Source organism: uncultured Exiguobacterium sp., assembly GCF_964277885.1.
Classification (GTDB): domain Bacteria; phylum Bacillota; class Bacilli; order Exiguobacteriales; family Exiguobacteriaceae; genus Exiguobacterium_A.
Genome location: NZ_CAXYJR010000005.1, coordinates 170,772 through 228,442, shown reverse-complemented (window position 1 = coordinate 228,442; position 57,671 = coordinate 170,772). Strand labels below are relative to the sequence as shown.

The 57,671-nt window shown below is 47.0% G+C and carries 51 protein-coding genes and 1 riboswitch (2 of these 52 cut by a window edge); of the genes, 16 read left to right on the top strand and 35 right to left on the bottom strand.

The features are described 5' to 3' along the window. Window positions 1-151, top strand: the end of a protein-coding gene (locus ACHWTJ_RS02925) for a glutathione peroxidase (protein WP_023469380.1). Its footprint begins 329 nt before the window's first position; the window shows 151 of its 480 coding nt (coding positions 330-480); its start codon lies beyond the left edge, outside the window; it ends in the stop codon at window positions 149-151. Window positions 152-198: 47 nt separating this feature from the next. Here ACHWTJ_RS02925 and ACHWTJ_RS02920 read toward each other — a convergent pair whose 3' ends face one another. Together ACHWTJ_RS02920 and ACHWTJ_RS02915 are read right to left on the bottom strand one after the other, a co-directional pair. Next, window positions 199-768, bottom strand: coding sequence for a hypothetical protein (locus tag ACHWTJ_RS02920; protein WP_294744036.1), 570 nt, complete (start codon window positions 766-768; stop codon window positions 199-201). Between the two features lie 63 nt (window positions 769-831). Continuing rightward, a complete protein-coding gene (locus ACHWTJ_RS02915; protein WP_394679088.1) occupies window positions 832-1,902 on the bottom strand; it encodes a glycerate kinase in 1,071 nt (356 codons plus the stop codon). Between the two features lie 124 nt (window positions 1,903-2,026). Here ACHWTJ_RS02915 and ACHWTJ_RS02910 point away from each other — a divergent pair, with 124 nt between their 5' ends. From ACHWTJ_RS02910 to ACHWTJ_RS02900, 3 genes are all read left to right on the top strand, one after another. Further along, window positions 2,027-5,536: a CDP-glycerol glycerophosphotransferase family protein gene (locus tag ACHWTJ_RS02910; protein ID WP_394679087.1), complete on the top strand. Its 3,510-nt coding sequence runs from the start codon at window positions 2,027-2,029 to the stop codon at window positions 5,534-5,536. Between the two features lie 152 nt (window positions 5,537-5,688). Then, window positions 5,689-6,372: a hypothetical protein gene (locus ACHWTJ_RS02905; protein ID WP_394679086.1), complete on the top strand. Its 684-nt coding sequence runs from the start codon at window positions 5,689-5,691 to the stop codon at window positions 6,370-6,372. Beyond that, complete coding sequence (locus ACHWTJ_RS02900; protein ID WP_294744043.1) at window positions 6,369-6,983, top strand: hypothetical protein; 615 nt, start codon at window positions 6,369-6,371, stop codon at window positions 6,981-6,983. Before ACHWTJ_RS02905 ends, ACHWTJ_RS02900 begins: the two co-directional genes overlap by 4 nt. A gap of 74 nt (window positions 6,984-7,057) precedes the next feature. Here the strand turns inward: ACHWTJ_RS02900 and ACHWTJ_RS02895 are convergent, their stop codons facing one another. After that, window positions 7,058-7,963, bottom strand: a complete 906-nt coding sequence (locus tag ACHWTJ_RS02895; RefSeq protein WP_394679085.1) for a Gfo/Idh/MocA family protein — start codon at window positions 7,961-7,963, stop codon at window positions 7,058-7,060. Window positions 7,964-8,108: 145 nt separating this feature from the next. On the opposite strand from ACHWTJ_RS02895, the gene ACHWTJ_RS02890 reads away from it, so the two are divergent. Beyond that, window positions 8,109-9,338 carry an SH3 domain-containing protein gene (locus ACHWTJ_RS02890; RefSeq protein WP_394679084.1) on the top strand — a complete coding sequence of 410 codons (1,230 nt, stop codon included), beginning with the start codon at window positions 8,109-8,111 and terminating at the stop codon, window positions 9,336-9,338. Window positions 9,339-9,480: 142 nt separating this feature from the next. After that, window positions 9,481-10,086 carry an AmiS/UreI family transporter gene (locus ACHWTJ_RS02885; protein WP_394679083.1) on the top strand — a complete coding sequence of 202 codons (606 nt, stop codon included), beginning with the start codon at window positions 9,481-9,483 and terminating at the stop codon, window positions 10,084-10,086. Between the two features lie 222 nt (window positions 10,087-10,308). On the opposite strand, the gene ACHWTJ_RS02880 is transcribed toward ACHWTJ_RS02885, so the two are convergent. From ACHWTJ_RS02880 to ACHWTJ_RS02820, 13 genes are read right to left on the bottom strand one after another with little or no spacing between them, the layout of a single operon-like run. Next, window positions 10,309-11,205 carry an LCP family protein gene (locus tag ACHWTJ_RS02880; RefSeq protein ID WP_394679082.1) on the bottom strand — a complete coding sequence of 299 codons (897 nt, stop codon included), beginning with the start codon at window positions 11,203-11,205 and terminating at the stop codon, window positions 10,309-10,311. A gap of 29 nt (window positions 11,206-11,234) precedes the next feature. Further along, window positions 11,235-11,978 carry a hypothetical protein gene (locus tag ACHWTJ_RS02875; RefSeq protein WP_294751370.1) on the bottom strand — a complete coding sequence of 248 codons (744 nt, stop codon included), beginning with the start codon at window positions 11,976-11,978 and terminating at the stop codon, window positions 11,235-11,237. 23 nt (window positions 11,979-12,001) lie between these two features. Then, on the bottom strand, window positions 12,002-13,153 hold the full coding sequence (locus tag ACHWTJ_RS02870) for an aminotransferase class I/II-fold pyridoxal phosphate-dependent enzyme (protein WP_394679081.1): 1,152 nt from the start codon (window positions 13,151-13,153) through the stop codon (window positions 12,002-12,004). Further along, window positions 13,150-14,223: a GNAT family N-acetyltransferase gene (locus tag ACHWTJ_RS02865; protein ID WP_294751378.1), complete on the bottom strand. Its 1,074-nt coding sequence runs from the start codon at window positions 14,221-14,223 to the stop codon at window positions 13,150-13,152. The genes ACHWTJ_RS02870 and ACHWTJ_RS02865 overlap by 4 nt, the downstream gene beginning before the upstream one ends. Then, window positions 14,204-14,824 carry a sugar transferase gene (locus tag ACHWTJ_RS02860; protein WP_294744058.1) on the bottom strand — a complete coding sequence of 207 codons (621 nt, stop codon included), beginning with the start codon at window positions 14,822-14,824 and terminating at the stop codon, window positions 14,204-14,206. Before ACHWTJ_RS02860 ends, ACHWTJ_RS02865 begins: the two co-directional genes overlap by 20 nt. Before the next feature lie 15 nt (window positions 14,825-14,839). Beyond that, entirely contained in the window at window positions 14,840-15,949 is a 1,110-nt protein-coding gene (locus tag ACHWTJ_RS02855) for a glycosyltransferase family 4 protein (RefSeq protein WP_294744060.1), read from the bottom strand. Beyond that, window positions 15,937-17,280, bottom strand: coding sequence for a nucleotide sugar dehydrogenase (locus ACHWTJ_RS02850; protein ID WP_294744061.1), 1,344 nt, complete (start codon window positions 17,278-17,280; stop codon window positions 15,937-15,939). Before ACHWTJ_RS02850 ends, ACHWTJ_RS02855 begins: the two co-directional genes overlap by 13 nt. 12 nt (window positions 17,281-17,292) lie before the next feature. Further along, entirely contained in the window at window positions 17,293-18,642 is a 1,350-nt protein-coding gene (locus tag ACHWTJ_RS02845; protein WP_294744064.1) for a phenylacetate--CoA ligase family protein, read from the bottom strand. After that, window positions 18,632-19,666, bottom strand: coding sequence for an NAD-dependent epimerase (locus ACHWTJ_RS02840; RefSeq protein WP_294744066.1), 1,035 nt, complete (start codon window positions 19,664-19,666; stop codon window positions 18,632-18,634). The genes ACHWTJ_RS02845 and ACHWTJ_RS02840 overlap by 11 nt, the downstream gene beginning before the upstream one ends. Beyond that, a complete protein-coding gene (locus tag ACHWTJ_RS02835; protein ID WP_294744068.1) occupies window positions 19,656-20,942 on the bottom strand; it encodes a phospholipid carrier-dependent glycosyltransferase in 1,287 nt (428 codons plus the stop codon). Before ACHWTJ_RS02835 ends, ACHWTJ_RS02840 begins: the two co-directional genes overlap by 11 nt. A 12-nt stretch (window positions 20,943-20,954) precedes the next feature. Further along, complete coding sequence (locus ACHWTJ_RS02830) at window positions 20,955-22,214, bottom strand: oligosaccharide flippase family protein (RefSeq protein ID WP_294744848.1); 1,260 nt, start codon at window positions 22,212-22,214, stop codon at window positions 20,955-20,957. Between the two features lie 15 nt (window positions 22,215-22,229). Beyond that, entirely contained in the window at window positions 22,230-24,095 is a 1,866-nt protein-coding gene (locus ACHWTJ_RS02825) for a nucleoside-diphosphate sugar epimerase/dehydratase (protein ID WP_294744071.1), read from the bottom strand. Between the two features lie 16 nt (window positions 24,096-24,111). Further along, a complete protein-coding gene (locus ACHWTJ_RS02820) occupies window positions 24,112-24,747 on the bottom strand; it encodes a YveK family protein (RefSeq protein ID WP_294744073.1) in 636 nt (211 codons plus the stop codon). A gap of 338 nt (window positions 24,748-25,085) precedes the next feature. On the opposite strand from ACHWTJ_RS02820, the gene ACHWTJ_RS02815 reads away from it, so the two are divergent. Continuing rightward, a complete protein-coding gene (locus ACHWTJ_RS02815) occupies window positions 25,086-26,354 on the top strand; it encodes an O-antigen ligase family protein (protein ID WP_394679080.1) in 1,269 nt (422 codons plus the stop codon). Window positions 26,355-26,382: 28 nt separating this feature from the next. Continuing rightward, complete coding sequence (locus ACHWTJ_RS02810) at window positions 26,383-27,141, top strand: homing endonuclease associated repeat-containing protein (protein ID WP_394679079.1); 759 nt, start codon at window positions 26,383-26,385, stop codon at window positions 27,139-27,141. A gap of 62 nt (window positions 27,142-27,203) precedes the next feature. On the opposite strand, the gene ACHWTJ_RS02805 is transcribed toward ACHWTJ_RS02810, so the two are convergent. Both ACHWTJ_RS02805 and ACHWTJ_RS02800 read right to left on the bottom strand, forming a co-directional pair. After that, window positions 27,204-28,199, bottom strand: a complete 996-nt coding sequence (locus tag ACHWTJ_RS02805; protein WP_394679078.1) for an ATP-grasp domain-containing protein — start codon at window positions 28,197-28,199, stop codon at window positions 27,204-27,206. A gap of 16 nt (window positions 28,200-28,215) precedes the next feature. Then, the gene (locus ACHWTJ_RS02800; RefSeq protein WP_294740299.1) at window positions 28,216-28,740 is read right to left on the bottom strand and encodes a VanZ family protein; all 525 of its coding nucleotides are present in this window, start codon (window positions 28,738-28,740) and stop codon (window positions 28,216-28,218) included. Window positions 28,741-28,946: 206 nt separating this feature from the next. Between ACHWTJ_RS02800 and ACHWTJ_RS02795 the strand changes: the two genes are divergently transcribed. Beyond that, the gene (locus tag ACHWTJ_RS02795; protein ID WP_394679077.1) at window positions 28,947-29,366 is read left to right on the top strand and encodes a helix-turn-helix domain-containing protein; all 420 of its coding nucleotides are present in this window, start codon (window positions 28,947-28,949) and stop codon (window positions 29,364-29,366) included. Window positions 29,367-29,872: 506 nt separating this feature from the next. Here the strand turns inward: ACHWTJ_RS02795 and ACHWTJ_RS02790 are convergent. Both ACHWTJ_RS02790 and ACHWTJ_RS02785 read right to left on the bottom strand, forming a co-directional pair. After that, a complete protein-coding gene (locus tag ACHWTJ_RS02790) occupies window positions 29,873-30,607 on the bottom strand; it encodes a hypothetical protein (protein WP_294744839.1) in 735 nt (244 codons plus the stop codon). Beyond that, on the bottom strand, window positions 30,600-31,805 hold the full coding sequence (locus ACHWTJ_RS02785) for a hypothetical protein (protein ID WP_394679076.1): 1,206 nt from the start codon (window positions 31,803-31,805) through the stop codon (window positions 30,600-30,602). Before ACHWTJ_RS02785 ends, ACHWTJ_RS02790 begins: the two co-directional genes overlap by 8 nt. A gap of 367 nt (window positions 31,806-32,172) precedes the next feature. Here ACHWTJ_RS02785 and ACHWTJ_RS02780 point away from each other — a divergent pair, with 367 nt between their 5' ends. Then, a complete protein-coding gene (locus ACHWTJ_RS02780; RefSeq protein ID WP_294740295.1) occupies window positions 32,173-33,066 on the top strand; it encodes a helix-turn-helix domain-containing protein in 894 nt (297 codons plus the stop codon). Here the strand turns inward: ACHWTJ_RS02780 and ACHWTJ_RS02775 are convergent, their stop codons facing one another. Both ACHWTJ_RS02775 and ACHWTJ_RS02770 read right to left on the bottom strand, forming a co-directional pair. Continuing rightward, on the bottom strand, window positions 33,067-33,435 hold the full coding sequence (locus ACHWTJ_RS02775; protein ID WP_294740294.1) for a hypothetical protein: 369 nt from the start codon (window positions 33,433-33,435) through the stop codon (window positions 33,067-33,069). It lies immediately after the preceding gene. A 288-nt stretch (window positions 33,436-33,723) separates the two neighbouring features. Beyond that, window positions 33,724-33,897, bottom strand: a complete 174-nt coding sequence (locus ACHWTJ_RS02770; protein ID WP_294740293.1) for a hypothetical protein — start codon at window positions 33,895-33,897, stop codon at window positions 33,724-33,726. A 78-nt stretch (window positions 33,898-33,975) separates the two neighbouring features. On the opposite strand from ACHWTJ_RS02770, the gene ACHWTJ_RS02765 reads away from it, so the two are divergent. Further along, window positions 33,976-34,557: a TIGR00730 family Rossman fold protein gene (locus ACHWTJ_RS02765; RefSeq protein ID WP_294740292.1), complete on the top strand. Its 582-nt coding sequence runs from the start codon at window positions 33,976-33,978 to the stop codon at window positions 34,555-34,557. A 155-nt stretch (window positions 34,558-34,712) separates the two neighbouring features. On the opposite strand, the gene ACHWTJ_RS02760 is transcribed toward ACHWTJ_RS02765, so the two are convergent. Together ACHWTJ_RS02760 and ACHWTJ_RS02755 are read right to left on the bottom strand one after the other, a co-directional pair. Beyond that, complete coding sequence (locus ACHWTJ_RS02760) at window positions 34,713-35,666, bottom strand: ABC transporter ATP-binding protein (RefSeq protein ID WP_294740291.1); 954 nt, start codon at window positions 35,664-35,666, stop codon at window positions 34,713-34,715. A gap of 15 nt (window positions 35,667-35,681) precedes the next feature. Next, complete coding sequence (locus tag ACHWTJ_RS02755; RefSeq protein WP_294744828.1) at window positions 35,682-36,491, bottom strand: ABC transporter permease; 810 nt, start codon at window positions 36,489-36,491, stop codon at window positions 35,682-35,684. Window positions 36,492-37,277: 786 nt separating this feature from the next. Between ACHWTJ_RS02755 and ACHWTJ_RS02750 the strand changes: the two genes are divergently transcribed. Next, window positions 37,278-39,395: a 5'-nucleotidase C-terminal domain-containing protein gene (locus tag ACHWTJ_RS02750; RefSeq protein ID WP_294744825.1), complete on the top strand. Its 2,118-nt coding sequence runs from the start codon at window positions 37,278-37,280 to the stop codon at window positions 39,393-39,395. A gap of 45 nt (window positions 39,396-39,440) precedes the next feature. Here the strand turns inward: ACHWTJ_RS02750 and ACHWTJ_RS02745 are convergent, their stop codons facing one another. From ACHWTJ_RS02745 to ACHWTJ_RS02735, 3 genes are all read right to left on the bottom strand, one after another. Further along, entirely contained in the window at window positions 39,441-40,799 is a 1,359-nt protein-coding gene (locus ACHWTJ_RS02745) for an ankyrin repeat domain-containing protein (RefSeq protein WP_394679075.1), read from the bottom strand. A 162-nt stretch (window positions 40,800-40,961) separates the two neighbouring features. Further along, window positions 40,962-41,981: a fatty acid desaturase gene (locus ACHWTJ_RS02740; RefSeq protein WP_294740287.1), complete on the bottom strand. Its 1,020-nt coding sequence runs from the start codon at window positions 41,979-41,981 to the stop codon at window positions 40,962-40,964. Between the two features lie 252 nt (window positions 41,982-42,233). Beyond that, window positions 42,234-42,935: a tyrosine-protein phosphatase gene (locus ACHWTJ_RS02735; protein WP_294740286.1), complete on the bottom strand. Its 702-nt coding sequence runs from the start codon at window positions 42,933-42,935 to the stop codon at window positions 42,234-42,236. A gap of 104 nt (window positions 42,936-43,039) precedes the next feature. On the opposite strand from ACHWTJ_RS02735, the gene ACHWTJ_RS02730 reads away from it, so the two are divergent. Both ACHWTJ_RS02730 and galE read left to right on the top strand, forming a co-directional pair. Next, window positions 43,040-44,020 carry a hypothetical protein gene (locus ACHWTJ_RS02730; protein WP_294740285.1) on the top strand — a complete coding sequence of 327 codons (981 nt, stop codon included), beginning with the start codon at window positions 43,040-43,042 and terminating at the stop codon, window positions 44,018-44,020. Window positions 44,021-44,093: 73 nt separating this feature from the next. Continuing rightward, window positions 44,094-45,101, top strand: coding sequence for a UDP-glucose 4-epimerase GalE (galE, locus tag ACHWTJ_RS02725; RefSeq protein ID WP_294740284.1), 1,008 nt, complete (start codon window positions 44,094-44,096; stop codon window positions 45,099-45,101). Window positions 45,102-45,215: 114 nt separating this feature from the next. Here galE and pelG read toward each other — a convergent pair whose 3' ends face one another. The 5 genes from pelG to ACHWTJ_RS02700 are packed head-to-tail and all read right to left on the bottom strand — an operon-like array spanning window position 45,216 to window position 52,035. Beyond that, the gene (gene pelG / locus ACHWTJ_RS02720) at window positions 45,216-46,676 is read right to left on the bottom strand and encodes an exopolysaccharide Pel transporter PelG (RefSeq protein ID WP_394679074.1); all 1,461 of its coding nucleotides are present in this window, start codon (window positions 46,674-46,676) and stop codon (window positions 45,216-45,218) included. Continuing rightward, window positions 46,657-48,075: a GT4 family glycosyltransferase PelF gene (gene pelF / locus ACHWTJ_RS02715; RefSeq protein ID WP_394679073.1), complete on the bottom strand. Its 1,419-nt coding sequence runs from the start codon at window positions 48,073-48,075 to the stop codon at window positions 46,657-46,659. Before pelF ends, pelG begins: the two co-directional genes overlap by 20 nt. Then, a complete protein-coding gene (locus ACHWTJ_RS02710) occupies window positions 48,072-49,907 on the bottom strand; it encodes a DUF2194 domain-containing protein (protein WP_394679072.1) in 1,836 nt (611 codons plus the stop codon). The genes pelF and ACHWTJ_RS02710 overlap by 4 nt, the downstream gene beginning before the upstream one ends. Further along, complete coding sequence (locus ACHWTJ_RS02705) at window positions 49,904-50,812, bottom strand: hypothetical protein (protein ID WP_294749912.1); 909 nt, start codon at window positions 50,810-50,812, stop codon at window positions 49,904-49,906. The genes ACHWTJ_RS02710 and ACHWTJ_RS02705 overlap by 4 nt, the downstream gene beginning before the upstream one ends. Next, the gene (locus tag ACHWTJ_RS02700; RefSeq protein ID WP_394679071.1) at window positions 50,809-52,035 is read right to left on the bottom strand and encodes a GAF domain-containing protein; all 1,227 of its coding nucleotides are present in this window, start codon (window positions 52,033-52,035) and stop codon (window positions 50,809-50,811) included. The genes ACHWTJ_RS02705 and ACHWTJ_RS02700 overlap by 4 nt, the downstream gene beginning before the upstream one ends. Window positions 52,036-52,107: 72 nt before the next feature. Beyond that, window positions 52,108-52,192: riboswitch (cyclic di-GMP riboswitch) on the top strand. A 106-nt stretch (window positions 52,193-52,298) separates the two neighbouring features. On the opposite strand from ACHWTJ_RS02700, the gene ACHWTJ_RS02695 reads away from it, so the two are divergent. Both ACHWTJ_RS02695 and ACHWTJ_RS02690 read left to right on the top strand, forming a co-directional pair. After that, on the top strand, window positions 52,299-53,090 hold the full coding sequence (locus ACHWTJ_RS02695) for an endo alpha-1,4 polygalactosaminidase (protein ID WP_294744801.1): 792 nt from the start codon (window positions 52,299-52,301) through the stop codon (window positions 53,088-53,090). A 232-nt stretch (window positions 53,091-53,322) separates the two neighbouring features. After that, complete coding sequence (locus tag ACHWTJ_RS02690) at window positions 53,323-54,348, top strand: diguanylate cyclase (RefSeq protein ID WP_394679070.1); 1,026 nt, start codon at window positions 53,323-53,325, stop codon at window positions 54,346-54,348. Window positions 54,349-54,470: 122 nt separating this feature from the next. On the opposite strand, the gene galU is transcribed toward ACHWTJ_RS02690, so the two are convergent. The 3 genes from galU to uhpT form a co-directional block, all read right to left on the bottom strand. Beyond that, entirely contained in the window at window positions 54,471-55,337 is an 867-nt protein-coding gene (galU, locus tag ACHWTJ_RS02685) for a UTP--glucose-1-phosphate uridylyltransferase GalU (protein ID WP_294740276.1), read from the bottom strand. Window positions 55,338-55,354: 17 nt separating this feature from the next. Continuing rightward, window positions 55,355-56,827 carry a glycosyltransferase gene (locus tag ACHWTJ_RS02680; RefSeq protein WP_394679069.1) on the bottom strand — a complete coding sequence of 491 codons (1,473 nt, stop codon included), beginning with the start codon at window positions 56,825-56,827 and terminating at the stop codon, window positions 55,355-55,357. Window positions 56,828-57,090: 263 nt separating this feature from the next. Next, window positions 57,091-57,671 carry the 3' end of a hexose-6-phosphate:phosphate antiporter gene (gene uhpT, locus ACHWTJ_RS02675; protein ID WP_223040859.1) on the bottom strand. It continues 829 nt past the right edge of the window, so only the last 581 of its 1,410 coding nucleotides appear in the window; its start codon lies beyond the right edge, outside the window — the gene reads right to left on this strand; it ends in the stop codon at window positions 57,091-57,093.

Sequence of the window (57,671 nt, the reverse complement as noted above, 5' to 3'; positions counted from 1 at the left end):
ACAAGCACCAACGACGGACGGTGCAACAGACATCGAGTGGAATTTTACGAAATTTCTCGTGACCCGTGATGGAGAAGTGACACGATTCTCTCCAAAAACGAACCCGACGGATTTGACGGCAGCAATTGAACGATTGCTCGTTCAAGTCTAAAAAACAAGCTCCCGTTCCTTCAAGAGAGAAGGAACGGGAGCTTGTTTTCATGTTGTTCCCGGCTCAAGATGACGGCTGATCATCTCTTCTGCTAATCGTTTGACGTCATCGATATCGCGCATTTCCGTGAACGGATGTCCCCAGACGATCAACTCTTCGATTTCCTCAATCGGTTGCGTCGTGTGCCGCGTTCCATCGGCAACGAAGTCGCGGGCAATCGTCGATTCGAAAGCAGCATATTTCAAGAGCCACGGTTTCTCACTTAAGATTTTTTGCGCATGTTTCGCTTGCTTGAACGTTACATCGCCGACGAGCACGACAGGATCGAATCGTTCATGAAGCGGATGCGTGTATTGAACAGAGATCAGCAATCCATGTTGATTCGTTTTTTCCTGTTGCCGGACATACGTCCGAGTTAAAAAGTGCGGTACGAGTGACTCCGCACTTTCCTTCGTCTGATGGATGCTCAGACCATGTTCTGTTTGGACGACTTCCGGGAGAACCGGTTCGTATCCACGATTCGCTAGTTGTTGATCGAGCTCTTTGAATAACAGCAAGGTATGTTCGACCAGTGCTCGGACTTGGCGAAACGATAATTGGATCGATTGATTGATCATACGATGACCTACCTTCTCTAAAAGTATGGCAATATACAGTTATTTACCCAAACTTTTCCGACTTCACCCCTGTTCCCACGAAAGTTCTTTTAGCCAGATCGATGTCTGTTCTGTTAAGCGAGCAAACGTCTGCTCTTTGTCTAACGTGACGGGTCGATCGACATGAATCGATCGACAGTCCAGCGCACCGGATATCTTTTCTTCGACGATACCAGCAAGAATAAGACACGGAACTTGAGCGATTCCAGCAGATCGCACGATTTCTCCTGTTATTTTCCCTAATTGACTTTGGCGATCGACTTTCCCTTCACCAGTCCAGACATAATCTGCTTTCTGTAATCGTTCTTCGAATCCTATATATGCGAGGATGGACTGGGCACCGGATACGATCGTTCCCCCGACAGCATGAATCGCACCACCTAGTCCTCCTGCGGCTCCTGCACCTTGAATATCTTCTAGCTTGAGAATCGCTTCCATTTCTTTCAATCGTTTATCTAAACAATCAATCTCATTTCGTCGCAACCCTTTTTGGGGTCCAAATAGATATGCTGGACCGTCTTCACCAGAGTAATGTGAACGAACATCAACCAATGCCTCCAATGAAAATAGAGCGTCTATACATGTCAGTCGTCGCGTCTCGACTAACGGATTCGTTTGAAACCGAATCGGATGATTTTTCTCATCTCGTAAAGAACATCCCATTTCATGTAAAAAACCTAGCTCGCCATCTGTCGTTCCTGTTCCTCCGAGAGCGACCCGAATCTTTGTCATGCCTTTTTGGCGTAATGTTTGGACGAGATGACCGACTCCCTTGGTGTGTAACAAAAACGGATCGTCTGTTTTACGTCTCATCGCTAGTCCGCATATCTGTGCGACTTCAACGACGGCTTCCTGTTCATATTGTGCATACATCACTTCACAAGGACGTCCGGCTAAATCCACCGTCCACTCGGTCCGCATCTCATAGCCACCTGCAGCGTACACGGCGATTGTTCCTTCTCCTCCATCAGCGACAGGCGATTGATCGATGATCGCGGATGGGTCCTGTTGAAGAATACCTGCAGCGACAGCCTCTGCCGCTTCTTTCGAAGAGAGGCTTCCTTTGAACGTATCCATTAAAATCAAATGACGCATTCTTCGCACCTTCTTTATAAATTAATCCACCTTTTTCTGTAACCACTTACATTGACTTTTATGGTATGTTATTGTGTGTCGAAAATACCATTTACTTCTTTTTTACGTCTTAGGAGGTTTTGTCATGAATGTATCACATCTGTTTTTGAGAATGGCACGGGCCGGTAAAACGATCTTACCGAAACGTTCTTCTTCTAAAGAACGGAAGACTAGCAAACAGCAGATCACTCTTATGTCAGATGAACATGCTTTATCTCTGTCGGGTCATTTGACTGATCCGGATTTAGTCGTCGAGTCCCTTTGTATTTATGATCGGAATCAGCTTCTCGTAACGGAGATCGTGAATCATCAAGAACGTTCGACCTTTTTCCGATTCGAATTCAATCCATCCCATATTCACCTTCTGATTGATCACCTCATTCAGCATCAAGACACTCACCTAGAACAAGAACATCTTTTAGAAGAATCAGCTCATACGCCTGAGACGTTACTGCCTCATGGTCGCTTTTCCCTATATCTCAAATATCGTAAACCGCTTGCAGCCATTCCACAGGAAACACTTGAGAAGTGGCAAGAGAACGGTCCTCCTTCGCGCGCGATGATCACACAGGATGCTTATGTACGCGAGATTACGTTAGGTCGTTTTTTACAAACAGTCATTCCCTCACCGCTCGCACCTTTATTGGATGCGACGAAGCAAAATCGTGTCTTTTTATACACAGACTTAAAAGGAAACATCCGATTATTACTAAATAAGGAACCCCTCATTAAGTCGCGGCTTCAGATTGATCGAATTGATAAGAAACACACTCATGCAACACATATGGAAGGTAAGTTGTTTTCGCGCCATTCTTTTTTAAAGAAAGGACAGCTCCTTCTCGTTCACCGTGAAACTGGAGATCGGATCGCACTGCCTGTTGATTGGTTTTATGATCAGGAGACGAGTCAACGTCGTTTTGGTCTATATCGCTACACGTATCGTACACGGATCGATTGGTCGGTCCTACAATCGGAGAACCGTCTACATGAAGGCATCTACGACAGCTTCATGGAGCTGACCTACTACCATCGTTTGACCCCTCGCCTCGTCCGACTCGGTAGAGCCCGTTACATCACACGTCATCTCACGACGGAACTCACTGGACGGAATGCGACACATACGATGCATGTCACGCCTTATTTCACTGTCGGCCATCGCAACCTGTCGTTTGAATTGAGTGCGTTCACGAACGAAAACTACCGTTATCTTGAGCATATGATGACGTTTGCCCCTCTCTATCGTCTCTTTGCTGACCGAAAAACATGGTTAATCGGGGAAAGACCTTATAAAGCACAAGATAACGGGTATCACTTTTTCCGGTTCATGCGCGAGCAACATACAGAACATCCTGCTTACTACGTGATTGATCCAAATTCACCTGAGTATGATAAGGTCGCGATTCTTGGAAACACCTTGCCTTTCCGTTCGAAAGAACATATTTATCATTCGTTCATGGCAAGTAAATTCGTCGGAACCCATCATGCCGACTATCTTTATCCTCTTCGCTCACCACGATTCAAGCGAAAAATGAAAGCCGACCGGATCTTCATTCAACACGGAGTACTGGGCGCTAAAAATATGGAGAATCAGTACGGCAAATTCGCATTATCGTTCGATACCGATCTCTTTTTGGTGAGTTCTGAACGAGAACGTCGATTGGTCATGCAGGATATGGGCTATCGTCAAGACGAGGTTCGAATTACGGGGCTCTCACGCTTCGACGCCCTCTTGAATGGTGACACGCCCGTCAAAAGGCAAATCTTGATCATTCCAACGTGGCGTTCGTGGTTGCAAACACCTATTCAGTTCTTGGAATCGGAATATTTCGCACAGTACTCCGCTCTTTTAGAACACCCACGTCTCCACGAACTTGCACGCGACCATGATTTGGAAATTCTGTTCTGCCTACATCCGAATATGCAACAGTACGCGAGCCATTTTGAGCGTTTCCCAGTGACCGTCATCTATCAGGGCGAACGGGATGTCCAAAGTTTGTTGAAGGAGAGTCTCTTACTCATTACAGACTACTCAAGTGTCGCCTTTGATTTTAGTTTCCTAGGACGACCGGTTCACTATTTCCAATTCGATGCTCGTAGATTCATAGGTCCGGTCGGTTCGCACCTTGATTTAGCGAAAGAATTACCTGGTCCCATCTCGACTACAGTCGATGATTTAATCGCTGACCTCGAAGCGACGGCCACACGTGATTTTGCGATGCTTCCGTCTTACAAGGAGAGGGCTGCGGTCTTCTTAAAACCAACAGAACAGTCTTATTCCGAAGATATCTACCAAACGATTCTTGATTACAAACAGCAGCGCCATATTTGGGAAACGATACAAACAAAAGAAGCATCGCTCGTGTTATTCCGACTTTTCCGTCGGAGTCGCTTCTATTTCCCAATCATGAAAATCAGCTATCGCTTGATGAAAAAATTACCGGTACAAGAAAATAAAATCGTGTTCGAGAGCGGACTCGGTAAACAGTACGGTGATAGTCCACGTTATATCTATGAAGAATTGCGTCGTCTCGGTAGCACCCATCAAGTTATCTGGGTACACAATAAACGACTCTATCTCGGGGATGATCATGTTAACGTCATCAAACGTCTTTCACCTCGCTACTTTTATCATTTAGCGACGGCTAAGTATTGGGTGAATAATCAAAACTTCCCTCATTACATGACCCGTCGTAAAGAAACGACCTATATTCAAACATGGCACGGCACACCACTGAAAAAGATGTTATTCGATCTGGAAGAAATTCATGGTCGAGACGCCGGTTATGTTGACCGTGTCACTCGCTCGATCCAACAATGGAGCGTGCTTCTCTCGCCGAGTAGTTATGCGACAGCGATCTTTAAAAGTGCTTTCCAGTATGAAGGAACGATTCTTGAATCCGGCTATCCACGCAATGACCTATTTTTTGCAGACACTACGAAAAAGGTCGACGACTTACGAGCACAACTGAACATTTCTCCGGATAAAAAAGTCATCTTATACGCTCCTACATTCCGGGATCATCATGCATTAGGAAACGGAAAATTTTTCTTTGATTACCCGTTCGAATTCAGTCGTGTCGCGGAAGCATTAGGGGATGACTATGTATTCCTCATTCGGACCCATGTACTCGTGACGAAAAAACCGAAAATTCCGAGTGAGTATCGAGAACAGTTCCTCGATGTCACCAACTATCCCGACATCCAAGAGCTCTATTTATTAACTGATTTATTGATCACTGACTATTCATCCGTCTTTTTTGATTTCGCCAATCTTAATCGTCCGATTCTGTTCTATGCTTATGACCTAGAGCTCTATCGCGATACGTTGCGCGGTTTCTACCTAGACTATCAAAAGGACTTACCTGGTCCGATCATTGAAGAGGAATTGTCCTTTTACGAGGCACTGGCGACGATTCCGTCTTGGTCGAAGGATTATCAAGTAAAGCTCGATCATTTTCGGGAAACGTTCTGTGCGAAAGAGGATGGACTTGCCGCTAATCGCGTAGTGCGCACCTACTTCTTGGATGATGCTCCACTCGAAGCGTCCGAGACTTCGGAAGGAATCTTCGTAACGGATCCGTTGAAAAGTATGTAAATGAAACAGTAAAGAACTCATCCATTTTCAAGCTGGATGAGTTCTTTTTCATGCTTTGATTACGTTTTTAATTAATGATAAGATGGAAATGATTTCAATAAATAAGATACCGACAAGAAATTGAATTTCATACATTTAGGAGGACTTGTCTCATGGAACGTTGTTCACTTTGTGGAACACCTCTAGGCTACGAGGATGAAGCGTGCTCCTATTGCCAGCATCCCGTTATCGTACGGAAGCGTCCTGAAACGGAACCGACTTCATCTGCATTTCGTCCTGTTCTACTATGCATAATCATTCTTTTCGTCTGTATGACATCGAGTTTATTTTGGTATATGACGAAAGATGCCTCTTCTTCAGAGGTCGTACCTTCTCCAGTCCAGACATGGAGTCTCTCGGAATGGTCAGATGAACAGGTTGCCTATAATCAAACCTATTCGAAAAATAACCCGCCTACATCGTACGATATATTACGTTTCGTCCGTCAATATACAGGAACCGTCCCTGAACTCATCACCTTTTCGACACGTTATGATTCGATCGAGACATTCGCTTCGATTCAATACATGTCTTCTCGCGTATTCGAATCTGAACTTCACGCATTGACCGCTCTGCGCCAAAAAGCAACTTCTGTTGCACCGCCTCGCATTCACACGGTTGAATTCCAGGATTTTTCATCCGATGGTTCCATCTATGAATTACGTACGCTAGAGACGTATCAAACGACACAAGGAAACGAGCCCTTATTTGTCGCCTATCGCGTGCAATATCGTATTCAACTGCATACGGATCATCTCCAAATCACGCACATTACACGAACTGAGGTGAAAACATGAGATATACATGGATACTTCTTTTCTGTTTAACGTTATCAGGTTGTAAAGAGACGCCTTCTAACGTTCAAACGGAAATGGAGAACGACGCCTATACTCAAGTCGTTGAGCGCGCGACAACTGAGCAGGATAGTCAAGCGGCTCAAGCGATGGTGAAGCTGGAACAACAGTTCGCTAGCTATCATTTCAAAGAAGTAATCCGAACTGCCCGTACGATTGAACAGTCTGACTTAGCCTCGAATCATCCGATTCGCGAACGGGCTCAGTTGATCGAACAAACCGCTCAAGAGAAAATCAAGCAAGTCCAGCAGCTTGAAGGAACGTATGAAGTGGAGCGAAGTACTTTTGAAAATGAGCCGTTTGAAGGGAGCGGTCGTATCCATGTCTCATTTGATTCACGAAATACCTTCGTTGCATCCCTTCAATTCGATCACTTCGGAACAGCTGGATCTTTTCGAAACGATACAGAAGTCATTCGATTCGAGCCTGACTTTTCAGCTCGTCTTGTCTTTTCAGAAGGAAGTGTGACCTATCGATTCGTTCGCTCCACGCTTCGTCTGACCTTCGAAGGACCCGGCGGAAAGAAGACGTATCAACTTTATGAGGTGACATGATGGTAGAAGACCCATGCCTCGATCAAATCCATAGAAAAGCCGTACTCTTCTTGATTCCAGAGTACGGCTCTCGTTCATCGCATTACATGTTGATAGATGTGATGACAGAGTTCATGAGTTTCCAAACTATCTGAAGCCGTGACGGACGCGGACGTCTCACCCGCTATCGTTTTCAAGAATGCATCAATCAAAGCAATAAATCCTCTTCGACTTAATGTCGATTCCCAGTTATCTAACGGATAGGCAAGCGTTCCTTCACTCGTTCGTCGTTCGTGCATCGTCACGTCTGTAGCGATACGCTTTTCATGCGGCCCCATCACTTCCACCCGCTCTTCCGTGACACCATTGTTCCGGTTCATCACTCCGATGGCAGTAATTCCATTTGATTCGAATTGAATCGTAACGTGATGCAACCCACTCGTATCCTGCTTACTCCGGATATGCAGATTTTCGATTTTTCCACGTCCCGTCAAATAGCGCAACGTATCCGCGACATGGATGAAATCATCAAACAGAAAAGATTGTGCCTCCTCAACAGAAGGCGTTCGATTTTTTTGCATGATGATCATGTTTGGGGATTCAACTTCTAACAAGCGACGATGTGCGGACGCGAATCGTCGATTGAATCCTGTAATGAATGGAATCTTCTTTTCCTCTGCCAATTGAACCAGCTTCCGAATTTCATCGATGTTCATCGAAATCGGCTTATCGACGAATACCGGCACTCCTGCTTCGAGCGCTTGCTTCGCTTGTGCAGCATGCGCTTTTGTTGCGGAATGAATCATGACAGCATCCATCCCCTCTGATAACGCCGCTTCTAAAGTCGGAAACGTGCCTGAAAAACGATACATCGACTGCCATTTTTTCGCTTTTTCCTCTTCGCGCGAAATTAAATAAATTTCCACGTCTTCTCTTGCGGCATATACAGGTAAGTATGCTTTTTGTGCGATATCCCCGATACCTATTACGGCTAATTTCATCTGATATCTCCTCCATTCATCTGCTCCATTATTCCCTTTTCATCACTATTATATTCGAACGCATCAATTTTTTTGAAAACAAGTGAATTTCCTTTTTTTGCTTTATGATGAATCTATATTTTCAAAAAGGAGGGAATGATTTTTTATGAAGCCATTTTTTCGAATGAGTCTGATACTCCTGATCCTGTTTACACTTTTCTTACCAGCTTTACCGGCGCAAGCTGCTAGTTATCAAGTCGTCGTCACATCTAAATCCGGAGGAAATATTCGCTCTACACCAAGTACGAGTTCATCCGCGACCATCGTTCGCCTCGCTGCGTATCAATCGAAATTCACAGCAGTATCGTATTCGAACGGTTGGTACAAAATCAAAGATGGCGGCACCTACCGTTATCTGTCCAATCAAGTCGCAAAAAAAGTGACCGGTCCGAGTACATATGCTCTCGTCGTCACCTCTAAGTCTGGCGCGAACATTCGCTCCAAACCAAGCACGTCCTCTAGTAAGACGATCGTCCGGCGTGCTGCTTACAAGAGTGTGTTACAAGCAGTCTCCTATTCCAAAGGATGGTATAAGATTAAAGACGGAGGGAAGACACGCTACGTTTCCAATCAAGTCGTCCGAAAGAAAACAGCAGCTAGTAAATACCCGGTTGGCTCTTTACGCTATTTTCAACTCGGTTCTACCTCCTATATCATGACGAAACAAAGTAACGTCCGACGGTATCCGGCAAGTACGACCAAGTTGTTGACTGCCATCGTCGGATACGAAGTAGCCGCTCGAAACGGTACGCTGGATCAACCTTTTACACTTACCTATTCCATGATTTCGGTACCATACGGTAGTAGTGTCGCGAGTTTACGCTCGGGAGATCGTGTCACGATGCGGCAGTTATTGAATGGCATGCTGATCCGTTCCGGAAATGATGCGGCAAAAGCGATTGCCGTGCGCACCGCGGGCTCTGAGTCTAAATTCGTTTCGTTGATGAATCTTCGTGCTCAGGCGCTTGGTATGACAGCGAGTCATTTTGCGAACCCTCACGGTTTCCATGAATGGAATCATTACACGACGGCTGCTGATATGCAAAAACTCGCGAACACATATGCGAATTATAGCTATCTGATTACAGTAAGTGGTCGAAAATCATATAAAGCAAGTATCAAAGGACCTTACGCTCGAACGTTGAAGTGGTATCACACGGATAAAGCCTTACCTAAGGAATCCCGCATTTATGCGAGTAAAACGGGATACACCCCTGAAGCCAACAATACGCGTGTCTTCTTCTTAAAAAAAGGGAATGTACGCTATGGTCTTGTCACACTCAAAGGGACTCCTACTCAAACAGAGACGACGCTACGCTCTGTCTTGAATCAGTGACTCTCATCTACAGCTTGGTTTCCCGAGACGGGAGCCGAGCTGTTTTCTTTTTCCTCCAAATTATACTTGCACTGAAAACGAATTCATCTTAGAGTTAAGTTTAGAATCAGACGTCTGACGTCTTAATGAAGGAGAGTTTTACGTGGGAAATGTCAGTTTGTTATTTGGAGGCGTCGCGCTCTTTTTAAATAGTTTGACCTTGTTCGGAAAAGTCGACCTCCGTAGCGCGGGTGTCTTCAGTCTCATCACTGGTTTATTGCAGACGTTCATCGCAACCTATCTCGTCATCGGTGCAGCTGGTGATCCAGCGCTGACGTTCGGGTACGCCAGTATCTATCTGTTTGCCTTTACGTACGTCTACGTCGGAATTACATTCTTATTCAATCTCGACGGGAGCGGAGTCGGTTGGTTCTCTCTGTTCGTTGCGATTGCTGCTTTATTTTATGCGTTCGCAAGCTTCACGACGAATGACATCATTGGTGGTGTGACCTGGTTGTTCTGGGCATTACTGTGGAGCCTATTCTTCCTCGGAATGGGATTGAATCGTCCGATCGATGCGGTAACCGCGCGGGTCGCTCTCGTCTTGAGCTGGTTGACGTTGATCGTACCGGCACTGATCGGTCTTCGGTTCGGCTACTTCAGTTCGGCATACCACTGGTTATGGAGCGGATCTGCTGTCCTGACTGCTATCTATTTCCTCTATACGATGATGAAGTTCTCGATGCTTCGGACGATTCGTTCGTCATGACATATTAATCGATTCATTAAAAAGATGTCCATTTCCGGCCATGAATCGGAGATGGACATTTTTTATTCTATATTTTAGTAAATGTTAAAAGAAAAATGAAGTATCTTGTTCGTTCGACATCGCTTCCTAAGGAGTGACCCTGCAGCGAAGCGAAGCGGCATGATGCTTGTCCCAGGAAAACGGTACGAGACGAACAAAACGTACAATTTTTCTTCCCTCACATTATTTTAATGCCTCCTGCAGTTGAGCTTGAACCTCTTTCAATGACTTGTCCGTCGGATGCCAGTAGTAGATTCCGTCTGATTCGATACCACCTTTCCCGTCGAGTGATAAGGTCTCGACATTGCGTAAAGCCTCCCGGTAATCTGTCGCGACGGTCCGAGCAACGGAAAACGGTACGTTCGTCTTGACGTTTTTCCCGAGAGCATCGAGGACGGCGTTGAAGCGACGAATCGAGAAGTCCTCCGTCATCTTATCAGCGACCGCCTGGACGACCTGCCGCTGGCGAATTTGGCGTCCAAAATCCCCACGTGGATCATCATGCCGCATCCGCGCATAGGCGAGTGCTTCTTTCCCGCTCAGTGAAAGCTCTCCTTTAGGGAACTGCATCTCATAGTACGAAAAATTGATATCATTCTTGACTTTGACCCCATCGACCGCGTTGACGAGATCCGTAAAGCCGGCTAGATTGATCTCCGCAAAGTAGTCGATCCGGATCTTTAACAGATGACTAACCGTATCAAGCGACATCTGCGGACCACCGAAGGCATAGGCATGATTGATCTTATCATTCGAACCATTGCCGATGATTTCCGTCTTTAAGTCACGTGGGATGCTGATCATCTGGCTTTTGTTCGTCTTCGGATCAATTGTCACGACGATGATTGTATCACTGCGTCCTGTCTCGTTTTTCCGTTGATCGACACCGAGTAAAAGAAACGAGAGTCCTTTCTTCTGTTCAACGGCCTTCTCTGTTTCGACGCTCGCCTTGACTGGCACTTGGACTTGAACTTCTTTCATCGTCTGGCTCGCTTTATGGTACACATATCCGCCTGAACCGAAGAGAAGGAGTAGACAGATCCCCATCAGTGTCAGTGCGATCCATTTCCATTTTTTCATCACCCATTCTCCTTTTCTTCGATTTGACTTCAAGACGGTCGTTGGGCTTCAAGCACCAGTAAAGCATTACGCCAGCTACCGAAAAGCGCTGTGATGACACCAATACTCGGTGTATCGCGTCCGATGCTGAATCGTTGATAGCTCGCAATCGTCAGATGCTCCGTTTCTTTTGCGGCTACAGCGAGTACATCGAGCACCTCTTCTTCCCGCCAACGTTTACGCGGAAATTCAATCCCGATGATTTCAAGCGCGTTCGACCAAGAACCGTACCGGCGGGCAATCGTCGCGACGGTCGGACGATTTTGACCAGCCGCCCACTTCGTGTAGGTCTGGCTCGTCAAGACCGGCAAGGCACCTTGCGCTTCTAGGAGTGACTCGATGATTCGTTTTTCCATTTCTTGTACGCGTTCTTTTAAGATATCCGCTTCTGACAATGCCTGCTGCCACGAGTTGAATTGATGAACGATATCCGTCAGGCTAGGAGCCTGCTTCCGTTGTGCCCATTCGCGGTACGTCGCGCTCGTGAAAGGGTCGAGTTCCTCCCGTGCCTGACGCAACGCGTCAATGATTTCCGATTTCGTGAACGTCAAGCGGGCATGTCCGATACCCGCTCGTTCCAAGGCGATTTGCCACGATCCAAACAACATCAGGATTTCCGCGACGCTTGGATGAGTGGTATTCAGTTGCCAGCGGAAATAGGTATTGGCCGTCAATTCATTCTTCCCGTTCGCAGCGAGACGGAGTGCGTGGATCGCTTCCTCCATATCGTGCATGACGATGTCCCCTTCCCATATATTCATGACTGGATGTTCCGGCGTTCAGTCGTCAGCAAGGCGCGACGAACGTTTCGGATGACGACGGCTTGTTCGGTGAACGTCATTTGTGAAGCTGACGGGAGGCAAATCCCGTCTTCAAACAGACGACGACTGATATCGATTCCTTCTGCTGTGACGAATGGTACATCGCGATAGATTGGTTGCAAATGCATCGGTTTCCAGACCGGACGGGATTCTGCATCCGCTTGTTGCAGTACTTGAATCATTTCATCACGTTGCGTTTGACCACCCGGTAAAAGAAAGGCACTGAGCCAGCGGTTAGCGAAGGTTCCAGTCTGCTCGACCTGAGAGTTGATACCTTCTTTTGCAAAGGCCCGGTCGTAGCGATCAAAGATTTTCCGTCGCGCGTCGATCCGTTGATCAAGGACTTCAAGTTGTCCGCGGCCGATCCCAGCAGCGACATTACTCATGCGGTAGTTATATCCGACTTCCGTATGCTCGTAATGGAGAACTGGTTGTCGTGCCTGAGTTCCGAGATAGAAGGCGCGTTCAATCAGTGCTGGGTCGTTTGCGACGAGCATTCCACCACCAGACGTCGTAATGATTTTATTACCATTGAAGGAATAAATTCCGAACATCCCGAACGTTCCCGTCATCCGTCCGTTGACGCGTGTTCCGAGTGACTCTGCCGCGTCTTCAATCAATGGGACATCGTACTCCTCACAGATAGCAGCGATTTCCTCAATTTGCGCTGCGACGCCGTACAGATGAACGACGATGACGGCTTTCGGAAGTTTTCCTCGCGTTGCCGCCTGGATCAACGCGCGTCGGAGTGCGACGGGCGACATGTTCCATGTCTCCTCTTCCGAATCAATCAGGACGGGACGGGCACCGACGTAACGGATTGGATTCGTCGAGGCGATGAATGTCAAGGACTGACAGAAGACGTCATCCCCCGTCGTAACACCAAGTGTCGCAAGCGCCAAGTGAATCGCCGCTGTGCCACTACTTGTCGCAAGCGTTGCACTAGCTCCTGTGTATACTTGCATCGCTCGTTCGAAGGCATCGACGTTCGGTCCGAGCGGTGCGACCCAGTTCGTCTCGAGTGCTTCCGTGACGTAACGTGCTTCGTTGCCACTTAAGTGCGGGATGGAGAGCGGGATGTGTTTCATGATGTTTCCTCCCTTCGAGGTGACAGCTGACGGAGCGGTGTCCGATAGATCGGGAACCACTGTCCCGTCTCGACTTCTGGATGGTGTCGTTCGTATTGTCGCGCAAGCCGGTCGTAAATCGTTGGATCAAGAATCGATGTGCCTAGTCCAAAAAACGTCAAATTCGCTTCACCAAAGGATCGTTTATAGGCAAGTAAGCTATCCGCATCGGAGCGTGTCGTGCCGCCACCGAGATGTAGCGCTTGCAGACCTGCCTGTTTTGCCCAGCGGATCATCTCCGAAAATAACAGATGATTTGGACGAAACGACAAGTAGGCAGGATCCGAAGCGCCGAGGTGATAATGCGCGAACTGTCGACCTGTCAGGACGATGCAGCCTGCAATGATCCGCCCGTCATGTTCGGCAAGCAAGAGGACGTTATTGATCCGCCCTTCCGCAAAGTGATCGAAGTAGGTCTGATCAAAGTAATACCGGGCATCGGCTTGATGTTTATCCATCGTCATCTGGTAGAGACGCGCAAAGTCACGGTATTCTTCTGGGCGTCCGAGACGGATCGTGACGCCTTCGCGACGTGCCTTCCGGATGTTACGGCGTGTCATTTGCGAGAATCCACCTTCGATCGTCTCGAACGGATCTGCTAATTCGAGTGTCACGGTCGGCTGTAAGACATCCGATTGACGGCACCAGTGTTGACCGAGTTCTTGGTTGTGTAGCAAGGGATGGAAACGAACTGTCTCGGTGACGATCCCGGTGTCGCTACAGTACTGTTCGAATTGTTCGCGGGCTTCGCGAATCTGATCGAGCGACCAGATGCCCGTAAAGTAAGGACCACCGTAGCCGTAAGGCGTCGTGATGTCTTCAAAAAGCGTGCCTGGAATCGGTCGCCGCAAGTACGGATAAATCAACGTTCCGAACTCCGTCGGATAATAAAATAATTCAGGAATCTCATCGTGCTCCTTTGCGAGTTCGAAGTAAGCATGTTCGTAATAACAATCGAGTTGATAGGTCGCGATTAGGGCATCCCATTCACGGGGATCTCGAATCAACCGTTCATCGCTTAGCGACATCATGAGGAACACCTCCGTCGAGACCCTTGAACTCACCCATACCGGTCTGGTGTGCTGTCGAGTTTCCTTCTGACGAGATGACCATCTTGAACGTCTTAAACAGGATGTAGAGATCGAGTCGGAATGTCTGATGTGCTGCGTACCATTGATCTTGCTCGAGGCGTTGCTGCCACGTCGTTGCGTTGCGTCCGTGAATCTGCGCCCAGCCCGTCAGACCAGGTAGGACGTCGTGACGCGTCATCTGCTCTTTCGTATAGTGGTTCAAGTAGCTGACGAGTAACGGACGTGGTCCGACGAAACTCATCTGTCCACGGAGAATATTGACGAACTGTGGAATCTCATCGAGACTCAGTCGACGAATCCACTCGAGTGATGCCGGAATCCGGTCCGCGTCCGGAAGAAGTTTCCCATCAGAATCCGTTTCGTTCGTCATCGTGCGGAACTTGTAGATTTTAAACAACTCACCCTTATAACCAGGGCGGACTTGATTGAAGAAGATCGGGCGACCAAGTTTCGTATAGATGACTAAGGCAACGACGGCATAGACAGGAATCAGGATAAGAATGGCAATCAGACTAACCGTGAAGTCGAATAGGCGTTTCATGATGACGTCCTCCTTTTACATAGCTGAAAAGAGATCAAGTTGTCGTTTGATGACGTCGGCTTCGTTGAAATGTTTCATGGCACGGTCAAATCCGTTCCGTCCCATCTCGTTGGCACGGTCCGGGTGTTCGACAAGTGAATTCATTCGTTTGGCGAGTTTTGCGATGTCGCGGACTTCGACGAGATATCCTGTCTTCCCCTCGACGACCTCTTCGCGGCAGCCGCGGATGTTTGTCGCAATGACGGGCTTTGCACTCGCCATCGCTTCAATGATCGATCGTGGTACGCCTTCGCGATGCGACGGTAAAACGAAAGCATCGACTTGTTGGAACAAGGTCGGTACATCTTCGACGAATCCGAGATAGTCGACGTTCGGAATCTCGCGAATCCGCCGTAAAAAATGGTGCTTCGTTGTCTGATCCCGCTCGCTCGCCATCATTTCACCGGCGATGACGAGGCGGGCTTCCGGGTGACGGTAGACGACCTCCTCGAACGCATCGAGTAGTTCGAGAATCCCCTTCTCTTCAACAATCCGTCCGATGAACAGGAACGTAAATGGTGCTCCCGCTTCACGTGGTCGTGGATAGAAGCGGGTCAAGTCGATGCCGTTTCCGAGATGCATCAGCCGGGTGTTCGCCTTAAAGCGTTTACGTTGTGCGAGTTGATAATCTTCTTCGCTTTGAAGGAGCAGGTAATCGGTCGCAAAACGAGCCAGCCACTTTTCAACGGAGTACGTCAGCTGATACGTCATCCGACTCATCTTTTCATGGAAGTAAAAGCCGTGCGCTGTATAAACGATATGCTTCGTCCCGGCCCGCTTCGCCGCAACGCGCCCGAGGGCGGCCGCGACCGGTGTGTGGACATGGACGGCGTCATAGCCGTCCTCCTTCAAGATTCGTGTGATTTCCCGGATTGTCCGCCAATTACTCGTCCAGTCGATCCGGCGTTCAATCGGAATGTCATGCATCCGAAATCCCTTTGCTGCCAGTTTTGCCGAGGCACCGGTGTCGGAACAGGCGATGCCGACGTCGTGACCGGCGTTTTGTAAAGCGAGTAAGAGTGGCTGCAACATTGTCTCTGCCGTCGTATCAAGGGCACAGACTTGAAGGATTTTTAGAGGCGCCATACGTGGACCCCCTCTGGCTGTTCTGACCGTGGTAACATGCCTTTGATGTCGACGACGATCCCGCGTCCGACCTTCAGTAAGTGTTGCGCTAGATTCCAACCGCCTTCGACGTATTCTTCGTGTGAGACGGCGAAGATGACGACATCGGCTGGTTTGAGTTCACTCATCTCAAGTAAATCAATACCGTACTCGCGTTTCGCCTCACTTTTTTCGACGAGTCGATCCGTCACCTGGACGTCGATGCCGAACTCTTCGATTTCACGGACAAGATTCGCGACTTTCGAGTTGCGGATATCGCTGACGTTCTCCTTGAACGATAAGCCGAGGATCGTGACACGAGCACCGAGGACCGGCATATTCTGTTTAATCAAGTTCTTGACGAGCGCTGTTGCGATGAAGCGTCCCATCGTATCGTTAATCCGGCGTCCGGCGAGGATGACTTCTGGGTGATAGCCGAGCGACTCAGCTTTCATCGTCAGATAGAATGGATCGACGCCGATACAGTGACCACCGACAAGACCCGGGCGGAACGGAAGGAAGTTCCATTTCGTACCGGCTGCTTCGAGGACTTCGAGCGTATCGATGTCCATCCGGTCGAAGATGATCGCCAGTTCGTTCATCAAGGCGATGTTGAGATCGCGCTGTGTGTTTTCGATGATTTTTGCGGCTTCTGCGACCTTGATCGATGAGGCACGGTGGACACCGGCTTCAACGACCGCTTCGTAGACTTCTGCGACGATGTCGAGTGTCTGTTCATCCTGAGCCGAAACGATTTTTTGGATCGTCTTGAAAGTATGCTCGTGGTCACCCGGATTGATCCGCTCCGGTGAGTAGCCGACGAAGAAGTCGACGCCAGCGCGTAAGCCGGATGCTTCTTCAAGGACCGGGATGCAATCTTCTTCCGTCGCTCCTGGGTAGACCGTCGACTCATAGACGACGATGTCGCCTTTATTAAGCTGGCGGCCGACGAGATGCGAGGCCCGTAAGAGTGGCGTCAAGTCTGGTTGATTCTGCGCATTGATTGGTGTCGGAACGGCGATGATGATGAAGTCACTCGCTTGCAGTGCCGATGGATCTGAGACGTAGTCGACGGTTGCGTTTTTCAACGTGAAGGGACTCAGCTCGAGTGTCGCGTCGATGCCTTCTTGCAGTTCTTGAACGCGTTGTTCCTTGATGTCAAAGCCGACGACGGCTGTTTTTTCGCCGAAGGCGACGGCGACGGGAAGACCGACGTATCCGAGTCCGACGACGGCAATCGAACGGTTGGCAATGGGAAGTGAACCAGTTTGGGCTGCTGTCGTATCTACGATGTGTTTGACTGCCTTGTTCATGGTGGGTTCCTCCTATTTCATCGACTGTTTGACGATCAACGTTTTTCCGTTCGGTTCTTGTTTCACTTGTTCGACGGGCTCGAGGACGATTTTCATATCGGAGCCAAGTAGCTTGCGCATCTCGTTCAAGAGGATCTGTTCGTGTTTCGGATGGAAACGTTTGACGTCAGGAATGTACCGGAGTGTCACGTGATTCAACGCGTGCTGTTCGACTTGGAGTCGTAGGACCGAGTTCGGTAGTTCGCGGGCAATCGTCGTGATATCCCCTTCGAAGACCTTGCCCCGCTTCTCACTGACGATATAACTCGTTCCCCTTCCATCGATTGAAGCGATGATCGGTCCATTTAGTCCACAGCTGCATGTCTCGTCACTGAGTGTCATCCGGTCACCGATCCGGTAACGAATCAGTGGTGTGCCGCGCGTCGTAAAACAGGTGACGACGACTTCTCCGTCCTCTCCATACGGTTCGATGATGCCTGTTTCGTGATGCAGATGCAGTTTTTTATGACGACATTCTGAGATGATCGGTGCCCCTTCTGAAGAACCATATTGATCGAAGACCGGTGCGCGGAAGGCTTCTTCGAGAACGGAGCGCATCTCTTCCGTCACCGTTTCTGATGTCGGGAAGATGGCGATCAGCGGAATATCGAGCTGAATATGGTGTTTCAGAATATAACGGGCGATTTCAACCATCGCCGTCGGTGTGCCATCCAGTGCTTGCGGCTGGAATCGATTCAGTTCCTCGATATAGGCAGGGAAGTTCTCTTCCTTCATGTGAAAGATCGAAACGAGTAACTGATTGAGTGGGCGGTTCATCCGCCAAAAGATCGGTTTCGTCTGATCAACGGCTGTCAGCGTCCGCCCCGTGAAGCTCGCCCGGCGCATCCCGGCGTGGAAGCCATGAAGTTCCTTGAAGTAATCAAGATGCGCCATTCGTTCTTGAACATCCTCACGCATGAATGCGACTTGAAGCGACTTCCCGCTCGTTCCTCCTGTTCTGCCGCGTACCGGCGCATCGACACGCGACATGAAGGCATCATTATTTTGACGAAGCGTCTCTTTTTCAAGGATCGGAATCGTCTTCAGCTGCTCAAGTGATGTGAACGGCAATTGAATCCCATGCTCATGGAAGAGCTGTGTGTAATATGGCGTATGCGTTGCGACGAAAGCGAGGAATGTATTCAATCGATCGAGTTGTTCCACCTGGTAATCCTGCGTCCGGTCCTTCGTTCGCAATTCCTTCATCTTCTGCTCATAAAAGGGACCGTATCGCTCTTGCATCAATTTCCGACCGTATAAAGAAGTCAACCAATTTTGGATAAAGATTGGAGAGCGATAGTAGAATTCCTCTTTAAGCGCCATCTTGGATTTCCTCCTTTAGCTGATAGTGGCTTTCGTACCAGTCGATGAATGCGTTGACACCTGCTTCGACCGTCGTCTGTGGACGGTAGCCGATCGTCTCGAATAGTGAGGAGACATCCGCGAAACTTTCCGGAACGTCACCCGGTTGGAGTGGCATTCCGTTTTTGATTGCCTTCTTACCGAGTCGCCGTTCAATCAAGGCGACGAATTCATTTAAGCGAATCGGACTGTGGCTACCGATGTTGTAGACGCGGTACGGAACGTTACTGCGATCCGGCAACGGGTTTGACGCATCGAACAACTCATCGACTTCCGGTTCAGTCTGGAACAGACGATAGATGCTTTCGATGATATCGTCGACGTAGGTGAAGTCCCGTCCCATCTCACCGTAGTTGTAGAGATCGATTGGTTCCCCTTTCGCGATCGCTTCCGTGAACTTGAACAGTGCCATATCCGGACGTCCCCACGGTCCATAGACACTGAAGAAGCGAAGTCCAGTCGTCTTGATCCCGTAGAGACTACTGTAGGTGTGTGCCATTAGCTCGTTCGCTTTCTTCGAGGCGGCATAAAGACTTAGCGGATGGTCAACGGCATCCGTCGTCGCGAATGGCATCTTCGTATTCGATCCATAGACGGAACTCGAAGAAGCGTAGATTAGCTGCTCGACCGGGTGATGGCGACAGGCTTCTAAAATCGAGAGAAAACCGACGATGTTTGATGTCATGTAGACGTCTGGTCGATCGATGCTGTAGCGTACCCCTGCCTGTGCTGCCAGATGAAGTACGAGATCAATCGATTCCTGTTCAAAGATCCGTGCGACGGCTGCTGTCTCTTCAAGTGAAACTCGGTAAAATGTGTAGTTCGTTCCGAGTTCCGCGAGTCGGGCTTCCTTTAACGTCGGGTCATAATAGGCGTTTACTTCATCGAGTCCGACGACCCGGTAACCCTCTCGGATGAAACGGCGTGCGGCGTGAAATCCAATGAAGCCAGCGATACCTGTGATCAAAATCGTTTTATTCGGCACGGTGTTCAACCTCCTCGAAGTAGTGGCGCGCTTGAAGGCGCATGTAGTGAACGGATGTGTAGACGATGAGTAACATCGGGAACAACTTATACCGGTGCCGGATGGCCGTTCCGACGTTTCCGGTTCCAAGACCGAAAACGAGAGCATTGAGCATAAAGAGAAGGAAAAAGAAGAAGAGGACGCTACCGAACGGATGTTGACGGATCAGTTTGAACGATCGAACGATCGCAAAACAGGCGATAAAGTAGAAGATGGCGTCGAGGAAGAAAATCAAGATATTCATGACACTCGACCATTGCCACGGGAACGGCGAGAACAGGAAGTAGATCATCCGGATCGGTGAGTAGAGAATCATGTCGACTGGACCTGTCACCGTCAATCCGTTCAAGTATGCGGAGCCGCCACGATCGAAGCTCATTCCGCTGAACAACTGTCCGTTTTCTGAGACGTGCGTGAACTTCGCGAACAAGACGTCCTGGAAACTGTAGACGATGAAGCCGACGATGAGCACTTGGAAGATCAACCGCTGTACCTTCGTCGGTTCGAAATCCATTCGTCTGGTCTCATGACTGTAAAACGAGAAGTAAACGAGTAAGACGACGATTCCGACGGCGAGACCAGAGTGGAATATCGTACTGACGAAGTAGCCAAGATACGCGAGAATCATCTGTCTGCCGGATTTTTCTTCCGTCCAGCGCACCATGTAATAGAGTGTATAGACGATTCCGAGAGCGACGATCTGATCGCGTAAGAGGATCGGCGAGAGCAACAAGCCTTGCGGGAAGAACGCAAAGATGAATGTTGCTGCGAATACGTATCGTTCCGATAAGCGTAATCGTTTCAGCGTCTTCGCTAGGATAACGACGGCGACGACACCGAGGATGACGTTGAAGAACTGAGCGAGAATTCGTTCCGGTCCGAACATCAAGTAGAAGATTCCGAGAAATTTGGAATAGGTGCCACGAACGACATCATTGAAGGTCGACGGGTCGGTGAAGATTTGGACACCTTCGAGATGAAAGGCTTCCGTATCGTCCCCGCTGTGTGGCGGCAAACGGAACAGCTCAAGATCGATGAACATCAGGACGAGTCGAACGAAAAAGGCGGTGATGAAGACGAGATAGAGTGGCGTCGTCTCGGCCTGACGGAGTAGATAATAGAGAAACAACACCGAGTTGATAAGCAGCAAGGCAGTCACGTAGGTGTCTGGGAAGAGCGACCGGGCAAATTGACAAACGAGCGCTTCGATGACGATGAGTAGTAAAATTGGTCGCATCTTCTTCCCTCCTTAGCTGCTTTGTTCGATGACGAGGGCGACGTTTCGTGGATACAACGAGCGATAGAGCGCTGGTAAGAGTAAGACGATCTGAGTGACAGCGCACAAGGTGTATGCGATCGTCGCACCGTATAGTCCGTACAACGGAATCAACAGGCTACATGCGACAAGATTGACGACGACACTACCGAAGATCGAGAGTGTCTGGATCCGGAACTGCTGGAAGCCGGTCAGAAGTGCCTGAATGACGGTCGAGTTATAGAAGAACAGCGACGCGACCATCATCAAGACGAAAATCAGATGATATTTGACGAACGACGCGTTGTAGAAAATCGTCAAGCCCCACTTGCCGAAAAAGATGGCTCCGAGAATCAGGAGGATGCCAACGACGTTCGTCATCAGTAACATCGATCGAGTCAGCTTGCGCAGTTCCGGTAAACTTTGGCGCTCGCCCGTTTCGGACGAGAAGTTCGGCAATAAGACGGCAATCAAGGAGTGGATGAATAGACTACCGAGTACGAGTAGATAGGCGATGCTCGCGTAATACCCAAGCTCTTCCGTCCCAATCGCGTGCCCGACGAACAGTCGTGGAATGTTTGCATTTAAGGCAATCAGGAGAGCGACGAACCCGAGTGGCATCGCTTTGAAGAATAATTCCTTACCGGAGCGGTATCGTAAGTCGAGCGCTTGGTTGTCAAAACCTCGACCGACCCGGCGGATCGTCGGTAAATCGTAGACGAGTAACATGATCAAGTTACCGGCGATCAAGGCGATGACGAATCCGTGGATTGAATGCGTCGTGAAGAGGACGAGTGCTGCGCCCGAGACGTTCAGGAGACTGCGGAAGATTTTCGATATGGCGACTTCCTTGAAGGCGGTGTGTCCTTGCAAGAAGCCATAACCGAGATCCGCGAACGACTCCATGTACTTATTCAGATAGACGAGTAATGTCAGGAGTAAGATGTTTGCTTCACCGAAGAAATAATAGATCCCCAGAAGAACGAACACACCAGCTGAAAGGAGTGAGAATCGTGTCTTGATGAAGAGCCAAAAGTTCGTCAGTCCAGCCCGTTCTGCCGTCAGGATTGTACTAGCATTCAGCCAACAGAACATGACGATCGGCGCGGTGATGGCAAGGGCGTAATTGAAGTAACCGATATTGAGTGGCGTACTCCATTTGATCAGGAGCGTTAAAATCATCCATTGGTGTAAGGAATACGCCGTATCGGCAATGAAGATGAGATTGAAGCGGGACAGCCGGGCTGTTTTCATCGTTTCCCCTCCTCTCTATTTGCGAGCAATCCGCATCGTCGGTGCGACCGGATCCGATTCGGTTTCGTTCGTGATGTCTAACAAATACTGACGGAGCGCTTCGTCCTGACCGAGTGCTTGGGCAATCTCCCGCAAGTATGGGTCGACGGTTCCAAAAGGTCGGGTCTTTCCGACGAGAATCTTGTCGAAGACGAGTTCGTCATGCACCTCATCGCGAGCCAGCAGTTCCTCGTATAGTTTCTCTCCTTTTCGAATTCCGCTGTAGACGATCGGAATCTGTTCTTCCGTGAATCCACTCAAGTGAATCAAATTCTTCGCCAGTGTCGTGATGTGGACCGGTTCACCCATATCGAGGACGAACACTTCGCCACCTTTCGCGAGAACACTCGCTTGGATAACGAGACGACTCGCCTCCGGGATCGTCATGAAGTAACGTGTCATCCGGGGATCTGTGATCGTAATCGGCCCACCTTTTGCGATTTGTTCCTTAAAAAGTGGAATGACGGAACCACGGCTCCCAAGGACGTTTCCGAACCGGACGACGGCGAACGTCGTTTCGCTGTTTCTAGCCATCTGCTGAATGACCATCTCGGCGATTCGTTTCGTTGCACCCATCACACTCGTCGGATTGACGGCCTTATCGGTCGAGATCATCACGAATCGTTTGACCCCAGCTGCTTCTGCAGCTCGAGCGACGTTGCGCGTCCCGTAGATGTTGTTCTTGACGGCTTCGCTCGGGTTATCTTCCATCAGTGGTACGTGCTTATGAGCTGCCGCGTGATAGACGAGGTCTGGTTCGAACCGTCGCATGACTTCAAGCATTCGGTCACTGTCCTGCACATCGGCGATGACGGATTCGAACTGAATGTCTCGGCTGAGACACTCGAGCTCCCGACGGATCAGGTAGATGCTGTTTTCGCCGTGTCCGAGAAGAACGAGCCGTTCGGGACGGAAACGAATCAGTTGCCGACAAATCTCGGAACCAATCGAACCACCAGCACCGGTGACGAGGACTGTCGCGCCATGCACGCTTCGTTCAATTTCCGTAATATCGAGTTCGACGGGTTCCCGACCAAGTAAGTCAGCGATCGAAACTTCACGGATCTGTTTAATCGAGACTTTTCCGGATGCCAGTTCGACAAGCATCGGTAACGTATGCGCCTCGACTTGTGTCTGTTTGATCCGGTTCAGCAATTCAACTCGCTGCGGATAAGGTAACGATGGAATTGCGAGGACGACTGCTTCAATCTTTTGTTCTTCGATGATACATTCGAGTTGTTCGATTGCTCCGATGACGGGAACACCGTGAACCCGCATCCCGCGTAGTTCGAGTGAATCATCAAGTAGTCCGACGACGTTTAAGATGTGCGATTTCTTTTGTTTCAATTCTTTTGTGATCATCTGACCAGAGGCCCCAGCACCGATGATCAGCGTTCGCTTTCCAAGCGTCTTATTGTCAGGGACGAGTCTTAAGCTACGTCCACGAATCAACAGCCGGACGAATAAGATACCGTTCAAGACGAGTCCGGTCTGTAAGAAGATCGCCCGTTCGACCGCAAAGTCGAACAGCGCGTATTCAAGACCAAGAAGAACGAAGCTGCTGGCGAGGACGACGACGAGGAGAACAGCGAGATCACGAAGACTCGCATAGCGCCAAATGATTTGATAGAAACGCATCCAATAGGCAACAAAGGTAAGAGCGATCCACTGAATGAGTGCGATTTCGAGTGCATCCTGCAACTCGAAGTTGACAGTGAGATGGAGCGGATTGAAGAAGTAGAACGTAACGACTGTCGCGAGTGCGATGATTCCGGCATCGATCAGGCGAAGGAGTCCGATTTTCAGCTGCCGACGATACGGGGTGAACGGGGACTGCTGCATGACGATAGCTCCTCTCTCATGAATGCGTGCGGGGGATAGCTTTCGGATAACTGTCAGTAGCTTCACGGGCTACTTCTTTTTTACTTAAAGAACGGGAGTAGACGATCAGTAGACCAAGCATCAAACCCAGGACACCGCCGATTCCTGTATTCATTAGAATATTCGGTGATACAGGTTTTGTCGGAATCCGTGCGTTGGAGAAGACTTCCGTTTTACTTGTATTGATCAGTTGTGGGAGATAGTCTTGAAAGACTTCCGTCATCGTATTTGCTTGGATTGCTGCTTGCTTCGCTGAACGATCCTTAACGGATAAGGCGATGACTTGCGAATCGAGATTGCTCGAGACCGTCAAACGATCCGTCAAATCAAATAATCGTTTGTCGGTGACATTCATCTTTTGAGCGACCTGATCGACGACCTCTGGGCTTCGTAGGATATCTTGATAGGTACTGACGAGAGTCGGCGTCGATGTTGCCTCTGCGTTCGCTTGAGGAACGACGAGGATGTAGGCTGTCGCTTCATATGTCTTCGGAATGACATACGTGCTGAGTGCATATCCGGCACCTGCGAAGAGAATCATGAAGAGTGCCAGTAGCCACCAACCGCGTCGAAGCGTCGTCAGGTGATCTCCGAAGGTTTTTCTTTGATGCATCGAGCTCACTGTTGTTCACCTCTTTCTGGCTTGACCGAATGGATGGACATTGGTTATGTCTACACCTTATTTCCAATCGACTCCCAAAACAATTAGAGCTTGGTGGAAATGATTATATTTTTTTCGATAGCTATCTCGCTTGCGTGACGCAAGTTCACGGTAGGAATTCGTGTCACGAAAAAAACGCGATTCACGAAAAAATGATCACGTTTTTCTTAATGTTGTTTCATTTATACGCATGATTTTTTGAAAGATAAGGGTAAATACCAATTTGATGATTAAAAAGTGCTTAAATCGGTAATAAGTCCTATATGAAGGGTGGATAGTCTTTAGAAATCATGTTAAAATCAGCCAATATACCCACATCGTTTGTCTTATCCATCCTAGTCGTTTGGATTATGCTCGATGCTTGGATTCGTCCCTTATCCTTCACGGATGAAGTGTTGCCGAAACAGTGGTCTCTTTGGTTGCTTCCCGTCTACATCGTTTTGTTCAGCGTTTGTTGGTTCATCTTACGACCGCTCTATCGCGCCAGTCGAGCGACTGGACATCAAATTGCGCTTATTTTTCTGATTTATCTGACATTTCATATCGTTTTTTTCTTTTTTAACGCGAATACGGATCGTATTCTTGCTTCGCTTTACCTCATTTCGACTTGGCTGTTCGTTGGCATCGTCTCTTCACTCTCGCGTACATCGATCGAGCAATGGCAACGTCTTTTATATCACTTTCTTTATGGACAAGCCGTCTTTCTCGCTTCCTATGCCCTCATCGTCTCATTTGGTTCAGAGTATGTCCCGGTCGAAAACCTGCAATGGCTTCGGATCGGTCCTTTGTCATTTCCTCAACTGTACGTCGGGGAACAAGGCTCATTCCTTCGCCTCGCTGGTCTGATGAACAATCCGAATACGTTTGCAGCGTGGCTCGTTCCAGGCGGACTGTTTGCTTGGTTCTATCTGCTCAAACAGTTTCCGCGTCGGCACAGCTTTCTGCACGCTATTCCCCTACTTCTCATCATCATCGCGTTACTCAGAAGCGGTTCGCAGACAGGAATCTATTCTTTTCTCCTCCTTGCTCTGCTGACGAGCATTCGAATGGTTCCAGGAACGAGACGACGGTTGCAGGTGACGGCGTGTTACGTAACGGGAAGCTTTATTCTCCTAGCTGTCTTTGCGTTTCAAGGACTGCTTCCCCGTTTGCTCAGTCTCAACGGACGATTTACGCTCTGGCAAGCAGGATGGCGCGCTTCCGCTGATTCACTTTGGTTTGGTCACGGAATCGGAAGTGCCCCACGCGGACTGCAGGAGCAACTGAACGAACAAGTTCTTTATACGTTCCACAGCACACCAATCACCTATCTTTATGAATTCGGACTCATTGGTTGTTTTCTGTACGGTGCAGTCTTTCTGTATCTGTTCTACCGACTAGTTCGCATTCAGACGACGGATCTTGCGTTTCTTGCACTGCTGCTCGCTAGCTGGCTTGGACTGCTTCAATTTACGGAAAGTATTCTCGTCAGACCGAGTGGATTTTATTTCATTTGGCTCAGCCTTCTCGCTTATACGTCGCTTCGTCGACTTCCACCTCACGACAGTACCCACACCTAGAGCACCTACACGAAAGGGGTATGACATCATGAAGAAATGGACAGAACAACAAGTCATCGATAGCCTGATCGAAGCTAGTATCGAATATCCCGCTCTCGACGCAAAGACGTATGCGCGCTGGTCAGTCGGAAAAGAAATTCCGTCAATCACGACGATCATAAATGTATTCGGTTCTTGGCGTGAAGCACTCCAAGCGGCTGGTCTCTCATCAATCCGTCCTTACTTTTCAGATGAAGAGATCCTTGCTTTCATCAAGGAAGCATCGACACGATTGCACCCTTTCCATAGTAACAGCTACCGGGAATGGGCAAAAGCAAAACACGGACCCTCCTTGACGTTGATCAATTTACGTTTCGGTTCTTGGTCACGTGCGCTCGAAGAAGCACAAATCGAGATGACACGCTCCATCTCGATGACGGAAGAACGGATCATCACCGCTTTACTCGAAGCTTCTGATGTCCTCCCCCGTTTAACGACACAGACATATGCCATTTGGGCACAGGAAAATGGACATCCGACAGTCGCGACGATTGCCCGTAAATACGGTTCATGGGCAGATGCCCTCGCTTGCCTCGACATCGCACCACCTCGCCGGAAATGGGTCGAAGAAGATGTCCTTGAAGCACTGCGTCAGGCACAAGAAGAATTACCTTCTCTCAGCATCATTCATTATCGGAAATGGGCAGAAGGTCGCTCGGTTCCGAGTACCTCGACGATCAACGCGCTCTTCGGTAGCTGGACCTCCGCCGTGCAATGCCTCAAGCGTGCACGCGTCTCTCTTTCCTGACTTACTCCTCTACCTAAAAGGAGTGACCCGGTATGCTACCGGATCACTCCTTTTTCGTACGCTTATGGTTTTTTGATTTGCTCAAGCAGAGACGCAGGCAACAGCGTCACCGTGTCGTGCTTCAACAAATAGATATCTTCCGCATATGCCCCGATACGTCGGGGATTGCGTTTTCCATGGAGATTGTTTTGGATCGCTTTCGGAAAATTGACGCCGCATTCATAGGCATGAGGATACCCTCCACCGAATCGCGGATTGATTTCCGATAGGTAGAGCGTTCCGTCGACATCGAACAGATCGAAATCAAGCGGTCCGACGAGACCAGTTCCTGCTAAGACATGCTCAATCAATTCAAAGACATCGTCGCGTTTGACGGAGCGACTCTTATCAGTTTCTCCAGCACGCATAACAAGTTTCTCCTTGATGAAGATATCCGTCACTTCATGCGTCAACCAGTCGACATAGACATCAACACCAAGTTCTTGCCCTTTTAAGTATTCCTGAATCAATAAATCCGGATGAACGGCAAACAGTCCTTCGACGACCTCAAAGGAGGCGACAGCTTGGACATGGAGACTAGCACTCCCATTGCGTGGTTTGACGAAGACTGGAAACTCGACTTCTCCTTGCGCAAGTGCGTTTTTAAACGCATCGAGCGTCACGTATGTCCGCGCATGCGCAATCCCTTCCGCAACACAAAACGTATACATCGCGTACTTGTCGAAACAGAGACGACAGGCATCCATCGATGAGACGAGGACCGTGACACCAATTGCTTCAAATCGTTCCGTCGCTGCTGCTAGCAATTCCAGTTCAGGATCAATCAATGACAATAGCGCCGTCACCTGTTCGCGCTGACACAATTCTAATAAGTGATCGATATAATCCGGTGCATCGATGCGGGGGACAAGATGATGACGTTCTGTCATATAGAGGCCCGGTGCGAGTGGACTACAATCCGCGGTACTGACATGACCGTCCGGCATCTCACGGACGAAATACTCGACCAGCTTCGTCCGGCGACCAACGCTCGTCATCAACAAGTGAGAAGTCTTCATAGGGCAGTCTCCTTCGTTAAAAGTGATGCCTGTTCTTTTCGTGCCGGAAGGAAAGACTTCCTGCTTGGCGTCGGGCTTTTTTCCCATAGATGAGTAAATAACAGCCGATTCCAATCAAGGCACCCGTTCCATCGAGTAAGACATCTTGGATGAGTCCTGTCCGGTCCCCCGTCAAGATTTGATGGAATTCATCAAAAACAGCGACCATGATCGCTAACGAATAGGCGAACAAGACGGCAAGTCCTGGTGTCAGGCGACGACGTGTCAAATCGATCAATCCGATCCCTAATACGAGAAATGTCGAGACATGGGCTGCTTTTCGGATGAAAAACTCAATGAATCCACTGCGTCCGAGTGCGGCGACACTGACTTCTCCATGATAGGAAAAGGAGATGAAACGCAGATGATCGACGAATCCTAACGGAATGAATCGTGATAACCCTGGTTTGATGGATTGCGCTTGATACGGCATTGAACTCGAGATGAAGAGGATCAATAGGACGGCAAGGACGACATAACCGGACCATGTGATTTTTTTCATGAAGACACTCCTTTGTTTTGGTTCATTTTTTACAACCGTAAGATATTCTAACCTATTGATTACCAGCATAAAAAACCACTTTTTTGGAGTTTATGATATTTTGTTTCCTGATAAAAACGTTTTTTTACATTTCAAAGGTTTCTTCTATATCTTAAATGGTTAATTAGTACTATACACGATGACCTGAAGAATAGGAGTGAAGCGCTATGAACCGCGCACTTGGTAAAAAAATCATGCAACTACGAAAACAGCACAAGTATACGCAAAAGCACTTAGCTGAAAAATGTGGTGAAACTGCAACGACGATTTCGGCGTACGAACGTGGTCAGCGTATGCCGACACCGCAGTCCCTCGAACGTTTGGCCCTTGCTTTAAATACGACAATCATCGATTTGATTGATCCAAAGCATGTACAGCATCCATCTTTGAATGAGTTCATGCAACAAGCGATAGAACCGACGAAGCCGCTTGACCTAAAATTCATTTTAGAAGATCTACTCGTTCACCTGAGTTTATCGAAAGACATTTATTTCGATGGTATTCTCATCTCGACGAGCGTACGGGAAGAGATGGCGACCTCGATTGATCATGCGTTAAAGCGTGGTTCCGGATCCATAGAGGCGTAAACACAAAAAGGGCATGGGGAGTGGACGCTTCCCATGCCTTTCTCTATGCATTAGTCTGTTTTAACGACATGATCGATGTACAATTGATTTTCTTCGTATGTCGCCTCCAGCAGCCTCCGAAAAAATGTATTTTGCACGGTTTTTTCAGAAACGAATACTCGATCATATCGTTGATGTGACTGTTGGAGAATGCTGAATTTTAACGTTCGGTGTTCTGAAGAAAAAAACAATTGGACACCGTGATGTCCGAAAGCATCCGTCGCTTTCGATTCTTCTAGGAAATGAAAGGATTCGTCTGGAAACAAAGTCTCAATGAACGATAGACAGCTTTCTTGAAAGATAGTTTCGCCCTGATTTCCCATGATGATCCGACTCCTCTTTCTCATGATGTACTTTGAATCATAATACAAAACTTCTGTATCACAATACCCTGTCTTTAGACCTATTAAAACTAATTTAATACTTATATTTTAAAATTAGGTCGTACATCTACTACCGAACCGTTCCTATTTTCTGAATTCAAGAATGACGATCGTATTTCCTTCATAAAGGAAATGCCCTTCATAACGTGATAATTTTGCAAATTCAAATAAGGTTTCAGGCTTATATAAATAATCAATTGCATAGCTGACTTTTTCTTCGTTCCCTGATTTCAAATAGGCATTGAATAACAATCGTTCACCGTCCACATAATGACCAAAAAACAATAACGTTTCATTCATCCGTCGTGTCGAGATCGATTGTTCCATCTGCCGGAGATAAGGAAGATGATACAACGATACGAGTAGTCGTCCATTCGTACTAAGGAGCTGTCGGATATTACGGAAGAACAACAGAAGTTCTCCGCGGTTGTAATGCATGATGGTCGTTCCCGGAAGGACGATACGATCAAAAAATTCTGGACCTACGACATCCGTCACATCATGACTCCAACCATACACTTTATGACGGTAGTTGGAATCAATTTGTTGGGTGCGAATCATTTCCGACTCAATCAAGTATAAATCGTACCCCTCGTCAGATAAGAGATTAAAGAGCCTTGGATCAAACGTACCGTAAAAGAGGATTGTCTCTTCCTTTTGTAGATAACGCCGATAAAATGTCAATTCATCGATTTCCGTGATTTGTTTTGCTTCTTGATAGAGATGACCAAAACGTTCATCCGCATACATATGATCCAATACTTCAACGCGAGAATAGCTACCTTTTCTTAAAAATGGACCAAATAACACATTACTCATGGTAGACCAGCTCCTTATAGTGCTGAATCGCTTCTTCATAATCAGCCCCGAGACGTTCCGGCAGTAGGTCAAATCGCTCCTTCTGATCGGCTTCAAGAATCCAAAGAAAGGCTTCATTCGTCTCGAATAAGCGCATCGATGTCATCTCAAAAGCAAAATATCCTTCTTCATTCTGAATACCGATCAGTGTCAACGGACCAATGCGTCCAAGCGTTCGCGGTAGTTCTAAATCGGAATACGGGGTGATGAATCGACTTTCTCCAGAAAATGATCCGGCCAGTTGATATAACAGAGGAAACAAGTTCAATTCCCTTTGTGTAGCGAACGCATCCCTTCTTCCTGACTGCCCAGCATTTCTTGTTACAGGCGATGTGAGGTCTGAGCTGAATCGCTCCGCTTTCTGACGATCCGCATAGATGCCGTCTTTAAAGAAAAATAGTCGATGCGAACTGTCCGCCCCAGATTGTGTCGCATAGTCCAATATACCGGCGAATCGTTCATTTTGAATCCAGCCGGTCGTTTTCCATCGCTCGAATCGTCGGATGATCTCTTCGCGAGATAGGATGTCGAGTCGCATGTCGATCGTCGGAGAGAACTGATCCGCAAAAGTAATCAGGACTGGTGTGCGACTCATCAACTCAATGATTGGCAAATCATGACGCATCGGATGATCCAAATAAACGATACTGTTTACGGTCATCGAGTTAAACAATGCTGCCGGAATTTGTTTTAGTAATGAGCTGTCTTCGATATACACATGCCGTAACGGTTGTCGTTGAACAGGCGAAGAATGGGGATGAACACCTGTCATCAGCGACAACACTTCGTTCTGAACGATCGGTATGACGGGTTTTTCGTCGTCTGATACGCGAGGGAGTTCCAGTCCATTGAAAAAGTCAGGCTGTCCAAATACGATTTCCCCCTCCGGGCGAATGAGATGAAACTGAACGTGTAGCATCTGTTGTTGTAAATAAGCCACAAGTCGCAACGTCCGCTCCCCTTCCCCTTGAAGGATGAAGAGAAAATGTTCGTATTCTTGAAAATTCATATAGTCCAGTACATCTTGGAAAGTATGACTATCGTAATCAAAGGCATCCAGAGAAAAACGATGCGCTTCACAAAAGTGTCTCATCGCTGAAGATGGTCGTAACCGCTGTAACCAACCATCTTGTTCCGATACGATTGTGATTCCAATCATATGTTCACTCCTCTCCTACTTCAATCATATAAAAAGAACCTCATTCCAACTACGAATGAAGTCCTTAGAATGATTTAAGCTGTCTTGTTTCTTGGTTTTTTAGCTTTAGCGATAGTTCGATCCATTTCCCGATGAGCCAAGGGGGCGACAGAGACAGTAGCAGCATTGAGACACCAAGCGCAAGAAGTCATGTTACGTCGCGTTTCTTTTAAGATGAGTGTCATGGATGTACCCCTTTCTGAATCAAATACGACGGGTGATGAAACATTGATAGAAAATCAAGTAAATCTATGGTATCCCTATTCGTTCACTCCTATAATAGGAGTACTGAGTAACAGTTCATTCTTCATGAAAGGACGAGGATCTGATGGAGCAGTTCACGTCGCCGCAAATCGGTTTAGCGTTACGCCGTCTGCGCAAAAAACATAATTTGACGCAAAAGGACTTAGCTAGCGGAATTTGCAGTCAAGCAGAGATCAGTAAAATCGAGAGTGGTACGCATTCACCGACGATTGAGTTATTGTATGCTTTATCAAAGCGATTACACGTTTCAATCTCCGCATTTTTAGATCCTAATCGCCAACAAGATTCGCTTAAAACAATCGATGAAGATTTACTATATCGTTTTAGAAATTTAGATTTTGAATCTATTTACAAAGAAAGTCAAACAATTTTAGAAAAACATGATTCATCTTTTGAATATGTCTTACTGTACAAATACTATTATTACCTTTGCTCATATCGGCTTCAAAAAATCGATTATCGAACGTGTATCGTCGAGCTCCAAAATCTATCTGCAGATTATCTAACTTCTCATTATTCACCTAATATGCTAATTCGTATTAAGTCAGCTATCGCAAACCTGTATTCTGAAAACAAGAGCTACCAGCACAGCATTAACGTGTATGAGGAAATCTTAAAGTTAAATTTCGATAGCGATGATTTAGCCACTGAGAAAATTAGAATCATGTATAATTTCTCGAAAATTTTATTAGAGTTTTCAAAACATGACCAAGCTTTACAATTAATTGATGAAGCGATCGACGAAAGTCTCAAATTTAAAGATATGTCTCTTTTAGGTCAATTGTATTCTCAAAAAGGAGATTGTTTAGAGAGACTTGGTGCCTCAAAAGAAGGTATTCTCGATGCATATGATAAAGCATATTTCTTATGTGACTTACTCAACATGAACCATTATAAAAAAATTATTTTATCAGTACGAAATAACTATTTGAAAAATACTATCGATTCGAGTGAATAATTAAGCTCGTTTTGTAGAATACTCTAGTGGAAGACGCTCAATCGCTACGTCACGCTTGACAGCGTACTCAAGTGGTAAGCGCTCGATCGCTACGTCACGTTTGATAGAGTACTCAAGTGGTAAACGCTCAATTGCTACGTCACGTTTGACAGCGTACTCAAGTGGTAAGCGCTCGATTGCTACGTCACGTTTGATAGAGTACTCAAGTGGTAAGCGCTCGATCGCTACGTCACGCTTAACAGAATATTCGAGTGGTAAGCGTTCAATCGCTACGTCTTTATGCCCTAACTGATTCATAGCGCTTACACCAACAGTCGTCGTCAATGATAATGCGGCGATTGCTAAACCTAATTTCTTTTTCAAGTTCATATAAGTTACCTCCTATTTTTTTCGTTTGGCTTTGTAACAACATCATATATCCTTAGACCCCCTCTAAATATTCGAATACGAATATTTATGTTATTTTACACATTATTCACGCCAACTAATACTTTTGACTTGCATCATAAGTCTTGAATACTGTTCTTTTTTTACAAACTATCCATCAAATTATTGAATTCATGTATGAAAATAGATTCATTTGAATATTCCATCGATTGATATCTTGAATTCTAAATAAAAATGCTAGTTCAACCCATGAGAGTCGAACTAGCATTTTTATTTAGAAGATTGTCTCAACGCAATGACATAAAATACTCCGAGTATTAGAATCACACCTAGTAATATCGAACTAATCGTCGTACGGGTCGACGTATCCGGCATCCAAATCCCAAGTCCTAAATTGATTGCTGCAATCATTAGGACGAGCCAAACGATCGTACGTGGTCGCATGTCTCTCTCCTTTCTGGTCTACTCTGCCGCCTTGTCATTGAATATGCTATGGTGGAAGCAACGAAGGAGGTTTTGTTCATGAATAGACTTGCTGTATTTTGTGGTTCCAAAGATGGTGCCACCCCCATCTTTCGAGAGGCGGCCAGCCGACTCGGTCAAGCACTCGCTACCCACGGCATCGGACTCGTGTACGGTGGATCTCGTGTTGGAACGATGGGGGCTGTCGCAGATGCCGCGCTAGCTGCTAAAGGTCAGGCAATCGGTGTCTTACCTCATTTTCTGCAAGAAAAAGAACTCGCTCATCCTGGTCTGACTGAGCTACATCTCGTTCAATCGATGCACGAACGAAAAGCGAAGATGTCAGAGCTTGCGGATGGATTCATCATCCTTCCTGGCGGTCCTGGAACGATGGAAGAGTTTTTTGAAGTCTTTACGTGGGCACAGCTCGGTCTGCACGACAAACCGTGTGGTGTACTCAATATCGACGGGTATTATGACGCCTTGATTACATTATTTGATACGATGGAACATCAAGGGTTCTTGATTCCCGAACATCGTGCGATGCTCATCGTCGAATCTGATCCCGATCGTCTGTTGGAACGTTTTGCGACGTATGAAGCACCACAAGTCAAAACGTATATGGATCGTTCACAAACCTGATAAAAACGGAGTCCTTGACTCCGTTTTTATCACAGTTTTTTGGAGTTTCAATTATTCCTTCTTTTTCCGCTCATCTTTAGCATTCTTCATTTCCCTTACGAATTCCTACTTACATGATACAAAAAGCCAGATACCAATCGGCACCTGGCGAGAAATCAAAAGAAATTCAAGATGGCATCGCTTAGATTCGTCAAGGAGGGCGTTTCATCCACGACCATTAAACTCCCTGCTGCGAGGACAAGAATTCCTAACGCAGATAAGATCAATGCCGGATGTTTGATGTTTTCATCAGCATCCGTGTTTTGTTTTCCGGATCGTGCATTCGCGGCCTGTGCCTTTAAACGATCACGACGGAATTGATGTTGCTCTTCTTTGGACCATTTTTTATATTCCGCAAGAAACTTTTTATATTCTGGTAAAACGTCCTTCGTCTTACCATCCAAACGGACTTGACCGTATTCGAGCCAGACGACACGCTCACAGAAACTTTTGATCTGCGAGAGCGAGTGACTGACGAAGATAATCGTCTTTCCTTCGTCCTTGAACTCGTTCATCTTATCGATACAACGGTTGTAGAAGGTTTGGTCACCGACTGATAACGCTTCATCGACGATGAGGATATCCGCATCGACGTTGACCGCGATCGCGAATCCAAGTCGAGATTTCATCCCGCTCGAATATTTTTTGATTGGTTGATCGATGAAATCACCGATATCTGCAAAATCAATGATTCCAGGCATCCGGCGCTCGATTTCTGCATCATCCATTCCTAACATGAGACATTTTAGACGAATGTTCTCTCGTCCTGTCAGAACGTTCTTCAATCCTTGAGAAACCGCGATGATCGCGACCTCTCCGTTAATTGCGACGTCTCCTTCATTCGCATAGATGATGCCTGAAATCAAGTTCGATAATGTCGACTTACCGGATCCATTGATTCCGACGAGCCCGACAACTTCACCAGATCCGATTTCAAGCGAGATATCCCGCAGCGCCGTAAATGTTTTGACACTTTTACTTTGACTCTTGAACAAGAGTTTGAATTTTTCTTTCGTAGTCGTGACCATGTCAAAACGTTTCGTGACATGGTCGAGTTTAATCATAGACATGGCGATTTCCTTCCCTTAGACGAGCTCAGTGAATGATTTACGGAACTTGATATGCAGGAATGTTCCCGCTGTGAACAAGAGGAGCGTCACACTCCAGAAATACAGTCCGGTCGGCCATTCCTGCCAGACCCAATGTCCTCCGAGCAAGCTTGCACGGTATCCCTCGACGAGATAGTAGACCGGATTCAGGCGAAGGACACCATGCAGGGCGTCCGGGAATCGCTCGATATTCCAAAGAATCGGTGTCATATAAAAAAGCATCCGCATCATGGATTGTAAGAAGAGCTGAATATCCTTAACGAGTGTGATGAGCGTTGAAAAACAGAGCGAGAACGCGTAGACGAAAATGTATGTCGCTACCATGTAATAAGGCAACTGTAGCAATTTCCACGTCAGTGGGATCCCGTTTGCAACGATGACGACGAATACGATCAATAGCATCGCAAAATGTTGATACATGCGTGACAAGATGACGTACGACGGAATCGCACTCATCGGAAAACGCATCTTCGTTACCATCGCAAGTCGACTGTTAATCGAATTAGATCCACGTAGCAACGCATCATTAATGAAGAACCAGACGACGATCCCACAGAGCAGCCAGACGATGAACGGAATATTTCCGTCAACATCCTTATTTCCGCGAAGACCGACACCGAAGACGAACCAGTAGATGAAAATCTGGAGTCCTGGATTGAGGAGCTCCCATAAAAGACCAAGACGTTGTTCTGCATGCGCGGATTTAATTTCATATCGCGCGAGCCGGCGAATTAAAGGAAAATTTTCAACCTGTTCCCGGATGATACTTTTCATTTCTTTCAACATAAGTGTAAGTTCCTTCCGATTTCATGGAGCATGTATTTGTAATTCAATGAATTCTGTATCAAATTCAAATAAAAAAACGGATCCTGTCCGCGATTCCTCAAACGAACATTCCACCGGTCGACATGATGAGTCATGTCTAGTCACCCATCCCCTCCTTACTCTTCCTTCGGTCGTGTATATATGAAGTACACTTAATCAATTCTAGCCATCCGTAAAAAGCGTGTCAATGTATAGCATGAACCGACACCAAACTGTAGCTTTCCCATTGAAACAAAAAAATCGACAAGGACTCCTTGTCGATTCATTCACAGGATTAGGTATGTGTAAAGTTAGGAAATTCAATCGTTGTCGGTGGAGAGGCGAGCCCCCATATAATCAAAATTCCCATTATACAAAGTATGCCTACGAGTAGACTCCTACGTATCTTTTCATCCATTCGTACCCCCGCCTCCTCATCACATGTCTTTCATATAATAAATTATACATTTTTTTGAAAATGTTTACTATGCGATTCTCTCAAAATGAGGACAATTTCCTATGATCCGTTATAATTTACGTTTCTTTTGGAGGATGAACAAGATATAATGTAAGCGCAATCATTTAACTAGTCTTCTTTTAGGAGAAGAAAAACAAACGACTTGCAGGAGTTGTATTGTCGTCGGACCTAAGAATTTACGCATTTTACAAAAGGTTCATGACACGATCGTCCGTTAAGCATTTATAGTAGAAGAAGAGGTTACCGATCGCTGGTTGACCTCATATCATCTCGAGGGAGGATTTTTATTTATGTACAAATCAAAACCGCTTTACGCGGCAGCAGTAGCTGTCGCATTGACGACATCGGCAATCGTGCCGGCTGCACAAACGACCGTATCTGCTGCAACACATGTCAAAGTCAAGACGGTCAAATTGAAGTCTCTCACTTTCACGAAGGGTGAGCCTGTTAAACTTCCGGCTACATACAAGGGAGAAAAAATCTCATGGGGTGCATACAATAAGCACATCTTCAATCGTTATCAAACGGTTCATGGCACATACGGTAAGAAAAAGCTCCCAATCGAAGTAAAGATTCACGTCGAGAACTATGTGATTAAAATCATCGAGTCCGTCAAGGAACAAGTGATTTCAGTCGATCAAAAACCAGTCCTTCCTAAAAAACTAGCTGTTCTTTACGCTAACGGCAAAGTCTACGACAAAGAAATCAAATGGAGCAAAGTTGATACGAGTGAATCGGGTACCTTCTATGCGACAGGTAGCTTGACGCATAAGGGGAAAACGGTCACGACAAAAGCAAAAATCATCGTCCGTGACATCAATACGGATGATTTCAGCCTTGCCTTGCTCCATACGAACGATACACATGCTTCACTCGATAACGCTCCAAAACGTGCGACCGTCATTAAAGAGCGCCGTGCTGCTTACCGCGCGGAAGGTACACCGTCTCTTCTTCTTGATGCTGGTGATGTCTTCTCAGGATCACTCTACTTCAACGAGTTCAAAGGACAAGCTGATCTCGAACTCATGAACTACATGAAGTATGACATGATGACGTTCGGTAACCATGAGTTTGATCTCGGTGACCAAGATCAAGGTGCTGCTTTACAAGCCTTCGTTGCCGGTGCGGACTTCCCGTTCATCACAGCTAACGTGGATTTCAGTAAAAATCCACTCTTCAATGGCATGCAAAAGAAAACAATCACGTCTGGTCCTGAAGATGGACACATTTATCAAGGTGTTATCAAAAAAATTAACGGTGAAGAAGTCGGATTCTTCGGCTTGACGACAGAAGAGACGGTTGGAATTTCGAGTCCTGGAACGATTGCGTTCTCAAACTACATCAAGAGCGCTCAAGCGACGGTTGATAAATTCAAGGCACGTGGTATCAATAAAATCGTTGCATTGACACATATTGGCTATGATGATAATCCAGAAATCGATAATGACCCATTGCTCGCTCAAAATGTTGACGGCATCGATGTCATCATTGGTGGTCACACACATACGAATCTCACTAAACCTGTATTGATTCCTGCAAGTGAGGAAACAAAGAAAAAAGAACCAACAGTCATCGCTCAAGCTTATCAGTACAGTGAATTTCTTGGTGATGTCAACGTAACATTTGATTACAAAGGAAAAATTAAATCGTTCAATGGTTCGACGATTGACGTAAAACCGTATGCCGCAGATTCTGGAGCAGCAGCGATTTTAAAACCGTACGCAGATAAAATTACTGCAATCAAGAATCAAGAGGTCGGTGTTGATGTCGTATCTGCACTTCCAAACCCACGTACAAGCAGTACAAATACTGTAAGCGTGCGAAACAGTGAAACTGCCCTCGGTAACTTGATTACTGACGGTATGCTTGCAAAAGCAAAATCGATTAATCCAGAAACTGTTATTGCTGTTCAAAACAGTGGCGGTATTCGTGCTGCTATCGATGCAGGTCCATTAACGACTGGTGAAATTTTAACTACTTTACCATTCGGTAACACCCTTGCACTCGTATCAATGAACGGTTCACAACTTAAAGATCTCTTTGAAATCAGTGTTGGACTTGCACCACTTGAAAATGGTGGATTCTTACAAGTATCCGGCATGAAACTTGAGTACGATGGTTCAAAAGCGAAAGGTCAACGTGTCACGAAAATGACGCTTACGAAAGATGGCGGTGTAGAAGAAGCCATTGACCCAGCAAAAACGTACACGATTGCCACAAATGCTTTCACAGCTAAAGGAAGCGACTTCTTGACACCGTTTGAAGATGCGTATAAATCAGGACGTGTGAAAGACCTCGGTCTCTCTGACTGGGAAACATTCCGTGACTATGCCATCTCGAAGAAAACACTCGACTATAAGATTGAAGGACGTATCCTTAACGTGGATCCAGCTCTTCAAGGTAAATAAGTTCGTAAAAAGTGCTCCTTCCCGATTTCGGGAGGAGCACTTTTCTTATAGCGTTTGAGGGGTATGTTGTTTTAACAATCGAATGATGTCGTCCAATTCATATTGCTGTGCCAGCATGAGAGGGGTCAATCCATCCTTGTTCTTGATCGAGACGTCTGCGCCTTGATCAAGTAACACTTTTACGGTCTGAGTACCTTCCCCTTCAACTGCATGGTGCAATGGCGTATATTTCTGTTCATCCAACTGATTGATTTTTTCCCCTTTTTCGAGGTATAGCTCTACCAATTCCTTGTTGTTGCTATATACCGCCGTGATGAATGGACGTTCTCCGAAGTCATTGATCGCGTCTACATCACTTCCTTGCTTGATTAACGCATCAAAGATTTCCTTCAATCCTTTACTTGACTTCCGATATCCTAAATAGTGCAATGCCGTATCGCCATCCGCGTCCACTGCTTTCATATCACCATCCGGAAGCTCTGCCCGCACTTCTTCTAACGTTCCCTTTTGAATCGCAGCCATCAACTTCGTTTCCTGCAATCCATCTGCCTTTGATTCATTCGATGATGTGACGACCGCTTTCGCAGAGTCAGTTGGAAACGATACGTTCTGGACGCTCCAACCAATGAATCCGAATACTATCAGACTGGACGCCACGAGTGAAAAGCGAACGATCTGTTGTCCAGTCGGTGTCTCGCGCGCCAACCATCCTAACTCGACCAACCGGCGATCTGTCGTCGGTTGCGCATGGACCATCTCACTGACGACTTCTGCTAGCGTGATCTGTTTTTTTTCCGCTAGGTAGTCAGCGATATCGATCTCATCCATCAATCGATGACGCCCATTTTCTTTTAAGATACTTTGCATGACACTATCCTGATCTTCCACAAGATCAAACGCTTGTCGATCCCGGTATAAGGATACGGTTCTTAAGTACGCCGATTGTAAAAAGGGAATCCAGCTGCCTAACAACAGTGCAAATCGTTTCTCTTCATCGTTATGCTTCAAACGAAGCAACTCCCGCACCCGTTCGAACTCATTTCGTTCCCACATGGCTTTCTCTGGTATGAACAATACATTCGTCCGAAACAGACTGACGCCTCTAACGGGCGACGCCTCGTTCCCAACGAGATAGATACGAGGGGTCTTCAGATTCAAGCGTGCCGATAGCATCGCGATATCCTGATAGAGTTCCGGAAAGCGGTGTTCGTTCACTTCGATTCCCTCTTGTTGCAAGCGAATCACCGACGAAAATACACGTAACACTTTCCAAGCGAGCCATCCGATCGCAAGCCCCATCAATACGAGCCCGATCTCATGCAGTTCAAAGGACAGATAGACGAGTATTCCGACTGTCGCAATGGCATTGATGAATAGGAGCCAAAAGTATATTTTTCCTTTCATTTCAGTCCTCCTGCCGACTTTTTCTCAATATTCTTTAGTCTAGAATAACATTTCCGTTTTTATCGTGCCTATATTTTTCCATTCCTTACTCTTTATCGGTCAAGTTTTTGTTATTTCAAAGGAAAAAGCACCTTATCTAAAAAAAGATAAAGTGCTGCTGTTTCAAAGTGATGACGGTTTCGGTTCACGCAAGAGATGTTTAATATCTTGGAACGTGACGAATGTCTTGTTTTTCGCATCATACAGTTTATAACGTAAAGATTTTAAGCTAGAGAACAAGCCGATCGTCGTCGCCTTTTGAAGCGGTGGCGTCGAGACGTGTGCCTTCTCTAGATGATAATTCGGTACACGCGGACTCAAGTGATGGACGTGATGGAAACCGATGTTTCCTGTCACCCACTGCAATACTTTCGGAAGTTCGTAATACGAACTGCCTTCGATCGCAGCTTTAACGTAATCCCATTCACTCTCATCTTCAAAATAGGAATCTTCGAATGTATGCTGGACATAAAATAACCAGATACCGAGTACGCCTGCCGTGAACATCGTTGTCCCTTGGATGATCAAGAATGCTTGCCAGCCAATCCAATAAATCAAGACACCGTATAAAACGACGAGTGATCCGTTAATTAAATAGGTGTTGAGACGCTCTTTCTTCCGTGCATCCTTCCGGTTGAAACGACTCGTCACTAAAATCAAGAGCAACGGACCTAGTCCAAACATGACGAGTGGATTCCGGTAGAGGCGATATTTCAACCGCGTCCATTTCGATGACGCGATGTATTCTTCAATCGTCATCACCCAGATATCACCGACACCACGCTTGTCCAAGTTACCACTTGACGCATGGTGAATCGCATGTTCACGCTTCCACTTTTCGTAAGGAAACAGTGTCAGGACGCCTGTGACGGTTCCTACGATCGCATTCGCTTTTTTGTTTTTGAAAAACGAACCATGTGTACAGTCGTGGAAGATGATGAACATCCGCACGACGAATCCTGCGGCGATCATCGCAAGCGGAACTGCAAGCCAGACTGAAACATGAAGTGCTTGATACGCCAAAAACCAAATGACGAGAAACGGCAGGATCGTATTGATCATCTGTCGGATGCTGGCCTTGATGTCTGCCTTTTCAAAAGGTGAGACATGTTTACGCAGCTGTGCGATTTTTTCTTTACTCATGTAATACTTCCTCCTCGAGTTGTTCCAGCGTTCACGACGCTAATGATGATGATGCCTAAAAATGAAAGAATGGAGCGGCGCACGTGACGATGTACTCGGAGATCCGAACGTAATCATGTCCGTATTGATTAATCGCTTGAATATTTTTAGTACCAAGTAATGATATCATATCACATATTATCCTGAATTTTGATTTATTAAAAAAGTTTTAAAAAAAATAGCTTTTCCGATTGGAAAAGCTACCGTCGAGTATTAGACAATTGGCGGTGACACCAAAATCTGTTCAGCGTTCCATTTTAATCGATCGACGACGTTCGCTCCAGACCACTTTTCAATCTGATGATACGCCGGTGCAAGATGAAGACCGTCTGTTGCTTTTTTAGCATTGGATGCGATGAAGTGTACCCACCCTTTTTGAATGGCACGTTGACAAAACAGCTGTTTCTCTTCTCCGTGATGGCCGAGAATACTATATGTCGCCAGTTGACAGCGCACACCTTTTTCAATCAGCTGCATCAGACGTTCAGGATGTTCGAGAAGTTCTGCGTTATCTTCCGGTTGCGCAAGGATTGGCAGGTATCCGTCCTCGATTAACCCGGTCATGATTTCTTCCGTGTAGACCGGTAACGAATCGTCAGGGCAATCGATTAACAGATAGGCGGTATCCGCTAGTGTCAAGACGTGCCCCTGGTTGACCGCATCACGCAATCCGAGTGTCAAACGGGTCTGTTGTCCCGGATAGACGAGGACAGGAATCTGTCGCTGGGCCAGTAAAACATTCAGCTCTGCTACGATCAATTGGACTTCTTCTGCTGTCGCATGCGTGGCATAAGGTGTCGCGATGATTCGGCGAACCTCTTCCGCAGCAGCACGTCGTGCCATGCGAATCGTCTCTTCGACATGAGTCGCTCCCTCATCAATCAACGGCAAAAGATGGTTATGGATATCAATCAACGTCCTTCCCCCTTTTCTCATTCGTCGTCCCATAAAAAATGATATCATAAAAGGAAACGGAAAATTCATACATATCCTGACGTTAGAAGGAAGGAGGATGCTCTATGCATCGCGCCTTATCCGCTTTACAATTTTATACTTCGCACACGGAAACCGATGTCAAACGCCTTCACGAACGCATTCAGTTGTCCTTATCTTCTTCCTCCTCTCTTCATGCGACCTGCCTTCATCTGACAGGTATGGCTCCTTCGCGACCGTTTCAGCAAGATACGGTTCGTCCAGAAGAGTGGCAACGATTTTTGGACGGTCATCCAAACGAGAGCATCGCTGACTTTTATGGTTTCCTCACATCCGTTCCTTTACTGGACGAAGGAGACGAGATGCCGCTTGAGCAGACGACACCCACTTCAATACCAAAAAAGCGAGTCTTGTCCTGGCGACTCGTCCTTCTCGCTCTCGTTTGTTTCTGTGTTGGTGCGCTTGCTACATGGGGGTACCAGACATGGGCGAAGAAAGACGTGATCTATCACTTTGTCTCTACGAAATCGAGTCCGATTTATCGTCATTCGGATTCCTCGACTGTTCTTCAATCCGCTGACTTTGGTGATGCGTTCCCTGTCCTCGACATCGTCAAGGGTCGCGCGCGTATTCAACTTCCTGACAAGACGCAGGCTTATATGAAAGCGAGCGATCTGTCCAAAAAAACGATTGGCTCCATGATGACAGATCAGGCGCTGCTAGAATGGATAAAAGACTACATGGTACTCCCGAAACAGACACAGGCGACAGATCTACTAGACGATCCTGCTACGACCTGGACAGGTCTCGGACCACCGACACAAAAAGTCAAAACGGCTGTAGACGAAACATGGATGTATGAGTCCTTCACCGTACACCTCATCGATGATCGGGCATACGCCATCGATTGGAAGAGCCCAAACCTTTCTCAAAAAGAGTTAGCGCGCCTTGGAACGTTTCAGCGAGCGAACACAGCAGGGCGACTGCGGTTAAGTACCCATTACCATCTACAGATCATCGAGTCCGAGTCACGGATTCAATTGATTCGATTAACAAAACGAATGTAAAGCAAAATCAAGAAAAAAACCCTCTTATCATGCTATTATTAGATAAATAATGGAATAAAACGGAGGTCATATTATGAATATCTTAGTAACGGGAGGCGCTGGTTATATCGGAAGCCATACCTGTCTCGAATTGCTACGAGAGGGTCATGAGGTTATCGTCGTCGATAATTTAAGCAACAGTCATCGGAGTGCTCTTGAACGTGTCGAACGGATCGCAGACCGGACGGTCACATTCCATGAGTCAGACGTGCGGGATGAATCGGCACTCGAACGGATCTTCCAAAACCATGCGATTGATGCTGTCATTCATTTTGCGGGTTTAAAAGCAGTCGGCGAATCCGTTTCACGCCCGTTGTTCTATTATCAAAACAACCTGATCAGTTCACTCGTCCTACTCGAAGTGATGGATCGGCACGACGTCAAGAAGCTTGTCTTCAGCTCATCTGCGACCGTCTACGGTGTGCCGGAGACGACGCCGATCACCGAATCGGCACCGCGCTCTGCGACGAATCCTTATGGTGCGACGAAACTGATGATCGAGCAAATGCTTGAAGACATCGCTTTCGCTGATCCGACGTGGGATATCACATTACTCCGTTACTTCAATCCGATCGGTGCAGACATGAGTGGTCTGATCGGTGAGGATCCAAATGGTATTCCGAACAACCTGATGCCTTACGTGACACAAGTCGCTGCCGGAAAACTCGATACTCTTCAAATCTTCGGAAATGATTACGATACGGAAGATGGTACGGGTGTCCGCGATTACATCCATGTCGTCGACTTGGCGAAAGGACACATCAAGGCACTCTACCATGACCATTCCGGAATCGAAGCCTTCAATCTCGGAACAGGACAAGGGACAAGTGTACTCGAACTCGTAGCAACGTTCGAAGATGCGACGTCCGTATCGATCGATCGAAAGATCACAACACGACGTCCGGGTGATGTCGGATCGTGTTATGCGGATGCTTCCAAAGCGGAACGCCTACTCGGTTGGAAGGCGGAGAAAGACTTGTATGACATGTGTAAGGATGCTTGGCGCTGGCAGTCTAAAAATCCGGACGGTTACCAAAAGTGATTAGTCACCTCGTCAGGCAAACATACAGAGCGACCCGTTTTCCGAATATTGATCGGAAAACGGGTCGCTCTTTTTTAAAAGAAGATCCTACGACACTTCTTTACAGAATCCCCTTCATAACCACGAACGGTTCAGTCGTTCACTCCAGCGGGTAAAACGTAGCGAGCGTGGCGGTAACACCATCCGACAAAACGTATGGTAATCAATATCTGAGACATACTGGATGAGTCGCATGAGCGCAAACGCAAACGTCAAGGTCGATCCGATCGCGAAACTGAGACCGTATCCGGAAAAACCAAACGGTGCGATCAACAAGGCGAGGATTCCGTTAGCGAAAAAGAAGATAAATGAAATCCACGCTGCCCCTTTTTGATCTTCAAAATACAGTAATAAGAGTGTCAAGACGAGAACCATTGCGTTTGAGAAAGCACCAATCGTCGTCATCTGGAAAATGCTGATCGTCTCTTCCGGCAATGCCAGGTAACCAAGTAACGTCGAAGCGAACAACAAGGTGAACAACGTGAACAACCCTTGATTTCGAAACAGTCGTTGTAACTCTTGGCGTAAGACGAGCAACATCGCATCTCGTGCCTTTTCGACTTGCTCCAGCGTTCCTCCTTCATTCGCGTATCCATAAAAGATGCGGTATCGTTCATAGAAACGCGTCTCGACGGAAACGACGAAGATCGTCATCGTTGGGATGACCGTCAAATAGGATAAGAAGATTGCCGTATCGTATAACGGATGATAACGGAAAGTTCCGAGATGAACGGCACCACCGTCAGAGAACCAGATGACCCAGTTCCCGACCCAAACACCGATGTTGTAGAGAAAACTCGTCCAAAAGAGAGCTGGGTAACGATCAAAGTAACTCAAATAGGTGAACTGATTTTTTGTTCCGCGTTGCGGAAACGTCAGCAACATCGAGGTGAAGAGACCGAACAATGTGATGATCATCCCGAATGTGAAACCTGCCGTCAACGCAACGCTCGGTGTGAAGAGACCGTTTAGATAGCCCATCAGATACCGGTCAATCAGTAAAACAGATCCAACGGCTACCGTACCACCGATCAAAAAGCTGTACGCGACGGACTGATAGAACTTCGCGGCACTTAAGAATAGGAAATGCACCCAGATTAAATTGATCGTCATGAACAAAATGAAAATCAGACCGTTCAATAAGAACGGAAGTTTTGAAAAACTGAGGAAGATAAGAAAGACGATACTACCTAGCGCCATCGTCATCTTCGTCATGCCTAGAAATGCGGGAAACAAGTCCTCATATCGTTTCTCGTAGAAACAGTCCGCCAAATACCGCGTAACGACGAGTTGCTGAATGCCAAGTAACACTTGTGAAAAAATGAAGCTGTACGAGACGACCAGATTGAACGTCATCCGTTCTTCAAAAGAAGCAATCGACAGGAACGTCGTCAGCCACTGAGTCACGGCGATCGTCAAGATGACGATCAACCAAGGGCCGGACGTGACGAGCCCGGCAAAGGCGTATGCTTTTAGTCGTGATGAGAAATAGTCTTCTTGAAACAATTTTTGAAGCTTAAACCCGATGCCCGCCATATGTCACCCCCCTCTCTTGATACAATGTTTGATACTCCGAGATAAAACGGCGCGTCTGATAATACGCAAGCGCGCGTTCTTTCCCATTTTGTCCGAAACGAACCGCTTCTTCCGGGTGTGACTGGAACCAGGCACACCGCTCCGCGATCCGTCGTGGATTGACCGGTGGCACGACGAATCCGGCCGGACCGTAAGGATCATCTTCCCGTCCGTTGATCAGCTCGGAGCAAGCGCCGACGTCGGTGACGACCCATGGAATACCTGCAGCCATCCCTTCTAGGACAGCCAGCGGTTGACCTTCGGAAATACTCGTCAATAAACAAACATCAAACGACGGCAGATAACTCCGGATATCGACCTTTCCGACGAGCGTCACACTCTCCGATAACTCAAACAGATCGATTTGTTCCTGACATTCACGGGCATATTCCGGATCTTCTTCGAGCGGACCCATGATCGTCATTTCGAACGGGACGTGCATTTCCTGCAAGACCTTCGCAGCATGGATCATCGTCTTGATATCTTTGATCGGAACGATACGGACGATTGCGCCGATCCGGAGCACGTCCTGCTTCGGAGTATGTCCTAGCGCCGCAAGTCCTGTCGCATCGATTCCATTCGGGATGACGCGAATTTTTTCGGCAGGTGCTCCAAGTTCACGCTGCAATTCACCGTTTCGGTCAAAAAGCGTGATGATATTGTCCGCCCCAGCGTAGGCTTCGCGTGATAAGTGATGGAAGAACTGCACCCAGTGCATGCGGTATTCTTGCGGAATCCACATCGCTTGGACGAGCTCCTCTTCTCGTTCACGGGAGTAGATCCCGTGTTCCGTTAGGACGAACGGGACGTGTTGGCGTTGTTTGATCGCCGCCGCGACGAGTCCCGCATATCCCGTCGACGCGGAATGGATCAAATCGACGGTTGGTAAGTCGGCTTGGAGAAGTTCCAGAACAGGCGCATACATGCTGCGCCACATCCATAGGTAATCAATGAAGGAGCCAGCCTGTTGTTCTTCCCGGTAGCTCGTCTTGACGAGATCAAAAAAGAGCCGGCTCGAGAAAAATTGCGTCGATGTTCCGATCGCCTGACCGAAGAGTGGAAAAATCGACGTGTTCGTCGCTTGGAATCGCATCCATTGTTTGATATCCTCTTCCTGTTCCGGCGTCAACGTCTGTTTCAACGGACGCGTCTCATGGGTTTGATCGAGTGGAAGATTCGTCACACCGACGACGTTCGCCGGAAGGGTGTACCTAAAATCTGCTTCCGTCATACGTATAGGTGTGATCGTGATCAGCTCGAACTCATGCTCGGTCATTTGTTGGATCAACATATGTGCCCAACTGGCGACGCCACCACTAACATAGGGATAACTCCCCTCTAGCACTAGACCGATTTTCATTGAGACACCCCCAGTACCGGTATGTGCGCGAAGTTCTTCTTGAGTTCTACTTCGTATAAACCGTTCGCTTCTCCTAATTTCCGCACCTTTCCGTATGCGAAGGATCCGGTCTTCAATTTCCCTTCGTTGACCCGGACGATCATCTTAGAAGGAAGAAGCATCTGACTTCCTGAAATCTCGATTGCTGTCTTGGAATAGCGGATATCGATCTTCGATTCTTGATACAACTTTAATTTTTGATATGCATTATACTGTGTCATGCTCTCGAGGTACGGATAATCCGTATGGATCGTCTGGAACATCTTTTCGATTGAACGTTCCATCTTCGGCCATCCTTGTCCTTTTGAGCGTCGTTCATCGAGGACGTCATCCGGGTGGATGAAGTGCGAGACGAGTCCGAAGTTCGCGACAGCATCGGCTAAGACGAACATGTCTTCAGGCGATTCATTATATCCGCTTGTGATCCGTGGAAAGTTATACAGATTCTTATAGGTAGAATCTGGTTCGAACTCCTGAATGTAACTTCCTTTTGAAGCATCCCCGATATAAAGAGACGCAATGATCAATCCATCCGGAAACGCTTCATTCAAGACCGATAAGCCAGTTGGACCGATGATGTTTGATGGTGGGACATAACTACGGATTTTCTCTTTCGGGAAGAAATACTGATGTGCCGCCTTGACTTCCTTGATTCCTTTCATCATCTGCGCCCGATTCTTCCATGTGATATAACCGAGACTCGGATCCATCGTCTCTCCGTTGATGACGAGCGGTTGGTGATTGTATCCGTGTAGTCCGAGTTCCCCACCCATCTTCAATAAGCCGCGTCCGAAATTCAACATCGGAAAACGAATATTTTCGATCAATTGTTTTTCCGTATCATAAATCGCATTCTTGTAGCTTCCGATGATGAATCCGGAATAGATGACATCCTGTTCCTTCGCGATCCGTTGCATGTCCTTCCACCAGACTTCCGCAAAGAAATCCTTGACGGTCAAATCATAGTTTTTTTGAATCGCTGGATTGGAGGCATCTGGTACGGGTGCTGGAAAGTCATCGAAGTGCGCCAGCTTGATGCCGACTTGTTGACTAACGAACGTCGGAAACAGCAACGATAGCGACTGGACGAGTAAGCCGCGTGAGTTTTTTTCAAGCAGCGAAGAGGTGTTCCAGAACAGGACTTCCCCTTTTCCATATGCATGCGTCCACAAGATTGGGTTTCCCTCCGCTTCGATTTTGACGTCGGCATTTTGCAATGTCACATCCGCGATACTATGAACGAATAATGTAGAGGTTTTTGGCAAATCGATATACCCGGGAAATAGATCTTTTTTGAACGTCATCCCTTGTATGTTTTCCTTGAAGTCACCAAAACGTTTCACACCGACCAAGTCCCCCCACTTCGGATCGATGAATCGACCCGCGACGTAGAGCTTTCCTCCTTGCTGGACGAACTTTCGAATGGTCTCGTACGGCCATTCCTTCGTATGTTCCCCCGATACGACAAGGACTGTGCGATCGCTTGGATCGAGTGTCTTGATGTCAGATGTACGAATCCGTTGATAATCGATTTTCGCGTATTTCAATGCATACGAAAAGTTTTGAATGACGCCTTTTGATAGATCACTATCGTTTTGAAGCAAGTAGACACGCAATGTCTCTCCTTTTGCTTCGGTTGTTTTCGTGTTCGTCGTCTCGAATGAACGAACCTTCGATTTTTCAGAAGGAATCAGTCGATGCGGATAATCGAGACGAAACAATTGTACGATGCCCATCGTCACGAATAACACGGCAAACAATCCAATGAGGTAGCCATAAGGTTTCTTCTTCATTGGTCTCCTCCTTCCAAACGTTCCAATATAAATCGATGTTCTTCTGGTATGTCTTCCTCCGCCACCGTTGCTCTTAACTGGCGGAGCACCGGTCCGAGCGCAACCCAATCCTGTCGGTGAAAGTAATAACGAATCAACGCCAAGTATCCGTCCGGTAAGGTCGGATGGATCTGAATCATTTCGTTGTAAGAGGAAATCGCTTTTTCCTCTTCCCCTTGACGTATCGCCATTTCCGCTTCCGCTTCGATTCGGACGAGATCCGTCGGATAAAGAATACGCATTTGTTCTAGCACTAGATGAAGGCGATCATCGAGTCGACCGATACCGCCTTCATCTAATAGACCACTATCGAGGAAGGTTTTACATTCTTGAATGAACACATGATACGTCGTCACGTCGACGGGATTGAGTTGTTGTTCCCGCAGACGAAGGTTGGCTTCATATCGATCAAACAAGGAGTTTCGGACCGTCGCGGCATAGTGGACGGTTTCCGAGTCATCATGGTCGAGTCCGTATTGCAGATATTTTCCACTGTCCTTCAGGGACGATGTCGTTAAATGGATCATCGACTGTTTCCGGCGTTTCGCATCCATGTTCAACGCCTCTTTGATTGGAACCATTTCCATGTTATCGGCTGCCTGTTGTTGCAATCCTTCAAGATTCATGACATCAAATTGCACATATTCATCGTAATCCAGTAACGTATCCGATGACGCAAAACGTCTCGAAATCAAGTAAGCGATCCCTCCAAGTACTTCACCAAAGAGTGGCAGGACGACACTGAACAGGCAGATGAACGTCAGGATTCCCCGCTCATGCTCTGGTAATCGAAAGACGAGTAAACGATAGACCAACACGACGAGCAAAAGGTGGAGTACATATAGAACGGACAGGAGTGTCATCATTGGACACGTCCTCCCTTTTGCGCATACACAGCTTTGATTCGTTCGAGGAATCGGTTGGCATGTTCTTGAGGTGTTCCGGGTAATAGGAATTGGAGTTGTTCCGTGTCCTCATCAAAACCGATCAAGTCAATTTCACGCATCGATTGCCGTAAAATCAGCTCTAGTTCGATCAGTGAGAACGGTGTATTGCGAATATCAAGCTGAACGAGACTGTACGGTTGACCGTAATGCTCACGTCTGTATTCTTGATATTTCACTTTCTCTTCGAAGTGCTCCCGTTTGAAGATGCGCGTCCCTTCGATCAATTCATGACGCGTCTCGATCCATTCCATCAGCATTGCTTTCTCGATGCGTGAGCCTGTCCAATCGACAATCAATTGCATGACGTGCATCTCATAGTTCGTCAAGCGCTCAAAGGCGATCGATTGAATGACGACGACTTCCTGAATGCGTCCGTCGTAACGAATCGGAGCGAGGAGTAGCGGTACATCCGTCTCATCAATCGTCCGGATCGCGATTGCTTGTTTTTGGAACATCCGTTGATAGATCCCTTGTTCTGGATCAATGAACATCGTTTGCGGCAACTGTTCCTTATCCCCGAAACGGATGTGTAATCGTAAGGTACGCCGCGACGCATCGACGTGATAGATTGCAATTTCCTTCGCATCAAAGGAGTCTTGTAAGATTTGTACGAGTTTATCGCGAACGATATCCGCGACGGACTGATCGAGTTCTGTTCCGATCCGGTAGATGTTCGTCAACGTATGATTGGATTCTAGTACCTTATTTCGCATTGCTTCTTGAGCGACACGCAGCTTTTCGAGCGTCTCACGTAGCTTTTCGTTTTCCGCCAAAACTTCTTCCTGACGGAGACGCAAAGACAGATAGCGCTCCTGAAACGACGTACTGAACGTTCCGCAACAGATCGCGACGAGGAAATGCAGGATGATCCATGACATCTCACCCCGGTCATAGACGAAGAGTAAGACGTCTTCTCCCGCCCAGGCGAGCGCACTCAGGTGATAGATCATCGTAAACAGGAAACTCGCGAATGCCCCGAGGAGTCCGTAACGAAGCGAAAAAAGTAAAATATAAAAAATAAGTGGATCAATCGTCCATTTTAAGATTGAAAGATTAAACATATAGTCTAAAGTGCCGATAATAAGAATACTAACGATCATCTCAATCCACTTAATGCCTTGACGGTGCTGAGTATATATCATTTTCATTCACTCCTTTTGTTTTTTATCGGTATGAAGATGGAAGAAATGTATCGTTGGAACACTACAATTTCATATCGAGAAGGGCAAACTTACTGAAAAGTAAGGGCGCAAAGACATGGGTCGTCGATCTTCGGATACCGATCGCCAGTCTGCAATGCCGCGGCCGCTCTCTGATAATTAATCAGGAGGCTATCAACATGGGTATTATCTCACTCAAGCGCATGACGTCTATTTTGTGCATTCTTTTATTAGGAGTGTTCTTCATGTCGTCACTAGACGCAAAAGCAGCGAAATCCAATCCACTAGACAATGCGAAGTCGTATAAGGTTTACTACGACGCACCGTCAGCAGCGAAAATCAAGAAGATGCAACAATACGATGTCATGATCATCGAACCCGTCTTTTATTCCGCTGCACAAATTAAACAGATTCAACAAAACGGAACAAAAGTATACGGCTACATCAATACGATGGAAGCAGACAACTGGAACACGGATTTGATGGGGCAACTCGTCGAATCAGACTTCTTCCACCGGGATGGTCAGCGGATCCATTACGCTGAATGGGATTCGTACTTAACGGATATCACATCGAAGCACTATCAAGCGGTTCTAATGAAGGAAGTCGAAAAACAAATCGTCCAAAAAGGACTAGATGGCGTTTTTCTCGACACAGTCGGTAACATCGATAACGAACATGCCGACCAACCTGTCGTTCTCGAACAACAACGGGTAGGAATGACGAACTTCCTCAAATCACTGAAAACAAAACACGCGTCTCTATCACTGATCCAAAACTGGGGATTCGGAACGTTGAAGTATCATACGTATCCTTATGTCGATGGCATCATGTGGGAGAACTTCAATTATTCAACGGTTGCCAACGATCAGTGGTCAAAGGATCGGATGACGGACCTCCAAAAATTGAGTCAATCTCAGGACATCAAAACATTGACGATTTCTTCGGTACAAGGAACGAAGAGTGCGACACTCGCTCAAAAGAACGGATTCCTTCACATGAAATCAAACGTCGATTTAAATTACAATAAATTCTAAACGCATCGTATACCACCTTATAAAGTGACAGTGAATTCCATCACTTGTCAAGTAACTGGCATATTCCCTACTTCGAAGATGAAGGACCATTTCCCTCTGCAATCCGAGGAAAATGGTCCTTTTTGTCTCCATAAAAAACCATCATGTCAAATACTGATATACAGTATTTGACACTAATCGTTTTTAATTATATATTTTAGAAAACTATTTGTATAGATTGGATGTCTTATATATGATTCAAAATTGGGTGATTCAAGGGTCGATGATGTTTGCCCTGACGTATCTCCTTTTAGCCACATACCAACTGATTCGTAATAGAAATAGTGAATTCATTGGTACCTTAATGCTCATAATCTGGTTTGGCAGTTACCTACTGATTATTGATATTCTATTTGCATCACAATCTTTGATTTGGCAGGTCATCCCTTTTGTTATACTGGCCTATCATCGAGAAAAAAGAGCGTTCGGTAGTATAGCGCTCATTGCTTTAATCCATACAGGAATAACGACAGATATCGAGCAAGTGCTCCTGTCGGGGGTAGGCATCGTCATTCTCTCGTCAATTTTACAAAAAAAGACATATCTTGCTCTACGCTTTAGCGTGCTGCATCTTCTGATCGGAAGTACCATTTTGTTCTTCCTACCGGAGCGAACGCTGTCCACGATTGCCTTTCACGGAAGTCTCACGTTATTGATGTACGGTATATTCCTTTATCTGTTACCGCTGCAGCAACGCTACCGGAAGCAACTCGAGGTCTATCAACAACTAGCAGAATATGATGCCTTGACGGGTCTTGCCAACCGACGGGCGTGGGAATTACGCGCCAAGACACTAGCCGGTCAATCTTCGACCTATCATTTGATCATCCTGGATTTGGATCAGTTCAAACAAGTAAACGACCAGTACGGTCATTCTAATGGTGATGCGGTATTGGAACAGTTCGCGAAGATACTGGAGCGTAATACCCGTCCGGAAGATTTAGTCGCCCGCATGGGTGGTGAAGAATTCATCGTGCTCCTGACCGATCTGACAGCAGAACACGCGACTACCATCGCTGAACGGATCCGTCAGGAAGTTGAACGGCATACGTTCCGTTTGCTCGACGGCTCTTCGATTCACGTCACGACATCGATCGGACTCTCTTCCGGAAAGCGCGACATCCCTGTCCAGCAATCGATGGAACTATCGGATCAAGCGCTTTATCAAGCGAAACGATCGGGACGAAACATCGTCCGGATCGCGAGTCATCTATTGTGAAGACTTCGATATACGAACTCCACTTCATACAGGACAAATCGTCCAACGTATAGGGTGGAGTTTTTAGCGTTTACGATTAATCAAAAAAACGTGTACACCCCCTTCGGGCGGACACGTCTGATTTACTGGAATCGTTTAAGGAACGCTTTTAATTCTTCATGCATTTCAGGATCCTTCATCGCATATTCAATCGTCGTCTTGACGAAACCGAGTTTCTCACCGACATCATGACGGTTCCCCTCAAAATCAAACGCATAGACTGCTTGGTCCGCATTCAACCGTTCGATCGCATCGGTCAATTGAATCTCGCCACCAGCGCCTTCCGACTGATTTTCCAAGTAATCAAAGATATCCGCCGTCAAGACGTACCGACCCATGATCGCAAGATTCGAAGGCGCCGTCCCAGGCTCCGGTTTCTCGACGAACCGTCGGACCGGATAAAGTCGTCCCTCTTTATCGAGCGGATCGATGATTCCGTAGCGATGTGTTTCTTTCGGTTCGACTTCTTGGACACCAATGACGGACTGACCGGTCTCTTCGTAGGCGTCCATCAATTGCCGGATTGCCGGCGTCTCCGATTCGACGATATCATCTCCGAGCAAGACAGCGAATGGCTCGTCTCCGATGAATTGACGAGCTGTCCAAATCGCGTGACCAAGTCCTTTCTGTTCCTTTTGACGGACATAAAAAATATTCGCGAGATTCGTCGAAGCACACACCTTCTCCAGTAGCTCTGTTTTTCCTGACGCTTGAAGCGCAGCTTCTAGTTCATATTGATGATCAAAATGATCCTCGATCGCACGTTTATGTTTTCCGGTCACGATGATGATATCTTCGATTCCTGCGGCAGCGGCTTCTTCCACGATATATTGAATCGTCGGTTTATCGAGAATCGGTAACATCTCTTTTGGCATCGCTTTTGTTGCCGGTAAAAAACGTGTGCCGAGCCCCGCAGCTGGAATAATGGCTTTTTTAATTGGTTTTTTCATGACATTCGCTCCTTCGATCATTCAGTATGCAGCCAGTTCAACAGGTTGCGGTAATTTTCGATACCTTGTGTTTCATATAACTCAGGTTTCGTCCGCACATGCGGAAGTGGTCGTTCGACGATTTTGACCATCTTTTCTGCGAATCCCGTGACGTCTCCTTCAGGGACGAGATAACCATTTTGACCATCTTCGATGATTTCACGCGGTCCGTACCGAACGTCGTAGGCAATGACAGGACAGCCGACATTAATGCTTTCCATGACGGTTAGTCCGAATCCTTCAAAGCGACTCGTCAATAACGACGCACGGGACGCCGCGAAGACTTGGTCCGGTGTCGATGTGAAGTCGTGGATGAGAACATCTTCCTCGATATTCAGTAAATACATCATCTGCTTCATCAACGCCAGTTGTCCATCCTCATCCGCGCCATACAGCGCAAGCTTCGTCGGATATCCTGATCGTTTGAAGATTGCGTAACTGCGGAGCAAGTGCTCGAGTTGCTTTTGTTTTCCAAAGCGCCCGATGAAACAGAATTGATCCTCTACATGCGTCCGGTCGATCTTGACCGGCTCGATCGAGTGCGGAATGACTGCGAACTGATCATCCGGTATCGGAAAACGCGCTTGAATCTCGTCTTTTTGATGCGTCGTCAAAACGAGGTATTTTGCTACACGATCCGCCCCTTCGAGCGCGGTTTGGTAAGATTTTTTGATTTGTTGCTGATCCAAATCCAAATGGGAGTTGTGGAACACGAGGACGTTTTTCGTCTGCGCCTGACAGTTGAGTAACGACCAGTCGAGCAGTCGCGCATCGTTGAAAACAATGTCCCCGTCCGTCAAACGATGATTGAAGTAGTAGAGAAATAATTCCTTTTCAGTCTGAAAGGTCTGGACGGGACGTCCGTGTTCATAGGTTTGAACCGAAATCAATTTATTGCGTTTTTGTTCCTCATAATGTTTTTCGCAGTAGATATGACCTTCTTGATCATAGAATTGTTCATGAATTTTTTTATGCGTTTTTGGTGAGTATCGAATCTTGCGATGTAGTCGACCGTTATCATTATATTGCCAACGTTCGACTTTTTTCTTCGATGCAGGACTCATGAAGTCTTCAAATGACAGCTGATCACTCGCTTCATGATACTTCCGGTATAAGACATATGTGTCCCCGTCATAGTACCGAACTGTGTCTGTGTCTACCTGCACAGCTCGCAATCCTTCGATTTCCCGGGAAGTCACAAGCGGTGTCGTAGCTTCATATAATCGATTTCCGGAGAGCCATTCGTAGATATTCTCGATTTGTGTCGTCTCGCTCAGAATCTTCTTGTCCCGAAACGACTGGACAACGCGATCATACGCCGCATCATAATTGGTCGTAAGAATCGTTGTCGCATAGCCAAGGTGTTTTTCGATCATTGCGATTCGACTGAGGAGCGACTTCGTGCGCCCGCCATGTTGCGCCGGCAATGTCGAAGTGATCGTATATAGCATGATTCACACGTCCTTTTTTTCGTTTACACGACTTCGTCTTCTCTTTATTGCCGCTCTTTGTCCTGAAAAAACCTAAAACGGAGCACTGTGCGATTGATAATTCACTGATCTCTTATTTCTTTCAAGAAATGGACACGTTCACGTCGTCATTCTACTTCTTTTTTTCATTCCCTAATCGAATCCAAAACATACCTTTCGTATATTGATTTTCTCGTCGGGACCATACAAAAACAGCCCCTCTCGTTAGAAAGGGACTGCCTGATTCATGAACTTAATTTGTCCGCTTGACGTTCCAGCAGTCCAAGACGACGAATCTTTTTCTCCTCGACGACGGCAACGATCGCGAGGGCGATCAAACCGAACAGTAACGCGGCATTAAAGATGATGAATGTATCACTCCAGCCGTGTAATGTGACGGAACCGATTGTTAGACCGTTCGTTTCCGGGTCAGCGATTTTTGCGAGACCGACTTTTGCGATCGAATCACCGAACAAGTAACCGAACGTCCCGACCATCCCGTTCGTGACCGTTGTCGCTTGTTTTGGTGCGAAGCTGATGACCGAGACACCGATCAAGAGCTGTGGTCCGTAGATGAGCGCACCGAGTGCAAATAGTGACGCGTAAATCATAAGTTCACTCGTACCGTAACGATAACCGAGGACCGCAACAGCCGTCAGTAAGAGACAGATCGCTGCGACGAGCGCCCGTCGTCCTTTGAGTAAATCGGACACGTAGCCCCAAATCATACTGCCGCATAAGGCGCCAATCTCAAAGAAGAAGATCGTATTGACCGCACTCTCCGTACTGAAGTGCAAGTGTTCCGTGACATAGAGCGGCGCCCAGT

What these genes read in the sequence shown, in the direction of transcription:
- ACHWTJ_RS02920 (WP_294744036.1), bottom strand. Translation starts at nt 768, where the DNA reads ATGATCAATCAATCGATCCAATTATCGTTTCGCCAAGTCCGAGCACTG.
- ACHWTJ_RS02915 (WP_394679088.1), bottom strand. Translation starts at nt 1,902, where the DNA reads ATGCGTCATTTGATTTTAATGGATACGTTCAAAGGAAGCCTCTCTTCG.
- ACHWTJ_RS02910 (WP_394679087.1), top strand. Translation starts at nt 2,027, where the DNA reads ATGAATGTATCACATCTGTTTTTGAGAATGGCACGGGCCGGTAAAACG.
- ACHWTJ_RS02905 (WP_394679086.1), top strand. Translation starts at nt 5,689, where the DNA reads ATGGAACGTTGTTCACTTTGTGGAACACCTCTAGGCTACGAGGATGAA.
- ACHWTJ_RS02900 (WP_294744043.1), top strand. Translation starts at nt 6,369, where the DNA reads ATGAGATATACATGGATACTTCTTTTCTGTTTAACGTTATCAGGTTGT.
- ACHWTJ_RS02895 (WP_394679085.1), bottom strand. Translation starts at nt 7,963, where the DNA reads ATGAAATTAGCCGTAATAGGTATCGGGGATATCGCACAAAAAGCATAC.
- ACHWTJ_RS02890 (WP_394679084.1), top strand. Translation starts at nt 8,109, where the DNA reads ATGAAGCCATTTTTTCGAATGAGTCTGATACTCCTGATCCTGTTTACA.
- ACHWTJ_RS02880 (WP_394679082.1), bottom strand. Translation starts at nt 11,205, where the DNA reads ATGAAAAAATGGAAATGGATCGCACTGACACTGATGGGGATCTGTCTA.
- ACHWTJ_RS02875 (WP_294751370.1), bottom strand. Translation starts at nt 11,978, where the DNA reads ATGCACGATATGGAGGAAGCGATCCACGCACTCCGTCTCGCTGCGAAC.
- ACHWTJ_RS02870 (WP_394679081.1), bottom strand. Translation starts at nt 13,153, where the DNA reads ATGAAACACATCCCGCTCTCCATCCCGCACTTAAGTGGCAACGAAGCA.
- ACHWTJ_RS02865 (WP_294751378.1), bottom strand. Translation starts at nt 14,223, where the DNA reads ATGATGTCGCTAAGCGATGAACGGTTGATTCGAGATCCCCGTGAATGG.
- ACHWTJ_RS02860 (WP_294744058.1), bottom strand. Translation starts at nt 14,824, where the DNA reads ATGAAACGCCTATTCGACTTCACGGTTAGTCTGATTGCCATTCTTATC.
- ACHWTJ_RS02855 (WP_294744060.1), bottom strand. Translation starts at nt 15,949, where the DNA reads ATGGCGCCTCTAAAAATCCTTCAAGTCTGTGCCCTTGATACGACGGCA.
- ACHWTJ_RS02850 (WP_294744061.1), bottom strand. Translation starts at nt 17,280, where the DNA reads ATGAACAAGGCAGTCAAACACATCGTAGATACGACAGCAGCCCAAACT.
- ACHWTJ_RS02845 (WP_294744064.1), bottom strand. Translation starts at nt 18,642, where the DNA reads ATGGCGCTTAAAGAGGAATTCTACTATCGCTCTCCAATCTTTATCCAA.
- ACHWTJ_RS02835 (WP_294744068.1), bottom strand. Translation starts at nt 20,942, where the DNA reads ATGCGACCAATTTTACTACTCATCGTCATCGAAGCGCTCGTTTGTCAA.
- ACHWTJ_RS02830 (WP_294744848.1), bottom strand. Translation starts at nt 22,214, where the DNA reads ATGAAAACAGCCCGGCTGTCCCGCTTCAATCTCATCTTCATTGCCGAT.
- ACHWTJ_RS02825 (WP_294744071.1), bottom strand. Translation starts at nt 24,095, where the DNA reads ATGCAGCAGTCCCCGTTCACCCCGTATCGTCGGCAGCTGAAAATCGGA.
- ACHWTJ_RS02820 (WP_294744073.1), bottom strand. Translation starts at nt 24,747, where the DNA reads ATGCATCAAAGAAAAACCTTCGGAGATCACCTGACGACGCTTCGACGC.
- ACHWTJ_RS02815 (WP_394679080.1), top strand. Translation starts at nt 25,086, where the DNA reads ATGTTAAAATCAGCCAATATACCCACATCGTTTGTCTTATCCATCCTA.
- ACHWTJ_RS02810 (WP_394679079.1), top strand. Translation starts at nt 26,383, where the DNA reads ATGAAGAAATGGACAGAACAACAAGTCATCGATAGCCTGATCGAAGCT.
- ACHWTJ_RS02805 (WP_394679078.1), bottom strand. Translation starts at nt 28,199, where the DNA reads ATGAAGACTTCTCACTTGTTGATGACGAGCGTTGGTCGCCGGACGAAG.
- ACHWTJ_RS02800 (WP_294740299.1), bottom strand. Translation starts at nt 28,740, where the DNA reads ATGAAAAAAATCACATGGTCCGGTTATGTCGTCCTTGCCGTCCTATTG.
- ACHWTJ_RS02795 (WP_394679077.1), top strand. Translation starts at nt 28,947, where the DNA reads ATGAACCGCGCACTTGGTAAAAAAATCATGCAACTACGAAAACAGCAC.
- ACHWTJ_RS02790 (WP_294744839.1), bottom strand. Translation starts at nt 30,607, where the DNA reads ATGAGTAATGTGTTATTTGGTCCATTTTTAAGAAAAGGTAGCTATTCT.
- ACHWTJ_RS02785 (WP_394679076.1), bottom strand. Translation starts at nt 31,805, where the DNA reads ATGATTGGAATCACAATCGTATCGGAACAAGATGGTTGGTTACAGCGG.
- ACHWTJ_RS02780 (WP_294740295.1), top strand. Translation starts at nt 32,173, where the DNA reads ATGGAGCAGTTCACGTCGCCGCAAATCGGTTTAGCGTTACGCCGTCTG.
- ACHWTJ_RS02775 (WP_294740294.1), bottom strand. Translation starts at nt 33,435, where the DNA reads ATGAACTTGAAAAAGAAATTAGGTTTAGCAATCGCCGCATTATCATTG.
- ACHWTJ_RS02770 (WP_294740293.1), bottom strand. Translation starts at nt 33,897, where the DNA reads ATGCGACCACGTACGATCGTTTGGCTCGTCCTAATGATTGCAGCAATC.
- ACHWTJ_RS02765 (WP_294740292.1), top strand. Translation starts at nt 33,976, where the DNA reads ATGAATAGACTTGCTGTATTTTGTGGTTCCAAAGATGGTGCCACCCCC.
- ACHWTJ_RS02760 (WP_294740291.1), bottom strand. Translation starts at nt 35,666, where the DNA reads ATGTCTATGATTAAACTCGACCATGTCACGAAACGTTTTGACATGGTC.
- ACHWTJ_RS02755 (WP_294744828.1), bottom strand. Translation starts at nt 36,491, where the DNA reads ATGTTGAAAGAAATGAAAAGTATCATCCGGGAACAGGTTGAAAATTTT.
- ACHWTJ_RS02750 (WP_294744825.1), top strand. Translation starts at nt 37,278, where the DNA reads ATGTACAAATCAAAACCGCTTTACGCGGCAGCAGTAGCTGTCGCATTG.
- ACHWTJ_RS02745 (WP_394679075.1), bottom strand. Translation starts at nt 40,799, where the DNA reads ATGAAAGGAAAAATATACTTTTGGCTCCTATTCATCAATGCCATTGCG.
- ACHWTJ_RS02740 (WP_294740287.1), bottom strand. Translation starts at nt 41,981, where the DNA reads ATGAGTAAAGAAAAAATCGCACAGCTGCGTAAACATGTCTCACCTTTT.
- ACHWTJ_RS02730 (WP_294740285.1), top strand. Translation starts at nt 43,040, where the DNA reads ATGCATCGCGCCTTATCCGCTTTACAATTTTATACTTCGCACACGGAA.
- galE (WP_294740284.1), top strand. Translation starts at nt 44,094, where the DNA reads ATGAATATCTTAGTAACGGGAGGCGCTGGTTATATCGGAAGCCATACC.
- pelG (WP_394679074.1), bottom strand. Translation starts at nt 46,676, where the DNA reads ATGGCGGGCATCGGGTTTAAGCTTCAAAAATTGTTTCAAGAAGACTAT.
- pelF (WP_394679073.1), bottom strand. Translation starts at nt 48,075, where the DNA reads ATGAAAATCGGTCTAGTGCTAGAGGGGAGTTATCCCTATGTTAGTGGT.
- ACHWTJ_RS02710 (WP_394679072.1), bottom strand. Translation starts at nt 49,907, where the DNA reads ATGAAGAAGAAACCTTATGGCTACCTCATTGGATTGTTTGCCGTGTTA.
- ACHWTJ_RS02705 (WP_294749912.1), bottom strand. Translation starts at nt 50,812, where the DNA reads ATGATGACACTCCTGTCCGTTCTATATGTACTCCACCTTTTGCTCGTC.
- ACHWTJ_RS02700 (WP_394679071.1), bottom strand. Translation starts at nt 52,035, where the DNA reads ATGATATATACTCAGCACCGTCAAGGCATTAAGTGGATTGAGATGATC.
- ACHWTJ_RS02695 (WP_294744801.1), top strand. Translation starts at nt 52,299, where the DNA reads ATGTCGTCACTAGACGCAAAAGCAGCGAAATCCAATCCACTAGACAAT.
- ACHWTJ_RS02690 (WP_394679070.1), top strand. Translation starts at nt 53,323, where the DNA reads ATGATTCAAAATTGGGTGATTCAAGGGTCGATGATGTTTGCCCTGACG.
- galU (WP_294740276.1), bottom strand. Translation starts at nt 55,337, where the DNA reads ATGAAAAAACCAATTAAAAAAGCCATTATTCCAGCTGCGGGGCTCGGC.
- ACHWTJ_RS02680 (WP_394679069.1), bottom strand. Translation starts at nt 56,827, where the DNA reads ATGCTATATACGATCACTTCGACATTGCCGGCGCAACATGGCGGGCGC.